The following is a 57,671-nucleotide window of genomic DNA, read 5'->3' on the forward strand; positions in this document are numbered from 1 at the left end:
GGGGACGTAGGTGATGTCCCAGAGACGGGCGGTCATGTCGGTGCTCGTCGTCGCGAGCAGCAGGCCGTAGGGGGCGAACGCGCACGCCATCACCGTGCTGGTGTGGCCGGTCAGCGTCGCCACCGCGGTGCCCGTGGCGACATCCCACAGCCGGGCGGTGTCGTCGGTGCTCGCGGTCGCCAGCACCAGCCCGTCGGGGGAGAACGCGCAGCTCTGCGCGGAGCCCGGCAGGGTCAGCGTCGCCGTCCCGGTCGGAACGTCGGTCAGCCGGGTGCCGTCGTTGCTGGTCGTGGCCAGCAACAGGCCGTCGGGCGAGAACGAGCAGCCGTTCGCGAAGTTGGTGTGGCCGTCGAGGTCACGGATCTTCTCGCCGCGTGCCGCGTCCCACAGCAGGGTCTGGTCGGCGCCGGCGGTGACAAGCAGGTGGCCGTCGGGGGAGAACGCGCAGCCGTAGACAGCGCCGCGGTGGCCGGCGAGTGTCGCGAGGCAGGAACCGGTCGACACCCCCCACAACCGGACGGTGCGATCGGTGCTGACGGTGGCCAGCATGGTCCCGTCGGGGGAGAACGCGCAGCCGTAGACGGGGCCCTTGTGGCCGGTGAGGTTCAGCACCGCCCGTTCGGTCGCGATCTCCCAGACCCGTGCGGTCTTGTCGGCGCCGGTCGTGGCGAGCAGCCGCCCGTCGGGGGAGAACGCGCAGCCGTGCAGGCCGGCGATCCGCCGCCCGGCCAACCGGCCGGCGGCGCGGCCGGTGGCGACGTCCCACAGCCGGGCCCCGTCCCGGCTGGTGGTGGCCAGCAGGGTGCCGTCGGGGGAGAAGGCCGCGCAGGTGACGTCCCGCTCGTGGCCGCTCAGCGTGCTCCGCGCCGTCACCTCGACGTTGCGGGACGGGCGGCTGGTGCGCTCGAAGCCGCGCAGGTCGGCCGGCAGGGCGGTGCCGCCGGCCGGGGCCGGGCCGGAGGGCAGCGTGGTGGCCAGCCAGTCGACGTCCCGCACGGGCGCGCCCGGCTCGGCATGGGTCTCGACGAGGCTGCCGGGGGCCTCCGCGGCCAGGTCGAACAGGGCGCCGTCGCGGAGCCGGACCCGGGCGAGCACCGACCCGGCGTCGAAACGCGCGCCGGGCTCGACGAGCCAGCGCACCATGGTCGCCCGCCCACCCGGAATGTCCCAGCGGGCTGGCTGCACCACCGGATTGGGCCGGGCGGCGACGATCCGCCGCGTCGACACCGTCGCCGCCCAGGAGGCCGCGCCGAGTACGACGGCCTGGTCCGGATCGGGCAGGGCGAACACGTGCTGCGCAGGCCAGTCGGTGCCCACCCCCAGCCGCCCGGCGAGAATCTCGGTGACGACCGGCATCCGGGACGCGCCGCCGACGGGCAGCGCCCCGGCGAGCTGCTCCGGCGTGATCCCGGTGGTCTCCAGCAGGTGCTGGCAGCAGGCCATCGTCCGGGCCAGGGTGGGCGAGGCCAGTTTGGTGAACCGGTCCCGGTCCAGGCTGACGAGCAGCCCGGCGGGGCTGAACACGTCCTCGACGAAAGCGACGTCGGTGAGCTGGTGTTTCACCGCGCGGGCGAAGTCGAGCAGCTCGTGGCGGGTGCGGCTGGCGGCGGTCTGGAACACCTCTCCGACACCGGACGGGTTGAGCAGCGGCTCCAGCCCGGGACCGTAGTGGCCGAGGATCTCGTCGTAGAGGAGCTGGTCGAAATCCCGCCCGCCGCAGTCGTGCAGCGCGCTGTGACCGAGCAGCTCGTGCCGCCCGCCCTCCCCGAACATGACCAGGGACGCCTCGAAGGTGCCGCCGCCGAGGTCGTAGACCAGCACGAGATCACCCGGCCGGGGGCTGGCGGGTCCGGGCGGCGCCCAGGCGGCCGCGACCGGCTCGGCGAGCAGATCGACGTCGACGAACCCGGCCTCCTCGGCGGCGTTGATCATCGTGTGGCGCAGGGGCCCGGCCGGGTCATAGCTCGCCGGGACGGTGACCACGGCCCGGCGCAGCGCCACCCCGTCCAACTGGGCCTCGGCCTCGGTGCGCAGCGCCGTGAGGACCGCGGTCACCAGCCCGGCAGGGGGGTGGCTGCGGCCGTCCAGCACGATGCCGGTGCTGCGGGTCAGCGCCCGCTTCACCCCGCCGTGGTAGGCAGCCGGCCAGATGCGTTTGCGGCGCTCGGCGAGGGTGCCGACGAGCAGCTGGTCACCGTCCGCGAGAACCGAGGAGGGCCAGGCCACGGCACCGCTCGCCGGCTCCCGGACCAGCGCGACCTGACCGTCGACGACCAGTGCCGCGGATGCCTGGTAGGTGCCGTAGTCGATCGCGAGGATCGGCTCCCCCACCGGCACCCCTCCGTTGACCGTCGCGGCCTGGGCCCTTCGGCCGGTGGTGACGTCCCACCGTCTGGACGTCCCACCGTCTGGACGTCCCGCCGCCTGGACCTCGGCCGGACGTTCGACCGCAGGTCACGGCGTTGTCCGGAGATGGCCGACGTTGTCCGGGCATCGTAGCGGCGGCCCACGCACCGTGGTTCGGCGGGCCGGGTGTGCGACGGGGTGGGAGGGGTAGGCGACCAGGAGAGATCACCCGGCGCGGGCCGCGCGGTCACCCGCGGCGGGGTGAGCAACACCGCTCGGGCCTGGCCCGAGCGGGCCCCTGCGACCGGCTCACAGCTGGAGGTTCCGGTTATGCGCATCGCCATCCCGCGACGAGCGGATCCGCAGCACGCCGTCACGCCTCCGGGCCCCGGGCCAGACCCCGTCCCGCCGGGTCCAGGGCCGGATCCGGTGCCTCCGGGCCCTGGTCCGGACCCGGTGCCGCCGGGTCCAGGGCCGGATCCGGTGCCTCCGGGCCCTGGTCCGGACCCGATACCCCCGAGTCCGCTGCCGGACCCGGTTCCCCCGCCGCCCGGCCCCGATCTGCTTCCCGGCGTCGCCGGCGCGGCGCCCGCGGCGGTTCCGGGTAGTCGGGTTACGGGTAGCTGTCTGACATGAGCCATCGCCCCGAGGGAATCCCCGCCCCTGAACTGTCCGATGCCGACCTTGTGCGGGAGGTACGCCATCTGCACCTGACCAGGCATGACACCTTCCTCACCGGGAGCGAGGACGCATTCGAGACGCACACCCAGCGCATGCTCGAACTCGAGCGCGAGTACCTGCGCCGCTTCCCGGACTCGGCCAGCCCCGACCCGCGCCGGACCAGGGCCGGCCGCCGCCGCGCGGCCGGCGTTCTGCCCGGCTGAGGCCGGTGGGGCGGGACCGCCGCCCCACTGACATCGCCGATCAGGTCCGGACCGCCGGCGCTGGCCGACCGGGCTCTGTCGGGCCGGTTCGGGTCGGAAAACGACAGCGGCCGCCACCTCCTGACCGCCGGGCGGTCAGGAGGTGGCGGCCGGCCTGGGCGAGGCGCCGGGCGATCACGGGCGATCACGAGATCGCCGCGGGCCCGAGGCGCCCGGCAAGCAGGTGGCGCCCGACAGTCAGGTGGTGGGCGCCGGCTTCTCCGGCCGCCAGGCGCCGCCGAGCAGGGCGGCCGAGCCGACGACTCCCAGCCCGACGGCGATGAGGCCGCCGGCCCACCCGTCGAGGTCGATTCCGATCGCGTGGTCCAGGGACGCCCTGCCCGGCCCGAGGATCGCGATGCCGGCCGCGACAACCGCGATCATGAGCACGTACTCGTACCCCTGGCCCGGCTTGAAGATGAAGAAGCCGTTCTTGCGGTGGGCGGTGATCCCTGCCACCACCATGGTCCCGATGATCGCGCCCGCGCTGAACGGGGTCAGGAACCCGAAAGCGAGCCCGAAACCGGCCGCGAGTTCCGTCAGGCCGGACATCCAGGCATGCACGATGCCGGGCCGCAGGCCCATGCTCGAGAACCAGCCCGCGGTGCCCTGCACACCGCCGGGCCCGAAAATGTGGTTGTAGCCGTGGGCGACGATGGTCAGGCCCACGACGATTCTGAGCACGAGCGCCGCGGTGTCGGGCGAGGTCACGGGTACTGCCTCCAAGGGAGGGGACCGGCCAGTACGGACGGTTGGGATCCATGGGTAACGAGTGGCGCGAGGTTGTTCACCGGGTCAGAGAGGTCTGCTGCACCGCAGACGCTAGCGGTACTTCGGCGCAGATTCGACAGCTTGCGCGCTGAAGGCCGGCCCGGTGGCTTTCAGCTCAGCCGGTGGTCCCGTTCGTGGTCCCGTTCGTGGTCCCGTCCCCAGGGGGCACAGCCGACGCCGGGCCGGTGTCGAAGTGGCGGGGCGCGCGGTCGGGGCGGGTTCCGTCCACAGGCCCGAGCCCGGTCACGGCGGCGACTGTTCGCAGCCAGGAGGCGGTCAGCTCCGACCGGACGCCGAGGGCGGTGCCCGGATCGTCGAGGGCGTCGGCAACGGGAAGAACGGCACCGTCATCCCTGGTCCAGGTGGGGCTGTAGGTGAGGCCGGCGATCATCCAGCCAAGCCCGGTGTTGCGTACCAGCACATGCAGCAGCAGGCCGTCCCGACTCCGGGCGCTGTCGGGCGTATTCCCCGGGGTGCTGCCACGGGTACCCGCGGCGGAGGCCGTGGCGGCGCTCATGCCGTAGGCGACGTACTTTCCGTTGACTGCCTCGAACGGCTGCACCGCGCCGCTGCCCGAACCCACCACCAGGTCGATCAACGGCGAGCCCAGCAGCTCGCGGGCGGTGAGACGCTGCCGTTCGGTCGGTGGGGTCGATGCGGCCGGTTCGGTCGGCGGGGGGCCACCCCAGTCCAGTGAAGCGATGACCAGGTCGGCTCCGGCGTCCCGGGCGCGGGCCGCGTCCTGCAGGATCCGCGCGGGGTCGAGGCGGTCGACTCCTCCGTCGGTGTCACCGCCCGTCGCCCCCCGGGCGGTCGCGGACTGGCCCGCGTCGGTGGCCGAAAGCAGCGCGATCTGGGCACCGTGGACCGGCAGCATGGTGAGTGCTCCGGCCTCGGCGCGGTCGCGCGCCGCTCCGCTGTGGGTGATCGAGGCGCCGTCGAGCGCGTCCAGCAGGCTGCTTCTGTCCGCGTCCCCCAGCTGGGCGGTGTGGCCGGTCGCGGTGGCACAGGCGTCGAAACCGGCCCGGCGCAGTGCCTCGGCGGCTGGCTCGGGCGCTCCGGTGAGGATGACGGGGCCCTGACAGACCGCGAGATCGGCGGAGGAGAGCAGACTGCCGAGCGGCGCCAGTGTCGCACCGGCCGCGGCAGCGGTCAGGAGAAGCCCGCCGCTGAAGATCAGCGTCAGTTCCGTGGCCTCCCGGTCCGGGGCGCGGCCGCCTGACGGACCTCCCGTCGACGGTGGCCAGGCCGACCGGGCGGTGGCGTCCGGATGGGTGGTGGCGTCCGGATGGGTGGCGCGGATGCCACCGGGATCACTGCCGACAGTCAGCAGATGCCGGCTCAGGATGTCTGGATACAGCCCGAAACCCACGGCCGCGACCGCCAGGACGAGAGCTCCCGCGATCAGGAGCCGGCCGGACGGAGGGTCTGGCCGACCGTCCGTCGGCACTGCAGGGCGCGGACTGTTCACTTCGGGCGGGTGCGACGAAGCCGGGCGATGCGCGGAACGTGGGCGATGTACGGAAAGCGGTCGGTGCCACGAGCGCCGGCGGTGCCACGAGCGCCGGCGATGCCAGGGGCGCAGCTGGTGCCGGAAGCGTCTGCGCGGCATCGTCCCCATCGCTCGGGCTGGTCGGACGGGTGGACCCCTCCAACCTAGGCGACGGGTGTCGGCCCCACTACTCTTGGTAGTTCGATCTTTCTGAGATCTGAGATCTGAGAGGTGAGGCCGATCCCGCGTCAGACCGCGGCGGTCCCTTCCGCCGCTGAGATCGCCGGCACGGACTCGATGATCCGCGTCAGCATGGAGCGCAGCGCTGTGCGCTCGTCGGTGGACAGGGGGGAGAGCAGCAGGTCGTTCATGCGTTCCACCCGGCTCGCGACATGGCTGTGGGTCGCCTCGCCGCGCTGCGTCAGCCGCAGGACGTTGCGGCGGCCGTCGCGAGGATCGCGGACACGGCGGATCAGGCCGCGCTGCACGAGGCGGGCCACGACGTCGGCGACGGTGGAGCGGTCGAGCGACGCCCGTTCACCCAGCGTGCGCTGGTCGATGTCGGGGTCGGCGAGCAGGCTGTTGAGAACGACGAACTGCGGCGGAGTCGTCTCGGTGGAGACGACTGCCGTCCAGAGTTGATATGTGACCTGCTGCAGACGGCGGGCGAGCTGTCCGGGGTGTGTCGACAGGTCTGCGACGGGCCGCGCACGGCCGGGGTCGGTCTCCTCGGCCGGCCGTCTCGGTCCCGGGTATCGCTGGTTCACGGCGTCCTCACGGGTCTGGATGGTCACATGCTCGGATCGTGTGAGCGGGGTCAGGGCTTCGTTCCATTCCGGGCTGTAGGGCGGGGACGTTCGTGCGCCCGACGGCAGGGCTTCGTGTTGGTCATCATCTCGCATCTGTACGCCCGTTGCCGGCAAGCCGGAGGAATCGAACGAGGGCGACCCCCCGGAACGGGTAACTCATCCGGCATGTTCCAAAAACATCACCGGTTACCGAAAGATATGGATCGCGCGGTGCCGGACCTCCGCCGCCGATCTCCGATGATGGTCATCGTGCTCAGTGAGTGTGCCTGACATGGCGCCGTCCGGGGGCAGACCGGTGCCGGGGGATCGATTCAGGCTGCTCGTCGGTGTGGCCGTGCCGTGTTTGGCGTAGCCCGAGCGGGCCCTTGCCAGGCCGCAGGACCTGGGTCTTCGCGGCGGCCCGGCCAACTTCCCGGGAACAGGTCGCAACCCTGGGACCAGATATGTCAGCGAGACCTATGTCAGGAAATATCGCCTGACGAGTGTCCTGTGCCGCATACAGTCGTCCAGGGTCGGGATGCGTACGTCACGTCCGTCACGGCCGGGAACAACAAGGCGGACTTCTTCGTACCGCCCCGGTCGGGCCCCTTGGCGGCGCGACCCGCACGGCCTACCTGCCGTGTCCGGGAGGGCACCTGCCGGCGGGAAACGGTGCCATGCCCGTGCGGATGCAGCCGGTGGAAGACCGTGTGCTTACGTGTCGTGAACACGACCATAGGGTCGCCTGTGTCACCGTGGTGCGGCACCGAGGTTGTGTCCGAATTGGCGGTGATGCGCCCGCCCGCGGCCCGATGCGGGACCGACCGACACGGATGTGGCGTTCGGGGAGTCAGAACGATCGGCGTGGGTACCCGACCGTCATGGATGACGCACCCCGCGGTCTGCGGGAAAGCCTGAAACGGGTCGCCGTCACGCTCAAGGAGGCGCAGATCCCCTTCGCGCTCGGCGGCAGCTACGCCTGCTGGGCACGCGGCGGGCCCGAGCCGGTGCACGATGTCGACTTCATGCTCCGGGAGACGGACGTCCCGCGGGCGGTGGACGTCCTGTGCGACGCCGGGCTGCGCCCGGTGGACCCGCCGGAGGACTGGCTGACCAAGGTCTATGACGGCGACGTCCTGGTGGACCTGATCCACCACCCGGTCGGGCGGGCGGTGACCGACGAGATGCTGGCCCGGTCGCGGGACATGTCGGTCGACTCGGTCCGGATGCCGGTGCTGGACGCCACCGACTGGTTCGAGATGACCCTGCTTGCTCTGGACGAGCGCTACTGCGATCTGGGCCGGGTCATCCCGATGATCCGGGCGATGCGGGAGCAGGTGGACTGGACGCAGGTGCGCCAGGCCACCGCTGAGTCGCCGTTCGCCGAGGCGGCCCTGCTCGTGGCGACCCGGTTGCAGCTCATTCCCGCGCCCGCACGCCTGTCTCCCGGCGGTCTGTCTCCCTCTCCCGCCGGTCCACCGTTCGCTGGTCCACCGTTCACTGGTCCAGCGTCCGCCGGTCCAGCGTCCGCCGGTCCGTCGCCCGTCGGCCTGCCGTCCTCCGGCGGGGGGTCTGCGGGCGAGGCGGTGACCACCCCGCCGGCCGGTAGCGGGGCGGTGACCGGCGCGCCCGAGAGCGCCTCGGCCGCGGCCGGACAGCTGGACGTCACCGAACCGGCCGAGTACCTCGCCGGCGAGCTGCGTGAACGTCTGGCGGAGGACCCGCGGGTCGCCGAGCTGGGCCTGGAGGTCGCCGTGGCGTCGGACGCCGTCATCGTGCGGGGCGAGGTGGCCATGGAGACCCGCCGGACCGCTGTCGACATCGTGCTCGCCGAGATCGTTCCCGACCGGCCGATCCGTAACCAGGTCACCGTGTCGCAGCAGGAGTCCCCGCCGACGGTGGAGAGCGTGTCGTGATCAGAATTGCCGCCGTCGGTGACATTCACCTGGGTACCGACTCGCCGGGGTCGTTCGCGCCCTGCCTGGTCGGGATCGGTGACCTCGCCGACGTCCTCCTGATCGCCGGCGACCTCACCCAGCACGGCAGCGTGGCGGAGGCCGAGGTGGTGGCCGGCGAGCTCGCCGGGGCCGAGATCCCGGTGATCGCCGTGCTCGGAAACCACGACCACCACGGGGACCAGCCCGACCAGGTGGTCAAGGTGCTGGCCCAGGCGGGCGTCCGCACGCTGGAGGGCGAGGGGATGGTGCTGCGGGTCGGTGACACCTGCCTCGGGGTCGCCGGTGCGAAGGGTTTCGGCGGCGGGTTCGCGGGGGCCAGCGGCAGCGACTTCGGCGAACCGCTGATGAAGGCGTTCGTCCGTCACTCGAAGGAGGTGAGTGCCGCGCTGCGCGGTGCCCTCGATGCCCTGGAGTGCGACATCCGGATCGCGCTCACGCACTACTCGCCCGTCCCGGACACGCTCGCCGGTGAACGCCCGGAGATCTTCCCGTTCCTCGGCAGCTACCACCTCGCGGAGGCTGTCGACGGCGGCCACGCCCAGCTGGCGCTGCACGGGCACGCCCATGGCGGATCGGAGAAGGGCCGTACCGCCGGCGGGGTGCCGGTGCGCAACGTCGCCCGGCCGGTGATCGGCCGGGCCTTCGCCCTGTACGAGGTCGGCGCCCACGGCGCTTGCTCTTCGTGACATCTCCGTCACGGCGAGGGTTCTGTTGTCGCGGTCGGGGAAGGCCTCGCCCGCGAGGGCGGCGGATGGCCCACCGCCCCTGGACGGAAGAGGCCTGACATGCGCGAGCCAGACGTCGTCGATGTCCTGACCGCCGACCACACCAGGATCGAGCAGTGGTTCCGCGACTACGAGCGGACCCCGTCCGCGGTCGAGCGCCGGCGCCTGATCACCAACATCATCATCGAGCTCGTGCGACACGCCGAGGCCGAGGAGATGTACGTCTACCCACGGGCGCGCCTCGTGCTCCCGAACGGCCACACCATCGTCGACCGGGAGATCGCCGAGCACGCCGAAGCCGAGCGGATCATGAGCCGGCTGGACCGGATGAAGCCGATGGACGCCGGTTTCGACCCGCTGGCCCGCGAGCTGATGCGTGTGGTGCGCGGGCATGTGCGGGAGGAGGAGAAGGGCTGGTTCCCGGTGCTGCGGCGGCTCATGCCGGTCCAGGACCGCCGCCGCCTCGCCGAACTGGTGGAGGGCGCCAAGGTGGTCGCGCCGACCCGACCGCACCCGGGCGCCCCCGACCGGCCGCCGTTCAACGTCCTCGTCGGGGTGGGAACGGGCGTGGCCGACCGGGCCCGCGACCTTCTCTCCGGCCGCCGCCAGCGCTAGCCGGGCACCTGCTTCGGCGGGCACCTGCTCCGGGCTGCCGGGCGGTCGCCCGAATGTGCCACCGGGGCGGGAAACGTCTGGTCCGAGGTGGGCCTGACCGCCTGCTGCGGGTAGGGCACAGGACACGCCGGTGGCGTCGCCGGTCACGAACCGGCGACGCCACCGGGTCGCGGGGCATCCGAACGGAGAGGACGTCACATGTCGATGGATCGGGGCAGTGCCAAACACGGACCTGTGCGCGACGAGGTGATGGCTCACGAGGTCCTGGGCATGGTCCGCGCACGCCGGGACACCCGCGCCGAGGAATGGAGATCCCCCGAGCCGCCGGCCGAGGAGGCGTCGGCGCTCGCCGCCCGTCCGGACGGTGCGGGGCTGCTCGGCAGCACGCCACCGGGGATGACCCCGGCGGACGTCGAGGAGCGCTCGGAGCTGGGCCGCTGGCTGGGCCGGGCGGTCTTCCCCGCCGAACGGGACGAGGTCGTCGACCACCTGCGCCACCACCATGCGCCCGACCGGGTGGTGGACGAGGTCCGCGGGGCACCGGAAGGCGTCCAGTTCACCTCGCTGGGCCAGCTCTGGAGGGCGTTGCGTTCCGACGCCCACGTCGAGTCCCGGCGTTACTGAACCTCTTCGCACCACCCCTGACCTCTTTGCACCACCCCTGGGCGCGGTCCGGTGCGAGTGGTGGGCGGCTCCCGACCCGTAAACCTGCTGACCTGGGTGAGAAACGTTGTGGGTGAACAAGGATGTCGATGGCGGACGGGGCGGTACGAGGAGCGAACGCCGGGCAGAAGCCTGGCATGGATGGTCCTGTCCTGGAACGACGCACGAACCGACGCACCCGGCCCACCGCGCGAGCAGAGGTTCCCAGCCCGCTCGCGGTGCGGCCCGAACCTCTGGACGGGGCCGACGGCCCTCCCACCACCGGCCCGGAGGGATCCGGGCGGGGGAAGCCGGACGGCAGGGCACGCCCCGCGGCGAGCGGGCAGCCGACCGGGCAGCCGACCGGACAACCGACCGGGCAACGTGGTCCGGCCACCGGTCAGCGGCGGCCTGCCGCCCGGCCGCGGCGCGCGGCGGCCGGTCAGCGGCGGCGGCCGGTCAGCGGAGACCACCGGGTGTCCCGGTGGGTGTCCGCGCACCCGGTCGCCTTCGCACTGATCGGGGCGGCGATGCTGCTCGTCGGATCAGCGCTGGTGGGGGCCCTGGACCTGTTCGCGGTAGGCGCCGTGCTGGGTTTCTGGACCCTGCTCGTCGCTACCGGCCTGGTGCTGGGGCGTCCTGGCATCGACTGGGCGGTGCCGACCGACGAGCTCCGGCGGGCCGCGCGGCAGGCGTTTGCCGACTACCGGCGTGAGGCGAGTGGCGCGATGCGTCGACTGGTGCGGACCGGCGGCGCCTCGCTGTCGCGGGGGGGCCGGCCCGCGCCGACGACCGCGCCCGGGTCGACACCCGCCCCGTCCTCAGACGGGCCGGTGGAGCGTGCCGACCGCTGAACCTGGGTAGGGGACAGCCATGGCTGGGACCTTGGGTGTGGGTGGAGCAGGATCCTCCGACCTGCTGGTGACGCTCGCCGGTGGTCTCGACGAGCAGGAGCGCGTCGAGACCATGCGGATCATCACGCGCCGGCTGATCGCCGAGCGTGCTGCCGCGGCCGGCGGCCAGCGCGAGCGGCAGGTGGACGTCGGTACCCGCAGCAGGGCGTCGCGAGGGCGACGCCCCGTCACGCCTGCGGCGACCCGCCCTGGGGACAGTGACACCAGACGCCCGGAGAGCGGAAACAGCCGGCCGCTGAAGAGCCGCTGAAGAACGGCCAAGCGCTGAAGCCCTGAAACAGTCCTGAGGCGCTGGTCGGATGACGTCAGCCGCAGGTCAGCCGCAGCAGCCGCCCCCGCAGCAGGCCCCGCCGCCACCACCGACGGCGGGTGCGGCGGCCATCGCGGGCGCCGACGCACCACGGCTCACCGCCACCGCGGAGAAGACCCGTGAGGTCTCCAGGTGACCTGCGGGGCACGGGGCCGCGGCGGTCGTGTCACTGTTGATCCCGCGACGCACCTCGAAGGACGCGTCGCACACACGGCATCGGTACTCGTAGGCGGGCACGAGCCAAGGATAGGCCGGCATCGCGCACGATGCCGGCCTGTCGCCCGCCCGGGCGTCAGCACCCGGGGGTGGGTCCACCGCCGACGGCGTCAGAGCCGCTCGATGATCGTCGCGTTGGCAAGGCCGCCGGCCTCGCACATCGTCTGCAGGCCGAACCGTCCACCGGTCTGTTCCAGCGCGTGCACCAGGGTCGTCATGATCCGCGCACCGCTGGCCCCGAGCGGGTGGCCGAGAGCGATCGCTCCGCCCCGGGCGTTCACCTTCTCCGCCGGGGCGCCGATCTCGGCGCGCCAGTCGAGGACCACCGCGGCGAACGCCTCGTTCACCTCGAACAGGTCGATGTCGTCGAGCCGCAGTCCGGAACGCTCCAGGACGCGGCGGGTCGCGGGGATCACGCCGCGCAGCATCAGGAAGGGGTCGTCGCCGACGACCGCGAAGCTGTGCAGCCGTGCCCGTGGGCGCAGACCCAGCTCCCGGGCACGCTCGGAGGTTGTGATCAGCAGGGCTGCCGACCCGTCGCTGATCTGCGAGGCGTTGCCCGCGGTCACGCTCCAGCCGATCTCCGGGAAGCGGGCCGCGCTCGCCTCGTCGTAGAACGCGGGACGCAGGCCGGCGAGCGCCGCCAGGCTCGAGGTCGGGCGGATGCCCTCGTCCGCCGCCACCTCGACCACGGACCCGTCCGGGCGGGTGACCTTCACCGGTGCGATCTCGGGGGTGAACAGTCCGTCCTGCGCGGCCGCGGCGGCGCGCAGATGGCTGGCGAGCGCGAACTCGTCCATCTCAGCGCGACTGATGCCCCGGCGGGCGCCGATCAGCTCGGCGCTGATCCCCTGCGGGACGAGGCCGGCCGGGTACCGCTCGTTGAGGCGGATCCCGCGGCTGTCGCCGGGGAGCGCCGCGGAGCCCATCGGCACGCGGCCCATCGACTCGACGCCGGCGGCGAGCACCAGGTCGTACGCGCCGGAGATCACCCCCTGGGCGGCGAAGTGCACGGCCTGCTGGGACGAGCCGCACTGCCGGTCGATGGTGGTCGCCGGCACGGACTCGGGCAGCCCGGCCGCGAGCCCGGCCCAGCGGGCGATGTTCGCGGACTGCTCCCCGGCCTGGGTGACACAGCCGGCGATCACGTCGTCGATCAGGGCGGGGTCGACCCCGGACCGCTCGACGACCGAGGAAAGGCTGTGGGCGAGCAGGTCGACGGGGTGGACCGGGGCGAGGCTCCCGCTGGCCCGCCCGCGCCCGATCGGGGTCCGTACCGCTTCGACGACGACGGCGTCACGCATCGGATGCTCCTTCGTCCCGAGTAAGTCCGAAAACCAGACTCACTGTGCTCCCTCAGTCTGGACCGATGGGTTGGAAAAGGCAACTCACACCGCCATCCGTCCCCGTGGGAGGCCGCCTGTCGAGGCGACCGGCGGCCGGAGCCCACGTAGCCTGAGGCCATGACGGCTCCGCGATCATGAACGGGACGGGGTGCGCGGCGGGGGCGCCGCCGGTCGTCGCCGAGGTGCTGCGCGGTCGGGTGTCCGAGGTGGATGTCCTGGTCGAAAGCCGGATCCGGGGCACCGTCGTGGGGCTCGGACCGGACGGCACCGTGGAGCTGTCCGCCGGCGATCCGGGCGCCGTGATCTCCCCGCGGTCCACCGTGAAGCCGATGCAGGCCGTCGGCATGCTGGCGGCCGGGCTCGACCGCGCGTTCGGCCCGGGCGGGCGGGGCGTTCCACCCGAGCTGCTCGCGATCGTGTGCTCGTCGCACAGCGGCGAGCCCGCGCAGCTGGCAGCCGTCCGGGCGGTCCTCGCGGCGGTCGGGCGGACCCCGGCCGACCTGGCCTGCCCGCCGGACCTCCCGCTCGGGCGGCTCGCCTGCGAGCGGCACCTCGCTGCTGGTGGTCGGCCCGAGCCGCTGTTGATGAACTGCTCCGGCAAGCACGCCGGGATGATCGCCTGCTGTGTGGCCTCCGGCTGGCCGGTGGACGGCTACCTGGACCCGGACCATCCGCTGCAGCGCCGGATCCGGGCGTCGATCGAGGAGCTGGTCGGCGGGCCGGTGGCGGGCACCGTGGTCGACGGGTGCGGCGCGCCCCTGTTCGGGATCCCGCTGGTCGGCCTGGCCCGCGGGATGCGGTGGATCGCCCTGGCCGCTTCGGGGCCGCCGTCGCCGCGGCAGCGGGTCGCGGCGGCGATGCGCGCCTTCCCCGACCGCGTCGGCGGCCCGGGCCGGCCGGACACGGAGCTGATGCTCGCGGTGCCGTGGATCATCGCCAAGGACGGCGCCGAGGGTGTCTCGGTGGCCGCGACGGCGAGCGGCCTCGCAGCCGCGGTGAAGATCGAGGACGGTTCCCAGCGGGCGGCCATGCCGGTGCTGGTCGCCGCGCTGCGTCGCCTCGGCGCCCTCCGCGGCCCGGATGCGGTGGACGAGACGCGGCTCGCGGCGATCGGCGTCCCGAAGGTGCTCGGGGGCGGCGTCGAGGTGGGCAGGCTGCGGGCGTTTCTGGCGCCCTGGGAGTCAGTGACGTGCCCGTAGGAGGTGTTGCGTGCGTGGGACAGCCGGCGTGTGCAATGCTGTCCGTCACATAAGCCTCACTCTGGGACATGGCCCGGGGGAGGAGGTGACGCGCGCGGTCCGGCCGATCACTCATCAGGCGGCGTGCTTGATCCGCTTCACGGGATGGGGAGATGGCCGACAACGCGATGATCGCCGACCAGGTCGCGATGCTCGTGGGCGACCCGGGGATCACGGACCGGCTCAAGGTGACCGGTCCTCCCGACGTCCTGCCGAGTCTGTATCGGGTGACGACCGTGGCTGCGTCCAGTGTGGCCGCGGCGGCTGTCGGCGCGGGGCGGTTACTCGGCGTGCGCAACACCGGGGGCCTGTCCACCGGTGACCAGCCGGCGATCGCGGTGGACACCCGACACGCCTGCGCGGCGTTCCGGAGCGAGCGCTATCTGCGGCTCGACGGGCGCCCCCTGCCGAGCCCCTGGGACCCGATCTCGGGCTACTACCGGACGGCGGACGACCGGTGGGTCCAGCTGCACTGCAACTTCCCGCACCACCGCAACGGGATCCTGGACCTGCTGGACGTGCCGAACGACCGTGCCGCGGTCGAGCGGGCCGTCGGGCGCTTCGAGGCCGAGTCTCTCGAGCTGGAGCTCCAGGCGATGGGCATGTGCGCCACGATGGCCCGCGAGGAGGAGGAATGGCGTGTCCACCGCCAGGCACGGGCGGTCGCCGAGCTTCCGTTGCTGGAGACCGAGCAGGTGGGGCCGGGTGCCGCCGTCCCGCTGCCGCCGGCCGACCTGCCCGCCGAGGGCCTCCGCGTGCTGGACATGACCCGCGTCATCGCCGGGCCGGTCTGCGCCCGGATACTGGCCGGCTACGGCGCCGAGGTGCTGCGGGTGGGCGCCGCGCACCTGCCGGAGGTCCGATCGCTGCTGATCGACACCGGGTTCGGCAAGCGCAACACCTTCCTCAACCTGCGGGTCGCCGCGGACGCGCGCCGGCTGGCCGAGCTGGTCTCGACAGCGGACGTGGTGATCCAGTCCTACCGGCCGCGTGCGCTCGACCGGCTGGGGTTCGGTCCGGAGGCACTGGCTCGTATGCGACCGGGGATCGTCGTCGCCACGATCAGCGCCTACGGCCGGAGCGGTCCGTGGAGTGGCCTGCGCGGCTTCGACAGCCTGGTCCAGACGGCGTCGGGAATCTCGGTGACAGCGGCGCGGGCCGGCGGACGCGACCGTCCGCACCCGCTGCCCGCACCCGTCCTGGACCACGCGACCGCCTACCTGCTCGCCTCCGGCGTTCTGTCAGCGCTCGCCCGGCGCGCCACCGAGGGCGGGAGCTGGCACGTGCGGGCCTCGCTGGCCCGGACCGGCCGCTGGCTGCAGGACCTGGGCCACCATGACACCCTCGCCGCACCCGACCTGACCAGGGCGGATGTCGAGGAGTTCTGCCGGCGACTGCGGAGTGAGTTCGGTGAGCTCTCCTACGTGGCGCCTCCGGGAGCGGTGGACGGCCGCGCCCCCGCGTGGACCATGGCACCGGCGTCCCTCGGCACCAGCCCTCCCGGCTGGGAATCCGGCGGGTAGCCCCGGCCCTGGCCGGGCGCCCGGAGACGCCCGGAGACGCGCCCGGCCCGAACGGGCCGGGCGCCGCGTCCCGGCGCGTCGCCGTCGCGTAGGACTGGGTCCTGCGGCATCGCCGCGGCGCGTGGACGCAAGGGGGGCGCACAACATGATCAGGCGACCGGCCAGGGGCGCGATCGCCCTCGCCGCCGTGCTGGTGGCGGGCCTCACGGCCTGCGGGCTCGGCCGGAACGACGCCCCCGGTGACGGTCGGCGGACCATCACCATCGGCTTCCAGGGCATGCTCTCCGGCGATGACCGCAAGCTCGGCCTCAACGCTCTCGCCGGCGTGCGGACGGCCGTCGAGGAAGTCAACGCCGACGCCAGCGTGCCGTTCCGGCTCAGGCTCGTCCAGGTCGACGACGCCGGCTCGACCGACCGGGCACCGGGCGCGGCCCGCAGCCTCACCGGGAACTCCGACGTCCTGGCGGTCATCGGGCCGCTGCGCACCGACACCACCGAGGTCAGTGAGCCGTTCTACAGCGAGGCGGGCCTGCTCTCGGTGACTCCGTCCGCCACCGGCCCGGCCCTGACGGATCTGGGCTTCACCACCTTCTTCCGCGCGATCGCCCCCGACTCGGTGCAGGGCCGGGCCGTCGCCGACTACATCTCCACCGTGCTCGAGGCGACGAAGGTCTACTCGATCGACGACCGCGGCGAGTACGGCATCGGCCTGTCGACCGCACTCGAGGCGGAGCTGAACTCCGACGGGGTGGACGTCATCCATGACGGCATCGACCCGACCCGCGACTACACCGCCCAGGCCGCACGGATCGCCACCGAGGCGCCGGACGTCGTCTACTACGCCGGGTACTACGCCGACTTCGCCCGACTGGCCGCGGCGCTGCGCGACAAGGGCTTCGCCGGCACCCTGATGGCCGGTGACGGCTCGCGGGACCCCCGGTTCGTCACCCGGGCCGGCGCGGACGTCGCCGAGGGCACCTACTTCTCCTGCGCCTGTGCCGACCTCGGCGACGGCGACGGCGACGGCGCCGAGGCCGGCGCCGCCGACGGAGACGGAGACCGGCCGGGGGCGGACGACTTCGTGGCCTCCTACGGGCGGCTCAACGGTGGAATGCCGCCGGGAGTCTTTTCCGCCGAGGCCTATGACGCCACCAACGCTGTGGTGCGGGTGCTCCGGACCATCGGCGACAACCCGGACCGCGCCGCCGTCGTCCGGGCCTTCGCGGACGTCGACTGGAAGGGCGTCACCAGGGACGTTGCGTTCGAGGCCACCGGCGAGCTCCGGGCACCGACGGTCTATCTCTACAAGGTGGAGGACGGGGAGATCGTGGGTCTGGGGCGAATCTCGGACCTGATCGACTCCTGACCGCGGGACATGGCACGGCGCGGCCGACCCAGTCCGTTCGGCTCCACGGGTTTCGTCGTAGGGTTGGGGCAGTCGAACCTTCCGCTAACGTTAGGGTTGCTCGTCTCTCATGGTGCGGCCGCTGATCGATGGTGATGACCCGCCCCGGGGCCGCCTCGCGGGCCGGGCGGCGGTGGTGACCGGTGCCTCCAGCGGCATCGGCCACGCCGTGGCACTCGATCTCGCGGCGGCCGGCGCGGCCGTCCTGGCAACGGGGCGCGATGACGCGGCCCTGTCCCGGCTCACCCACACCGCCGACCGGCGCGGGCTCGACATACGGGTCTTCGCCACCGAGATCACCGACGCGTGCGGGCGGGAGGAACTGGCGGAGACGGCGCGGGAGACTCTCGGCGAGGTCTCCGTGCTGGTCCATTCGGCCGGCGTCTACCGCAGCAGCCCCATGAGCATCGCGAGCCTGGCCGACCTCGACGATCAGTACGCCGTGAACCTGCGGGCACCGTACGCGCTGACCCAGCTTCTCCTGCCGGACCTCACGCGGTCGTGCGGCGACATCATCTTCGTGAACTCCACGCAGGGTCTGGCCGCCGGTCCGGCGGTCGGTCAGTACGCCGCCACCAAACACGCCCTGCGGGCCATCGCCGACAGCCTGCGCGCCGAACTCGGGCCAGAGGGCCCGCGGGTCTGCACGATCCTGCCCGGCCGAACGGCGACGGCCATGCAGAAGAAGATCTTCGAGATGGAGGGGCGGGACTGGGATCCCGAAGGCCTCATGCAGCCGGAGGACATCGCGGCGATGGTGCTCTCCGTCGTGGAGCTGCCCCGCCGGGTCGAGGTGACCGACATCGTGATGCGGCCCGCGCGGAAGGTGTCCTGACCGCCGGATTTCGGTACCGCCGGATTTCGGCGCGCGCAATGGATGGTGAACACCACACGGATCCCGCTGAGTCTCCCCGGACGGGCCCGAGAATCATGTTCTGACCCCGACGCCCGGACCACCAGGAGCACCCGTGTTCGGAGTGGCCAGAATTCTCGCCGCCCTTGTCCTCGCTGGCGCCGCCGTACTGACGGTCAGCACCTCCGCGTCAGCCGCGCCACCTGACCCGGTAATTTTCGTCCACGGCTTCAACGGTTCGGCCTCCACCTGGACCGACATGGTCGCCGACTTCCAGGCCCACGGCTATTCCTCGTCCGAGGTGGACGTCTTCGTCTACGACTCGCACCAGTCGAACGTGACCACCGCGAACCAGCTGGCCACCAGGGTGTCCGCCGTGCGCGCGGCGACCGGCGCGGCAAAGGTCGACCTGGTCACCCATTCCATGGGCGCACTGTCCTCCCGCTACTTCCTGAAGTCCCTGGGCGGCACGTCGGTCGTCGACGACTGGGTCTCGCTGGGTGGGCCGAACCACGGGACCAGCACCGCGGTTCTGTGCTCCTGGCTTTACACCGCCTGCTCCCAGATGAGCCCTGGTTCCTCCTTCCTCACCACGCTGAACGCCGGTGACGAGACGCCCGGAGCGGTCAGTTACGGAACCTGGTGGTCGTCCTGCGACGAGGTCATCAATCCCGATTCGAGCGTTCCGCTCGCGGGCGCCGCGAACAACGCCGCCGGCTGCCTCGGCCATTCCGCGCTGCATGACGACGACACCGTCGCCGCCGCGGTGCGGGCCTTCATCGCCTGAGCGTCCGGGCCTGCTCGGGTCGGCCCGAGCCAGGCCCGAGCGATCCGCCGCGGGCGGGAGACCCGGGTGCCCGGGTGGCGACGAGGCCACCCGGGCACCCGTCCGCAGTGCCATGACCTGCGGGTTTGCCGGAACGGGTAGAACTGTGTCGATCTCGGTGCTGATGGTCGTGGCCGGCTGACAGAACCCCCTCAGACTCCGGTACCTTGTGCTCTGCCGGAAGCGTTCCGATCTCTCTGGCTCATGCCAGTCGCGCGGTTCCTGCTGTGCGAAGCCACCATCGGGCGCTCCGTCACGAACATGAGGAGCTGGGTGATCGTGAGCGATTTCCGGCGCCGGACAGCGCTGGTGACGGGCGCGTCCTCGGGCATTGGAGCCGCGCTGGCCGAGGCGCTCGCCGCCCGTGGAGCGGATCTCGTTCTCACCGCCCCGGACGAGGAGCGGCTCGTGCTGGTGGCCGACCGGCTGCGAGCCCTGCACGGCGTCGCCGTCGAGACGATCGCGGTCGACCTGGCCTACGAGGACAGTCCGGACCGGCTGGCGGAGAAGGTCATCGCCGCCGGGCACGAGATCGACACCCTCGTGAACTGCGCCGGTTTCGGAACCCGCGGCCGTTACGACGAGCTCGCCGCGGAACGGGACCACCACGAGGTGATGGTCAACGTCGTCTCCGTCGAGCGGCTGACCCACCTGTTCCTTCCCGCGATGGTCGAGCGCGGCCGTGGCACGGTGATCAATGTTTCCTCGACCTCGGGGTTCCAGGCTGTCCCCTACATGGCCGTCTACGGTGCGTCGAAGGCGTTCGTGCTCTCCTTCTCGATCGCGCTGTGGGCCGAGTACCGGTCGCGGGGCATCAGGGTGCTGGCGCTCTGCCCGGGCCCGACCGACACGAACTTCTTCGACGCCCTCGGCTCGCGAATGAGCGCCGGAGGGCGGCTGCGCACCACGGACGAGGTCGTCACCAGCGCGTTCAGGGCGCTCGACAACGGCCAGCCATATGTGATCGACGGCCGGTTGAACTATCTGACCTCGAACGCGTCCAGGTTGCTCGGCCGCGGGCTCGTCGCGGGGATCACCGCGCGGTTCCTCGGAGTGGGCGGCCACGGCTGACCCGGTGGCGGGGCTGCCCGACCGGGGCCGGCACGCGCGGAGTCTCCGTGCCCTGGACAAGCCGTCGTGGGGCGCGACGATAGCGACCATGGACGCATACCAGCGAGCGTATGAGGACTGGCTGACCGATCCGGAGGCCTTCTGGGGCGCCGCGGCGCGGTCCGTCACCTGGACCCGCCCGCCGCGCCGGATCCTGGACCGCGACCGGCCCCCTTTCTACCGCTGGTTCCCCGACGCGGAGCTGAACACCAGCGTCAACGCCCTCGACCGGCATGTGGAGGCCGGCCGCGGTGAGCGGACCGCCCTCGTCTACGACTCGCCGGTCACCGGGACGGCCCGCCGCTACACCTTCACACAGCTCACCGAGGAGGTCGCCCGGGCCGCCGGCGCGCTCGCCTCGCTCGGAGTCGGCCGCGGCGACCGGGTGATCATCTACCTGCCCATGATCCCGGAGGCGGTGGTCGCGATGCTCGCGTGCGCGCGCCTCGGTGCCGTCCACTCGGTGGTCTTCGGCGGTTTCGCGGCCCCCGAGCTCGCCGCCCGCATCGACGACGCCCGCCCGAAGGCCGTCGTGGCCGCCTCCTGCGGCATCGAGCCGACGCGCCTGGTGCCGTACAAGCCGATGCTGGACGAGGCCATCGACCTCGCGGCCCACAAGCCGGCGGCGTGCCTCGTCGTCCAGCGCGAGCAGCAGCGCTGTGCGCTCGTCGCCGGTCGGGACCACGACTGGGAGCACCTGGTCACGGCGGCTCCGCCGCACCCGCCGGTGCCCGTCGCGGCGACGGACCCGCTGTACATTTTGTACACGTCGGGAACCACCGGCCGCCCGAAGGGGATCGTTCGCGACAACGGGGGCCACGCCGTCGCGATGGCCTGGTCGATGCGCAACGTGTACGGCATCGGGCCCGGCGACGTCATGTGGGCCGCCTCCGACATCGGCTGGGCGGTCGGCCATTCGTACACCGTCTACGCGCCCCTGCTCGCCGGAGCCACGACCGTCCTCTACGAGGGGAAGCCGGTCGGCACCCCCGATGCGGGGGCGTTCTGGCGGGTGATCGCCGATCACGGGGTGAACGTCCTGTTCACCGCGCCGACCGCGATCCGGGCGATCAAGAAGGAGGATCCGGGTGCGGAGCTGGTCGGCCGCCACGACCTCTCGTCACTGCGGGCGCTGTTCCTCGCCGGTGAGCGTCTCGACCCGGCCACCTTCGACTGGGCCACCGGCGCGCTCGGCGTGCCGGTGATCGACAACTGGTGGCAGACCGAGACGGGGTGGCCTGTCGCCAGCTCGCCGTTCGGTCTCGAACGCCTCCCGCTGCGTGCCGGCAGCGCGTCCGTGCCGATGCCCGGATACGACATCAGGGTGCTGGACGCGGAGGGCGCGGAGGTTCCCCGCGGAACCGAGGGCGCCCTCTGCCTGCGGCTGCCCCTGCCACCCGGTACGCTGCCCACCCTCTGGGGGGACGACGACCGTTACGTGGCGTCGTACCTGTCGGCGTTCGACGGCTACTACCTGACCGGCGACGGCGGCTTCCTGGACGAGGACGGCTACGTCTTCGTCCTGGGCCGTACCGACGACGTCATCAACGTGGCCGGTCACCGGCTCTCGGCGGGCTCGATGGAAGCGGTGCTGGCCGCTCATCCGGCTGTGGCGGAGTGCGCTGTCGTCGGGGTGGCGGATCCCTACAAGGGGCAGGTGCCCCGAGGCCTCGTGGTGATCAAAAGCGGTGCCGAGATCACGCCGCAGGCACTTGAGGCCGACCTGGTCGCGCGCGTCCGCGCCGAGATCGGCCCGGTGGCCTCGCTGCGTCGGGTCGACGTGGTCGCCGCGCTGCCGAAGACCCGATCAGGCAAGATCCTGCGGCGGGTCATGCGGGAGCTGGCCGACGGCCGTTCGCCGGCGATCCCGTCCACGATCGAGGACGCCTCGGTGCTCGAGGCGATCCGGCCCGTGCTCGTGCCCGACCCGCCGGTCAGTGGTCGTGGTCCGCTGAGTCCCGGTGGTTGACGTAGTCGTCGGCGACCAGGTCGAGCCCGTCGGGAGGGTAACCGAGTTCCCGGCGGACGGAGCGGCGCCCGACGAGCAGCAGGTGAAGCATGTAGATCGGGACGTCGGCGCCCTGGCACCGCTGGTAACCCATCGTGAACCAGGTGTGCGCCTCCTGGAGCAGGTCATGCTCGGCGAGGGTCTCCGCCACCACCGCGTACACGTCCGGGTTCCTCGACCGGAGCGCCCTGATCTCGGCGCGGGTGGCGGCGGCCTCGTCGCCGGGCTTTCCGGGGTGCGCGTCCCCGCCCGCCTCCGGGGCCTCCCCGGGGCCCGGAGGCTGCCCCGGGGGATCGCCGGCGATCGCACGAGCCTCCCGGCGCGCCCTGTCCCTGGCCATGAGCGCCTCGTGCAGCCACACCCGGGGATCGATGTCCTCCGGCACGCCGCCGCTGGCCGTCGCGGCCGCGGCGGCGGCCAGGGCCTCGCGGCAGCAGCGCACAGCGTCGTCCCACCGGTCGGCGAGACCGTACTGGCCGCAGGCGTGCACCAGGAGGCCCGCGGCGGTGATCTGGCCATGAAGCTCGGGCTGACCGGCGAGGTCCTCGAACCGGGCCGCGGCCTCCTCGTGGCGGCCGTCACCCGCGGCGATGAAAACGATTTCTTCGACGTCTTCCTCGGTGAGCACGTCAGCCATTGTTCCCTGCCCTGCCCGCGGCTCCTCACCGGGGCGGTGCTGACTGCCGCGGGCAGCTGGGACGCGGGCAGCTGGGACGTGGGCAGCCGGGGCGTGCCGGCTACACGGGCTGCCGAGGAAGGCGGCGCCGAGCGGCGAAACCGAGGTCGGCCCGGTGGTACCAGGCCAGATCGGGCTCGCCCTCGATCCAGCAGAGGAGAACGCTCTCCCCGTCGAGAACGGCGGGAAAATCGATCAGGAGCGGCGCGGCACCCTTGACCTGGATACCGTGTTCGGGAAACCAGGCGAGCGCCTCGGAGAGCCAGGCCTGAAGAGCCTTCATCTCGGCGAGGCCGCCCTTCGGCGACGAAGCGCCGTCTGCGAGCGCTGCGCTCAGTTCGGTGAGATCCGCCCGGCGCGCCACGAACTCGGCGGCGCGTTCGTGGATCTCGGGCATCAGAGCACGGGCCTCGTCGACGGAGAAGATCTGGTCCACGCAGCAAGTCCATCATGTCCCGGCGGGAAACCGCCGGATTTGCTGGCACCGAACGGCACATACGTTCGTGGGCCGAGGAAGGCCCTCCCTGGACGCCACCGGCGGCAGATCCGCGGGCACGGGCGGGATCAGGTGCGGCGCGCCATCTTGAGGGTCTTCTCCAGATGTTCCCGGTCGGCTTCGGTCGAACGTCCGTTCGTGGCCGCCGCGGGAATCTGGTGCCCACCGCCGAGGACGAGATCGGTGGTGTGGCGCAGGCCCATGTCGCGCTGCTCGACGTCCAGGATCGCCTCCTCGACGCGGTAAAGTTTCTCGATCTTGGCGACCTTGGCCTCCACCTGCGCGGCGACGATGCGCAGCCGCCGCTCCGCTTTCGCGAGGCGCCGTTCAAGGCGGCGGTCGACCAGGTTCGGCATCGGCTCGTCGCGCTCGGTCGGGTCGTGCAGGTACAGCTCGACGACCACGGCCACCAGCGGGATGAGAGCGGTGAGCAGGAAAGCCGGGCCTTCTCCGGTGTCGCCCGACGCACCCTGGATACGGACCAGGATGCCCGCGATCGACAGCAGCAGAAAGACGAGCGCGGTGATGGCGAGCGCGGCCACGGAGGTGCGTGAGGTGACGAGCTGCTCGCGGATCTCACCGTCCACCCGCACCGTCCCGGCGTCCGCGGCGCGCAGGAGCTGGGACTGGGCCCGCGCCAGGATCGCACCCTTGATGGCGTGGGCGAGCACCATGCCGGCGATGAACACCGCGATTCCCAGGATGCCGCCGAGGAACCAGCTGATGCTGTACTCCTCGGCGTCGGTGATGACGCTGTAGGCCTCGGCGAAGACGGTGAAGTCGAGAGCGGCCAGCACGACCATGACCAGGGACCGGACCGCCGGGGCGGCGTGCAGCTGGGGAATGCGCTCCTGAATGCCGACACTGCGCCACAGCCGGCCCTGTTCCACCTTGTGCTTGACGAGTTCGGTCCGGCGCTCGCGGCGTTCCGCCCGGGAGTCGATCTCCATGCGGAGCCCGGCAATCAGCTCCTCGAGTGTCCGGGCGTCCGCGCGGACGGCGGCCCGCACCTCCTGGACCTCGGCCTCTTCCAGACTTTTGAGGACCTTCGGGCGCGTCTCGGCTCCGGCCAGCGCGATATCAGTGTCGCCGACCTGACGGATGAGCTGCTTGGCGAGGCGTCCTGGCCGATTTCCTCTGCGCAGCACCTGACAGTCTCTCTTTCCGGGTTCGGGTCACACGGAAACGGGGTCCGGAGTCGGGCGTCCGACGACGTGCGGTGTATCGGTCAGTCAGTCGATCGGACGGGCGAAGGTCCCGCCCACGAAGCAGAGCATGGCGCAGACGATTCCGAGCACCGAGGCGACCATCGCCTCGCGGGCGCCTTCCGTTTCGTCGCCGGCGAAGAACATGGTCAGGACGAGGGTTCCGACCCCGACGACGGCGCCGATCGCGCCGAGCATGAACCGGCGGGCGATCGTCTCCCGGGGCGGCAGAATGGACAGGGCGTCGATCGGCGCGATCCGGCCGGCACGCGCCCGGTTGCCGACCCGGCGGCGGATGTCGCGCAGCCGGAAGGTGTTTCCGGCGATGAAGAAGCTCACCGCCGTCACAATCATCGATCCGGTCACCGAGACCCGGGCGAACGGGGATGACAGGGTCAGCCAGACCCAGGCTTCCAGCAGCGCGAGCAGGACCAGGCAGGTCGCGATGACCACTGTCGACCGCATCAGCGCGGGGCTGAAGTGCTGCTCCTCGGGTTCGAACAGGGCACCCATCGGCGGTCTCCTTGCGGTTGCGCCGGCCGTCCGCGGCGGGAGTGCCCCGGCGGTGGGCGGTCCTGCGGTGGGGGTTCCTGTGCCGGCCGTGCCGGCTGTGCCAGCCGTGAACGCGCTGGCTGTGAAGGGGCCTGGCCTGAACGTACTGGCGGTGAACGCGCCGGTGGACGCCGTTCCGCCGGCGCGTCCGCCGGCACGCGGCGGCCGTCCCGGCTCTGCCTCCGGCATCGGTTTCGGCCCTGGCCCGAGCACCGGCCCCGGCTCCGGCTCCGGCTCCGGATGATCAGTCCAGGTGTCGGAGGCGATCTCAGCCGCAGTCACTGCTGATCCGTCGGCACAGCTCGCCCCGAAGGTAGCGGGCGATGTCCTGCTGGGGCTTGGTGACCGCCCCGGCGTTCACACCGATGAAACGGACCCTGCTGTCCGCGATCGGGGTGAGCTGCTGCGTGTCGGGGGAGAAACAGCGCCGCACCATCGCCTCGGCGATCTGGATGGACGCCTTCTTCCCGTCGACGTTCAGGCAGTCGGACGCCTCGCCGGACCCCAGGAGATCACTCCAGACCACGACGGTCACCGCGCCGATGCTGACTCCGGGGCCGCCCCGCAGCGTCGCGATCTCGTCGTTCACCCCGGCGAGCAGGGGAGTGACGCTTCCGGTCGGGCTGACGCGCTCGCTCTGGACGAGGTGGTCGACCTCCTCGGTGAGCGCCTCGACGGCCGCGACGCGGTCCTTCTCCTCGCGGGTCTCGTTGTTCCGGTCGATCCTGAACAGCTTGCTGCCGTCGAGACAGTCGGAGTGGGTGAGGCCAGTGGTCCCGCCACTGCCGGCGACGAGACGGATGTACTGGCCCTCCCGTAGCGCGGTGTCGAAGTACGGCCGAACCGCCTGGGAGATCCGGGCCGCACTCGCTGCGGAGTTGTCCGAGATGTCGAGGTAGAGCATCAGGAGCGGGGCACTCTGGCCGCTTTCCGGCGGATCGTCCTGGTACCGGCTGCAGTCGATGGCGCCGCCGGTCTCCCGTCCGAGCATCGTGTCCATGGCGCCGCAGCCGGCGAGCGCCGGCGCGGCAAGCAGCAGTGCGGCTCCCGCCAGCACACCGGCGGCGTGGCCGAGCCGGGGGTGGCCGGGGCGCCGGCGGCCGGGGCGGGGGCGGCTGCGTCCGTTGCACATCCCGGTCACCTCAGCACGATCTCTACCCGGCGCCGGCTGGCATCCGCGACGTTGTCGGCGGCACCCTGCTCGCCTCTGGCGAGGACCTCGAGCAGCGAGGTCGGGATGTTCTGCCCGGCCAGATACGCCTGGACGGCGCTCGCGCGCCGCCGGGAGAGCTCGAGATTGTGCTCCGTGGACCCGAGCCCGTCGCTGTACCCGACGACCTGGACGCGCCCGTCATGCTCGCGGATCTGGGGAACGATGCCGGCGAGCGCGGTGGCGGCCTCGGGCCGCAGGACGTCGCTGTCGGCGTCGAACAGGTAGTCCGCACTGACCGTGGAGACCCGGCTGCCGTCGGCCTGGGTGATGAAGCTGCCCAGCGGTGGGAGCGGGTCCGCGACCACGGCCGGTGGCACTCTGGTGGCATGCGGCGCAGGGGTGAAGGTGGACGCGGCGGCGTCCTTGGAGCAAGCTGCTGTTAGTCCCAGGAAAACGGCGAGCGCGAGCGGTGCGCACACCGAAGTTCCGGGTAGCCGGCGTCCTCTGGACACGGCACGTCCGGCGGTGCGAAACGCGTGATACACGGTCGGCCCCCAACAGCGAGTGCGGCGCCAACCATAACCGTGCCGAATAGGCCCGCTTCACCCAGGCTTGGGTGTTGTGTCAACAGTGGGATGGGGGGGTTCTGTGTTGACGTCGCGAGGGCTGTGGTGCCGGCTGTCGGCGGTCGGGGTCGCCTCGTTGGTGCTACCGGAGAATCCGGTTCACGCGCTGTGGTCCGGGGTGTGCGCCATGGGCGCGGAAAACGTGCATCCCACAGTTCCGGGGTGTTCTGTCGTATTTCATGCCGAATTTTGCGAGTGAACTCGGTGCCCGTCGCGAGGGCTCCGGCCGTGGGGCGGTCAGCCCTGGAACGGCCGTTGTCGAAGTGGGTGGAGCGGGAGTGGCCGGCGCTCGCGTGGTCCGCACCGTCGGTCGACGGCGGACCCGTCGGCCCGTCGGCCCAGCAGCCGGCTGGCTGGCTGGACCGACGGGCCGACGTCAGCCCGGATCCGGAGACCCCGCCGAAGGTCGAGGACGCCCCACAGCGTCATGACGGAGTCGGCCCGGGAGCCGGAGCCGAGGAGCGTGGGCCGTGCCGGCTCCGAGGCTCAGCGACGTCGGGACGCGTTGACCGCGAAGACCGCCAGCGGCGGGATGAACATCGCGACCGCCATCATGCCGAGCGCCACCGGAACGGAGTAGAGCCGAATGACCGCGCCGGAGAGCACGAACAGCGCCAGGCACAGTGTCATGGAGATCAGGTACCTGCGCCGTGCCGGCCGGTCCGCACCCCACGAGGGCAGCGCGTCGTCATCCGACCAGGCACTCCAGGAACTCGGCTGGCCGGGTGGCCCGGTCTGTGCCGGGTCGTCGGCCCAGCCGAAGGCGTCCGTGGGATCGGAGCGGCGGCGTGAGCGCCGCCGGCCGCCCGGAAACCTGCGGCGCCCGGCCTCGTCCGGCTCGCCCGGGAAATCCCGGCCGGAGGCGTAGTCGTTGCCGACTCCTGCTCCCGCGCCGGAGCCGGCCCGGTCGCCGGCCGGCGACCGGGTGCCCGGCCCGGTGCCGTCCGCCGTGGGGGTCCAGCCGTCCGCGGCCGGGCTGTCAGCAGCCGTGCCGGCCGCGGCCGAGCCGCTCGTACCCGAGCCGCTCGTACCCGAGCCACCCGCGCCCGGGGCCGGCCGGCCGTTCGAGCCTGGCCGGCCGGTTGCCGGATGCCGGCCGTCCGCGGCCTGGCGGCCGCCGGGCGCGCCCTGCCCGTCCGACGGTCGGATTCCACCGGAACGGCCCGGCTGCTCATAGCCATCGAGCAGGTGGGCGAGCCACAGATCGTGGGCGCGCCGCATTCCGGGATCACTGAGGACCCGGTATGCCGCGTTCACCCGGAGGAACGCGCGTTGCGAACCACCGGCATCCGGATGCGCGCGCTTCACCACGCGGCGATAGGCAGCGTGGACTTCCTCGTCCGAAGCCGTGGGTGCGATCCCGAGCACCTCGTACATCGAGGCCCGCAAGTACTGGGCCGACTGGCTTTTTGGCGTATCACGCATGGCGATCACCTCCCGGCGCCCGTGCAGTGGGGCGTCGCGTCGACCTGGTCCCCACCGTAGGCCGGATCTCGCGGATCGGCCTGTCCCGGTCGCGGTGAGCGGCACCACGGCTAGCCCGAAGGTCGGTCGCCGTCAGTGCGGTCTGGCCGTGACGAAGATCGACGTCGACGGAACGAACCGCCCCCGAAGGGGGCCCCACTGGCCCCACTCCCGGTCGTGACCCTCAGGCCATTCCGGCTCGATGACGTCGATGAGCAGCAGGCCAGCGGCGACGATCTCCCGGATGCGGTCGCCCATCGTCCGGTGTGCCTCTACATAGACGGGCTTGCCGCCGTCGGAATGCTCTGTGTACGCCCGTCGGTCGAAGTAACTGTGGAAGACGACTAGCCCGTTGGCGTCGGGGGCATCCGGCAGGCACCACACGAAGGGGTGGGTGGTCGAGAAGACCCACCGGCCTCCCGGACGCAGGACACGGGCCACCTCGCTCATCAGCGCGGCGCTGTCGGCGACGAACGGGACCGCTCCGAACGCCGAACAGGCGATGTCGATGCTCTCCGACCGAACCGGGAGAGTGATCGCATCCGCCTGGACGAGCGGAACCGGCACCCCGGTGCGTTCGTTGAGCGCGCGCGCCTGGGCGAGCTGGCCGGTGGACAGGTCGGTGGCGATGACCGTGGCGCCCTGGCCGGCCAGCCACCGCGAGCACTGGGCTCCGCCGCAGCCGACCTCCAGCACGGTTCGTCCGGTCACGTCACCGAGCAGGTGGACGTCGGATTCGCGCAGTCCCTCCGGACTCCAGCAGAAGTCGACGTCGCCGAGGAAGTCTCCGTGCTCGGCGTAGTAGGCGGCGGCCTCGTTGTCCCAGTAGTGCCGGTTGGCGGCCCTGGCGCCGTCGGAGTCGATGTCGGTGTACCCGTAAGCGGGGCCGGTGGAGATGTTCACGGCCGACATGCTCGCATCACGCCCCGCCAGGGCCGGGCCCGCCGGTTCCCGTCTCCTCCCGCCTGTCAGGCGGGAGGAGACGGGCCGTACGCGTCAGCGGGGCAGCGGAGCGGAGGCGAGAACCGCGCCTGTCGGCTGCGTGGAACCACCGGACGGCTCGACCGTGACCTTGATCGAGGTCATCCCCTTCCTGACTGTCATGAACCGGGTGCTTCGCCCGGCGTTGCCCGCGACGATGCCGGCTGACTGGACACCCTTCGCATCCGCCGCCCAGAGCTGGTAGACCCGTCCGGCGGGGAGCGGGGGCAGATCGCGGATGTCGACGAACACCCTGTCCGCCGTGGCGACCACCGCGAGGTTCCCGCCACCGGTCATCGGCTGCGCCGTCCGGGCCGCCAGCTCCGACGTGACCGCGCTGAGGTCCGCCGCCTCCGCCCGCACCTCGGTGAGCTGGCGACGTTGGTCGATCGTCACCCCGGTGACGACGCCGAGCGCCACGAGGGCGATGACGGCGGCCGCGCTCGCGGCGATCGCCACCGCCAGCGGGCGGCGCTGGCCGCGGCGGCGCTGGTCTGACAGGGCCGGCGGGAGCTGGCGGGTTGCCGCGACCTCCCGCAGGACCGCCGCGCGGAGCGGGGCCGGCGGCGTCCGCGGCACCGCGCCGCCGAGGACACCGGCGACGGCGCGCAGCCCGGCCAGCTCCGCCGCGCACTCCGGGCAGGCGGCGAGATGCGCCTCGATCTCGGCGCGGTCGGTGCCGTCCACCGCGTCCAGCGCATAGGCGCCGATCAGGGTGTGCGCCTCCGGCGATGTCATGCCCCCACCCCCAGGCAGTCGCGCAGCCGGATCAGCCCGTCGCGCATGCGGGTCTTCACGGTCGGCACCGGTGTCGCGAGCAGCTCCGCGACCTCCCGGTAGGTGTATCCGCTGTAGTAGGCGAGTGAGATCGACTCGCGTTGCAGGTTGGTGAGGCCGTCCAGGCACCGGTCCAGCCGCTCGTACTCCAGGCGCAGCTCGACCTGCTCGACGACCTCGTCGTAGCCGGTCCAGCCATCCCGCGGTGCGGCCGAGGCGACCCGCCGTTCCCGTTCTGTCGCGGCCTGCGCGGACCGCACCCTGTCCACGGCCCGCCGATGCGCGAGGGTGCAGACCCAGCCCGCGGCGCTTCCCCGCGCCGGGTCGAACCGGTTCGCCTGCCGCCAGACCTCGACGAAGACCTCCTGAGTGACCTCCTCGGCCTGGGACGGGTCCCGAACGACCCGCCTGACCAGCCCGAACACTCGTGGCGCGAGCTGGTCGTAGACAGCTGCGAAGGCGTGGCTGTCGCCGCGCCCGGCGCGCAGCAGCAACTGCTCCACGTCCGGCACGCCCTCGTCGGTGGCACCATCGCCGGGGTCATGACCAGCGACAGCGCGCAGGACGCGCCCGTCGTCGTCGGCTTGTCGTTGCATCGGGCTGGTCCTCCGGATCGTGGGAGCGGAGCCGGCCGGGCCGGGCCGGTGGCACCGCCCCCCGCGCCGCGTCACCAGCGGGTCGATCACCGGCGGCTCCGCGGCGGGCGGTGCTCACTCGTACTTCGGCGCCGACCGGCCGGCGGATTGCCCGCGGGCCGGGAAATTCCGCGCCGGCCGGAGCCGCCCCGGGCTACGCCGAGGTGTGGGTGATCGCCTCGCCGATCACCGCGCGGTTCTCCACGATGCTCACCGGGGTGTAGACGACGGTGCCGCCGACGCCGCGGTCGACGAGCCGCCCGCGGCGGCTCTCTCCGACGATCCGGGCCCGGCCCTGGAGGGAGTCCAGGCCGACCTCCCGGTCCGCCGGCCCGAACGGGCCGGTGCCCGCGAGGCCCGCCTGCTGGGGAGCCTCGGTCGCGTACACGCGGACGACCGAGCCGGGCACCGTCGTCCACCGCAGCACCGTCCCGCCGAGGGTGTCGCGGACCTCGAGATCCACCACGGCGCGGGGCCTGGCGATGACCTTCGCGGTCACCTCGGCGTAGCTGTCGGGCCGCAGCCCGTCCGACTCCTCCCCGGCGGCCACCCACACGCGGTAGCGGTAGACGGCGCCGGGCTGCACGTCGCTGTCGACGAAACCACCCTTGAACCCGCGGTACCGCCGCATCGCTCCGCGGACGGACGACGTCTCGTCGTGGGTCCGCTCGATGACGACCTCGTCATGGCTGGGCAGCGGACGCCAGGACAGCACGACGGCGTCGTCGGCCATGTCCGCGCGCAGGGCGGTCACCGGGGGCAGCACCGTCCGTGCCGGGCCGGGTGCCGGCGCCGACCTGGCCGCTCCGGCGGCCCGGGGCCCGACGGCGACGATCTCGTGCCACACGCGGACCCCCTTGGGTACCCCGGCGTCGAACAACTGGGTCGCGGCGGTGCTCCCGAGGCTGCGTTCCCGCCGCCCGGCCGCGGACGTCGGGTCCGCGGTCACCCGGACCACGCGGTAGGTCTCGGCGCCCGGCGCGGGTGCCCAGGAGACCAGCAACGCCCCGTCCTGCTCGGCGACGGTGACCTCCGCCGGCGGCGGCGGGGCGGCGGCGTCCCCCCCGGACCGGCCGGGCTGCGCCGCGGGCTGGCCGGGCTGCGCCGCGGGCTGGGCGGGCTGGGCGGCCTGTGCGGGCTGTGCGGGCGGGTTCGAGGGCTCCGCCGGCGTGCCTGCGGCCGCGGCGGGTCCCGCCTGCCGCGGCCGTGCCGGAACGGGCACCGCGAACGTCGTCGGTGCGTCGGGGTCGGGAAGGGTGGGTGTCTGCCGCCGGGGTTCCGGCCCGCCGCCGCCGTCGGCGCGCGCACGCCAGCCCAGGCCGTCCGCGCGGACGACAGCGCCGGGCGGACCGGAGGCGCCGAGGGGACCGTCGGCCCCGGACGGCGCGCCCGGCGCTGTCGTTCCGGTTCGGGAGCCGGTCTCGCCCAGCCCGGCCCGCTCGGACGTCTCGACCGGCCGGTCCGCTCCGGTCAGGTCGGCGAGCATCGACCGCGCGGCGCCGGCGGGCAGCCGCCGCTGCGGCTCCTTCTCCAACAGGCCGGTGAGGATGCCCGTCAGCGGGCCGGCGAGCCGCATCGGCGTCGGCGGATGGAGCAGCACCGAGGTGAGCATGGCGCCGAAGCTCTCCCGCTCGAACGGGGGACGCCCCTCGACCGCGAAGTACAGCGTGCCGCCCAGGCTGAACAGATCGGCTTCGAAGTTGGCCGGAGCGTTGTTCAGTCGTTCGGGCGCCATGTAGAGAGGAGTACCGAGTACTCCGGTCACGGTCAGTGTCGGGTCGCCGTCGCCGGTCGCGATGCCGAAGTCGGTGAGCACCACACGGCCGTCCGTGCCGAGAAGGATGTTCGACGGTTTCACATCGCGATGGACGATGCCCCGGTCGCGGGCGGCGACCAGGGCGTCGATCACGGCTATGCCGATCTGGGCGACGTCCGACACCGGAAGCGGGCCGGTGTCGCGGACCACCTCGAACAGCGACCGGGACGGCACCAGCTCCATGACGATCCACGGCAGGTCGTTCTCGAGGACGACGTCCAGGATGGTCACCACATGCGGGTGGGCACGCAGCTTGGCGGCGTGCCGGGCCTCGCGCATCGCCCGCTCCACGCGTTCGGCCCGCTCGGCGCTCGGCACCCCGCCGGCGAACTCGATCTCCTTGAGCGCGACCTCGGTCTCCAGAACCTGGTCGAAGGCGCGCCAGACGGTTCCCATCGCGCCGGCTCCAAGCCGGGCCACGAGCCGGTAACGGCCCGCCACGAGCCGTGCGCCACCCGGACCGACTGCCACCTGACCCCCTCGGCCCATATCTGTACCAGGCCAGCATCTCAGGCTGCGGTTGGCGACGGGGCGGCAGGACGGATCGCGGACATCGGGTCAGCGCCGCGGGACCCACAGCCTGACGCCGTCGACGACGGTCGGTTCGAAGCCGACGAGGCCGGTCACCAGGCTGGCGAGTTCGTCGTGCCCCGGGGTGGGGCCGAGGATCACCGCGTCCGGAGCGAGCGCGTCGAAGGCGACGCGGACGGTGGGGTCGGCGAGGACGGCCGCGGCGTCCGCCCGGCCCTGCTCGATAGCCACGAGGACGCTGTTCAGCGGATCCGTCCAGGCGTTGAAGGCAGCGCGGCCGTCCGGGCCCGGAATGGTGCAGTAGCAGCCCGCGAGGCGGAACCGGTACCCGGCTTCGGCCTGCCACAGCATCGCCTCGGTACGCGCCGGATACGGGTAGGGCAGCACCAGGGCCGTCGCCCCTTCGGGAACGGCGTGTACGGCGTCACCGGTGAAGAAGGCGGGGGTGGCCGCCGGCGTCGTGACATGGTCGCGAGGCACCAGGGGAACCAGCATCACCACCGTGACCAGCACCAGCGCCGCGCGGGAGCGACGCTGTGGCGTCCGGTGACGGGCGGTCTGCGGGGGATCGGCCCCGGGTCGGGTCGTCACCCCGGCGGCGCGGTGCAGGCCGACCGCGACGACGATGCCCACGAACATCATCACGTACAGCGCCAGTCGGGACGGCAGCGCGCTGTTGATGACGGGCAGGCTCTCCAGGGGCAGCCAGGGCAGCCGGACCCGGGTCGTCCGCCCGTCGATGTGCAGATGCCCGCCCAGCGACAGCAGCGCCGTCACCACGGCCAGCCGGGAGAACAGAGCGACCAGCGGGTCGCGTCGCAGCACGACGGCGACACCCGCCGCGGCGATGATCAGCGGGAGGCCGAGATAGCCGGTCACCTCCACCGCGTTGCCGGTGAAGCGGCTGCTGTGGCGGAGCGCGGCGTCCGGTGCGAGCCGCTGGGCCGGGGTCGGCGTGACAAAGGTGAACAGGTCGGAGACGGCCACGTCGTGCGGCTGGATGTTCCCGTGCACCCGCTGGGCGCCGAAGAACTGGACGGCCAGCGGCCAGGCGAGCAGCGCGCCGGCGACGATCGCACAGGTCAGCAGCCCGCGCCCGAGCGCGGCGGCCCGGTCCCGGGCGAGCTGGCGGTGGGTCAGCCCGCCGATGAGCAGCCCGAGCCCGCCGACGAGCGCGGACGTCGCCAGGATCTCCTCGGCGATCATGGCCTGCGCCGCGACGGCGACCCCGAGCAGCGCCCCGGTCCGCACCGGACTCCGCCCGCGCACCAGCAGGTCGTCGAGCAGCAGGAGCAGGAGCGGCGGGAAGACGGCGAACGTGAGGTGCAGATGGCCGTACGACTCGCCGATCATGTACGGCCCGAAGCCGTAGAGGAGGCCGGCTACGGCGGCGGGCGGCGCCGACACCCACCGCAGCAGGACCAGGAACAGCATGAAGCCGGACAGGGCCGGGGCCAGGGTGATCAGCAGGTTCAGGCTCACGACCGGGCCGAACGCCGCCGTCACCGGTGCGGCGAGCAGGCCGAGCAGCGGGACGGGCGTGCTCCACAGGATGTTGGTGCCGGCCGGGGCGTTCAGGTGCGAGGTGACGAACGGGTCGAGCCCCTCGACCAGGGCGTGCGGGATCCAGCCGAGATACCAGGCGAAGAGGATCGAGTCGCTGTAGCCGTAGACCACACCGCCGGGATCCGCCCACGCGGCGCGGAAGAGCGCGAACGCAAGGACGAGGTACCCGGCGAGGACGGCGAGCGGCATCCGCGCCGCCCGCGCGCGAGCCGTCCAGCTGGCAGGTGCCGGGTGGTGCCCGGCGACCGTCGGACCGGCTTCGTCCGTGCCGACTGCCATGCCGCTCCCCCTCGCCACGGGACATGCCCGGTGGCCGCGACCCCGTCAGGAAAGCGCCGAAGCCGCATATGGGCGCAGTTGGGGCAATATGGTCCGTTTGTGTGCGGGCAAGACCCTAGTCCTGGTGCAGGCCCGGGTCTCGGGCGAGGGGGCGCTGGTCGTCCCATTCGGCGACGAGCGCCGACCAGGTGCGGTAGCGCGCGACCGAGTAGCGGGGCGAGACCAGACCGCGCGGGTCGAGCACGGCGACCGGGTAGCCGCGCTGGGCTCGGTAGCCGCGCTCGGCGATGATCACGCGCCCGCCGAGCCGGACGGTGCCGATGACGCAGGGCAGCCTCGTCCAGCGGGGCCGCCGCGCTGCCGCCAGGAGGGCGGTGTCGCGCCAGGCGTAGAGGCCGCACAGGCAGTCCTCGGCCGGCAGCAGGTCATGCGGCGGGTCCTGCCCGGACGCCCTGGCGCGCAGGCAGTGTGCCTCGGTCAGACCGTCCGGGCGCCAGAGCAGCATCCCGGACGGGAAGGGCGACCAGGGGGTCCAGGCCGGGCGCAGCAGCCCGTCACCGTCCACCGCCCACTGGCGCCAGCCGAGCAGGCTCACACCGGCGCCGCGGGCGCTGTCACCGGTCCGGCGGGCTCGAGCGGTCGTGCCGGTTCCACGGGTTCTTCTGGTCCCGCGGGTCCTGCGGGTCCCGCGGGTTGCACCGGCGCTGGCAGGGCCGGGACCGGCCCGGGAGCCGTCAGGGGCTCCTCGTCGGGGAATCCGATCGGTTCGTCCTCGACGATGCGTTCAGGCTTGCCGACGTCGCCCATTCCCGCCACGTTCCTCCGACCCCAGGGCTGGGGTCAATGCCCCGATTTGCCCAGTTGTCGACGTCCTCACGGATAGTCCGCCGGGGTGGTTGCGAGGCCCTTGGCGGCGCTTCGGGCCAGCCGCGCCGGGCGCCGGGCCGTCCTAGGCTTGAGCCGTGAAGATTCGCATCGGAGTCGGTTTCGCCTCGGTGCCCGGCAGGGTGTTCGCGGAACGCGTCGACGCGCTCGAGAAACTGGGTGTGGACTCGTTGTGGCTGTCCGAACAGCTCTCGACCGAGGCTGTCGACCCGCTCGCCGGAATGGCCTTCGCGCTCGGCCGTACGAGCACCCTCAAGGTGGGCACGAGCGTCGCGGTGCTCCCCGGCCGCAACCCCGTCCTGCTCGCCAAGCACCTCGCGACCCTGGCGGCGGTGGCCCCGCGGCGCGTGCTCCCCGTGTTCGGGCTCGCACCGGCGCGAAGCGGCGACCGGGGAGCCTTCCCGGTGCCCGCCGGGAAGCGGGGGGCGGTGTTCGACGAGGCACTCCTGCTGCTGCGCCGACTGCTCGCCGAGGACTCCGTGACCTTCCACGGCGAGTTCTTCGACGTCACCGACATCGGGATCGGGGACCGCCCGGCCCGCCCGCTCGACGTCTGGCTCGGCGGCGCCGCGCCGGCCGCCCTCCGCCGCATCGGCCGGTTCGGCGACGGCTGGCTGGCCAGCCTCGTCGATCCCGCCCGGGCCGCCGCCGGCATCACCGCGATCAACGAGGCCGCCGCGTCCGCCGGCCGACAGATCGACCCCGATCATTTCGGGCTGAGCCTGCGGATCGCCTTCGGTGAGCTGCCTCCGGCGACGGTCGCGGCACTGCGGGCCCGGCAGCCGGACACCGATCCGGCGGATCTCGTCCCGCTCGGCTGGGCGGCGGCCCGCGACCTCATCGCCCGCTACACGGCTGCCGGTGTCAGCAAGTTCGTCGTGTATCCGGCCATCGGCGAGGCGGAATGGCCGGAGTTCCTGGACGGCTTCGTCCGCGAGCTGATGCCGCTGCAGACCTGACCGCGCGGCGGTCGGGGCCGGTCAGGAGCAGCCCGGGGCAGGCGGGGCCAGCCAGGTCAGGTGATGGTGGAGCCGCCGTCGACGACGAGGGTCTGGCCGGTGACGTAGCCGCCCGCGTCCGAGGCGAGGAAGATCAGCGCCGCCGTGAGCTCCTCGACGTTCCCGAACCGTCCCGCCAGGATCCTCTCCGTCCGGGACGCGAGGTAGGAGGGCTGGTACTGATCGGTCATCTCGGTCTCGAAGAAGCCCGGCGCCAGCGCGTTCACCCGGATGCCGCGCCGGCCCGTCCACTGCTGGGCGAGGTCGCGGGTGAGCCCGAGCAGCCCGGCCTTGCTCGCCGAATAGGCGGCCTGCGGCAGCCCGCCGGTCTTGATGCCGAGCACGCTCGAGATGTTGATGATGCTGCTGCCCGGCTGCATGACCCGTGCGGCCGCCTGCGCCATCCAGTAGCAGCCGTTGAGGTTGACGTCGATGACGGACCGGAACTGCTCCGGGGACTCCCTGACCGCCGGGTAGGCCCAGCCGACCCCGGCGTTGTTGACCAGGATGTCGACGCGCCCGAAGGCGGTCATGGCCTCGTCCACGAGTCGTTGGCAGGCCTGCGGGTCGGCGACGTCGGTGCCTACGCTGATGGCGCGGCGGCCCTCCTTCTCGACCAGCGCCGCCGTGACGGCCAGGCGGTCCGTGCGCCGCGCGCCCAGCGCGAGGTCCGCGCCGGCCTCGGCCAGTCCCCGCGCGAAGCCGACACCGAGGCCGGACGACGCACCGGTGAGGACGGCGACCTTGCCGTCCAGGCGGAATTTGTCCAGCACCGACATGTCAGCTCCTCGCCTCCGGGCAGTCCTCGGCGGCCCCGCCCGACGTGATCGGACGGTGTGCAGATGGCTACGTTCCGCCGCGGGCCGGTAGCTGGCCCGATGTTCCCGGAGCCCATGATTGTCGGCCCTGATGGGCCCCGGCCGCGACAGATCCGCGTACGCACCAGCGGATCTGGGCAGAACCAGGAGACGGAAACCAGGCCGCATGGTGCGAGTGGGCCGGCCGGAGGGACGGGCGAGGGCGAAGGACGGTGGTCTCGGCGCACGTAGCAGATGACTCCGTCAAAAATCGGTCCGCCACGGCACTTCCCCTTTGAGGCGACACACATCACAATCGTGGCCATCCTTCCTGGCCGGATTCGGCCGGGATGGCGCGGGCGGAGGAGGAGCCGTGGAGCAGGCGGAGGGGCGTCGACTCGCCACGCGGACGACGTCGGGCAGTCATGTGATCGTGGGCCTACGTGCCGGAGACGCCGGAGATCTCGCCGACGTCCTGCTGGCGGCGGAGCTCGCGGCGCGGATGGGTTCGCGACTGGTCGTCGTGGCTGTACGTGACCGGTGGTCACGGTGGGCGAGATGGTCCACCGGGATGTACGGCGCGTTCGGGATGGAGGGGGTCGCCTACGCGTCCCGCAGTGCCGAGCAGGAGGTCGACGACGAGTTCCAGCAGCGGGTCGCGGACGTCGTGAGCCTGGTGGACGTCGAGTGGACGCTGGAATGGGTCAGCGGATCCTGCGAGCGGGCCGCCCTGCGCTACGCCCGCCGCAACCCGACCGCGCTGATCATGTTCCGCCCGCCGTCGGCCCGGTAGAACCCCCGGCTCCGGTGGGCCGTCCGGGCCCGGCCCCGCCGCGCGGCGGCAGGCCCACCGAATGACGCGGCTCGACGGCGCTCGGTGGCTCGACGGCTCGGTGGCGACCGGGAGCTGGCGGGTCAGCGATCTGGTCAGCGGCCGCCGGTGACGTCCAGGATGGCGCCTGTCGTGTAAGAGGCGGCCGGCGAGCACAGCCACGCGACCGCCTCGGCGACCTCCTCGGCGCTGCCGGGGCGGCCCACCGGGATGCTGCTCGCCATGCGCGCGGGGCGGTCCGCGTCGCCGGTCGTCGCGTGGATGTCGGTGGCGATGATGCCCGGGCGCACCGCGTTCACCCGCACGGCCTCGCCCGCGACCTCACGGGCCAGGCCCAGGGTTGAAGGTGTCGACGGCCCCCTTGCTCGCCGCGTAGTCGACGTACAGCCCCGGGCTGCCGAGTCGGGCCGCCGCGGCGAAGACCCCCGGGATGGACGCTGGATCGGCGAGGTCCGCACCGACGGCGACGGCCGGGGCCGGTTCACCCGTGATGCCGTGTTCGGCGCGGAACTGCCGGGCCGCCGTGTCACAGTCCCGGGCGACCGCCGTGGCGGCCTCCTGCTCGGCCCGGTAGGTGAGGCAGATCGTCCACCCGGCCCGTGCGAGCAGCCGGGCGCAGGCCGCGCCGATGCCGCGGCTTCCACCGGTGACCACGGCGACGCCTCGGCCCGTTCCCGCCGCCGATGGTTGTGCGTTCGCCATTCCGGTCCTCCGATCAGGTTCCGCTGCGCCCGCCGCGGCCGAACCGGCCGGCTCTTCCCGGTCGGCCGGCAGCGCCGGTCCGACCAGCAGCTCCGGTTCCGGCTGGCTCGGTCGTCCGACGGGGCACCATCCTTCCCGAGATTCCCGAGATTCCCGAGCAGCCGCTCCGGCCCCCGCCGGACTGGCCGGGGACCGGACGAATCAGGCGGCGGAGCGCAGGAGCAGCCGCCGGCGGCGCCGCGGACCCCTGCCACCACCGGACCGCTTCCGTGCTGGACCAGATGCGTCCCGCTGTGCCTCCGCGGGCACGGCGCGCGGGGCGGGAACGGACACCGGGACGGCTGCGGAGGCGGGCGTCGAGACGAGGCGGAAGGCGTGCACCTCGCCCACGCGGCCCTTCACCGGCTGCGGCCGCAGCGGGACCACGGCGTCGCTCGGCACCGCCGTCGCGGTCGCCGCGCTGAGGATCGTCTCGCCCGCCTCGGCCATCGTCTGCAGCCGCGCAGCGAGGTTCATGGTGTCCCCGACCAGGGTGTACTCCTGGCGGGCGTCACAGCCCAGCAGGGCCGCGGCGACCTCGCCGGTGGAGACCCCGACACCCAGTCCGAACGGTGCCAGCCCCCGGGCGGCCCACCGCCCGTTCAGGCTGTTCTGCCGGTGGTGGATGGCATCGGCGGCCCGCACCGCGCGCTCGCGGTGGTCGGTGCTCGGGTTCGGCGCGCCGAAGACGGCGATGACCGCGTCCCCGGCGTACTGCAGGACGGTGCCGCCCTCGGCCAGGATCGCCGCGTTCATCTCGCGCCGGTGCTCGTCCAGCTGGTGGGCCAGCACCATCGGATCGGTCCGCTGCGCGATGCCCGAGTAGCCGCGGACGTCCGACATGAGCACGGTGACGACGAGCCGCTCGGCCCGGCCGGCCGCCGTGGCGTCGTCGCGCAGCTTCTCCGCCAGGCCGCTCGGCAGCAGGCGGGCGAGCGCGGCGTCCTGCTCCTCGCGCTTCATCAGGGCCTCGTGCAGCATGCGCAGCCGGCGCAGCGCTCCGGCCTGGCCCGAGCTCGCGTCCTGGGCGAGCCGGAGCAACAGTGTGTCGATCGCCGCGTTCACGGCGGCGGGCGTGTCGCCGTGTCGGGCCGCGATGTCGGCGACGGGCCTCCCGTGGGCGACGTCGCGCAGCAGCTCCTCCTGGTCCGGGGTCAGCGTCCCGGATTCGCGGACCGGCGTCATCACGGCGGCGACGATGGCGGGGTCCAGCAGCGAACCCCCGGCGGCGACCTCACGGATGGCCCGCGCGAGCAGGTCCGGATCGGCGACCCGTTCCTTGAGGAGATAGGCATAGCCTGACACGCCGTCACGGAGCAGTGTGATCGCGTAGTCGGGCTCGTCGTACTGGGAGAGGAGCACGATGCCGGTCGCCGGGCTCGCCGCGCGGATGCGCTGTGCTGCCCGGACCCCTTCGTCGGTGAAGTCGGGTGGCATGCGGATGTCGGTCAGGACGACGTCCGGCCGCAGCCGGCCGGCGGAGCGCACCAGATCGTCGTGGTCGGCAGCCACCCCGACGACCGAGATGCCGGCGACCTGGGACAGCAGCGCCCGGACGCCCTCCCGCACGATGAGGTTGTCGTCGGCGAGCAGCACGGTGATGTGCCCCGTCCGTGCCCCGCTCGATGTGTCGTCGGTGAGTGTGCCGCCCGTTGGTCCGTCGCCCGCCGTGCCGTTGCGCGCCATGGCACCATTCAGCCGGTTCACCACCCTCGGTGCCAGCAGGCCAGGGCCACCGCGGCAGGGGGTGCTGGCACCACCCCCGCGGGGCGGACTGCCTCCCCGCGGACGCCCGCGGCCTGTACGGACACCCCGATCGGCGGTGCCCGGACGGTTGTCCCTCGGGCGGCACCGTCCTGTCTGGAAGGCGACAGCCGGTGCGGCCTCGGCACCCGGACGGGCCGTGCCGCCGAGGCCGGGGCGCGGCTCGAGCCCCCTGACGGCGGCGGTGCCGACTGCGCTGGTGGCGCGGGTGGCACCGGGGCGTGGCGCGGGCGTCGGCCGCGCGCGCCGGCTCCCGGCGGTGGGCCGGACCGTGTCGCGGCCGGGTGCCGGGGGCGGTGGCTCCAGGGCCGATCGGGGGGCTGGCACTACTGCGTCTGATCGTTGCTCGGGCGAGACTCGGCTCAGTCGACCACTATGACGGTCCGGAGGTTTCCGGTCGGGACGGCAGCGCGACGCGGAACTGTCGGACCCTTCGGTAACACTCTGGTTGTCGCTTCTGTGGCAGCGTGGTTTGTTCCGTTTGGCGGTGCCCGGAGTGACGCCGTGTTCGGGGTGAGCCGTGGACGGAGGAGGGAAACATGGCCGGTGCTTCTTCGGCCGCGCCGCCGCGGCGGTGGTGCGTGTTCGGGGCGCAGGCGATGCCGGGGCTCGTCCCGGTCGCTCTGCCGCCGGGCCGGGCTGTCTCGTCAGGGCCCTCGCCGGTCGCTCCCGTCGTTCCGGCCGCGGTGGTTCCGTCCCCTGCCCCGCCCGCCGACCAGGTCTCGGCCGGGCCGGTGGAGCCGGTCATGGTCGGGCCGGCCGCCGCCGGGGCACCCGTCGCCGCTGGCACGGAGCTCGGGTGGCGGGCCAGCCGGGCGCGGCTGCGCCTGGTGCGCCTCGACCCCCGGATAGGCCTGGTCCTCTACACGGTGGGGCAGATCGCGCTGTTGGCGATGCTGTACGTCGGCTACGGGCTCAGCCGACACCTGGCCACCGGGCGGGAGCCCGAGGCGCTCGGCAACGCGCTGGACGTCTGGTATCTCGAGCGGTTCCTCCGCCTGCCGGACGAGGCGGTGCTGCAGGGAGCCGTGCTCGCCCACGACTGGATCCCACGCGGGGCGAACTGGTACTACGTCGGCATTCACTTTCCCGCGGCGATCCTGCTCCTGGTGTGGGTCTTCGCGCGGCACCGCGAGCACTGGCGCCGGGTCCGCAACGTGATCATCCTGGCCACCGGGGTCGGGCTGGTGATTCATCTGCTGTTCCCGCTGGCGCCGCCGCGCTTCCTGCCCGAGATGGTTCCCTCACTGCGGCTGGTCGACACCGGCGCGGTCCTGGGGCCGTCCCCGTACAGCGACGCGACGGACGGGGTGGCCAACCAGTACGCGGCGATGCCGAGCCTGCACGTCGGCTGGGCGGTGCTCGAAGCCTGGGCGGTGGTGACGATCCTGCGGCACCGGGCACGCTGGCTCGCGCTGATCCAGCCGCTGGCCACCGTGGCCGTCGTGGTCGTCACGGCGAACCACTACTGGCTGGACGGCATCGTGGGCGCTCTGCTCGTCGCGGGCGCGGTGATCCTGGTCGGCCGGCGCGGTCCTGGCACGGAGGCTCCCACCGTGGTGAGTCGCGGCTTCCGCGCCCCCGCGGCGGGGCGGTCCGCGGGCCGGCTCGTTCCGTCGCCCGCGGACGGTTCGCGCGAGCCCCGGGGCGTGGTGGAGCCATGCTCCGGGGGAGCGCCACCGGCGTAGTCGGGCGGTCTGCCGGCGAGGATCGGCGCGCTCGCCGCACAGGCCTGCCCGTCAGGCCGTACGAGGTCGAGGGCCTGCGGTTACCCGGGCTACCATGTGTCATTGTGTGACACATCGTTCACCGTCTGGGGGTTGTCGTTGGCGGGATATGCCGACGTCCCGCCTGGCAGTCTGCTCGACGCCGCGCCGGACGCGATTGTCGGGGTCCGTCCCGACGGCCGGATCGCGTTGGTGAACGTGCAGGCCGAGCGCCTGTTCGGGTACCGGCGGGACGAGCTGGTCGGCCAGTCCGTCGAGATCCTCGTCCCGGAGGTGTACCGGGCCTCCCATCCGGCCAGGCGGGCGGCCTACCTGACTGATCCGCGGCCACGGCCGATGGGCGCCGGCATGGAGCTCGCCGCGCTGCGCCGCGACGGGACCCAGTTCCCCGCCGAGATCTCGCTGTCGGCAGTGGAAACGGCTGAGGGAACGTTCGTCACGGCGGCGATCCGGGACGTCACCAGCCGCAAACGCGCCGAGGCGATGTTCCGGGGCCTGCTGGAGGCGGCGCCGGACGCGATTGTCGGGGTCCGTCCCGACGGCCGGATCGCGCTGGTGAACGCGCAGGCCGAGCGCCTGTTCGGGTACGACCGCGACGAGCTGGTCGGCAACTCGGTGGAGATCCTCGTCCCGGAGGGGACCCGCTCCCTGCATCCGCGGCACCGTGACCGCTACTTCGAGGATCCGCGGCCGCGGCCGATGGGCGCCGGCATGCAGCTGGCCGCCCGGCGTCGGGACGGTTCGGAGTTCCCGGCCGAGATCTCCCTGTCCGCCCTGGAGACCGAGGACGGGCTGCTCGTCTCCGCGGCCATCCGGGACGTCACCGACCGGCTGGAGGCCCAGGCCGAGCGGGAACGGCTGCGAGCCCAGGCCGAGCGGGAACGGCTGGAGGTACAGCTCCACCAGTCGCAGCGGCTGGAAAGCCTCGGCCAGCTCGCGGGCGGCGTCGCCCACGACTTCAACAACCTGCTCGCCGTCATCATCAACTACACGGCGTTCGTCGGCGAGGTCGTCGGCGACGCCGCCAAGCTGCAGGGCGGCCGTTGGGAGTCCGCCCGTCGCGACATCGAGCAGGTCCAGCGGGCCGCCGACCGGGCCGCGCAGCTGACCCACCAGCTGCTCGCCTTCGGGCGCCGGGAGGTGGTACAGCCCCGCCCGCTCGACCTCAACGAGATCGTGCACGACATGGAGCAGCTCCTGCGCCGCACCCTCGGCGAGCATGTCGAGCTGCACACCTACGCCGACCCCGAGCTGTGGCCGGCGCTGGCCGACGTCGGGCAGATCGAGCAGGTGCTGGTCAACCTCGCGGTCAACGCCCGGGACGCGATGACCGGCGGCGGCACGCTGACCATCGACACGTCCAACGTGCGGGTCGACCAGGACACGGCCTCGCTGAAGCCCGGGCTGCGCCCGGGGCGCTTCGTGCATCTGCGGGTCAGCGACAGCGGCACCGGGATGTACCCGGAGGTGATGGCGCGGGCCTTCGAGCCGTTCTTCACGACGAAGGCGAAGGGCGAGGGCTCCGGGCTCGGGCTGGCGACCGTCTACGGCATCATCACGCAGGCCGGTGGGCACGTGGAGATCATCTCGACGGTGAACGTCGGCACCACGGTGAGCGCCATGCTGCCGGCCATCGAGGGCGAGGTGCCGTTGGCCGAGGAGCTGCCGGCCAGCGGGGAACTGTTCGGCGGTGAAACGATCATGGTTGTCGAGGACGAGCCCGCGATGCGGGAGCTCACCCGGCGCATCCTCGCGCGCAACGGTTATCAGGTGGTCATCGCCCGCAGCGGGCCCGAGGCGATCTCGTTGGCCTCGACCATCAGTGACGAGATCCACCTGCTGCTGACCGACGTTGTCATGCCCCAGGTACTCGGTCGGGATGTCGCGGAGCGGATCAGCCGGCGGCGCCCGCAGCTGCGGGTGCTCTACATGTCCGGCTACGCCTACCCCATCCTCGCGCAGAACGGAACGCTCGAGCCCGGGCTGGCCCTGCTCACCAAGCCCTTCTCCGAGCGGGTGCTGCTGTCGAAGGTGCGGGAGGTCCTCGACGCATCCCCGACGGCCAGGCCCGCCTACGGCAATCCGGCGTCCGGCGGGTACGTGGGGCCGACGGACAGCGACTGAGCTGGTCCGGAGGCCGGGTCTGGTCCCCGCCCCGCGGCTCGCTGGCTATCGGGGCCGAGCACTGCGGCGGGGCAGCCGCACCATGGCCGACCACGCGCCCGTCACGGAGTCGGCCCGAAGCTGCGCGCCGAGCAGCTCGGCCACCGGCCGCAGCCGCTCCAGCCAGCTCGCCGCGCTGTCCCTCGGGGGGGTGTCCTCTGGCGTGCCCTCGTCCGCCGCCGCCGCCGCGGCGTCGTCGGCCGGGCCGGGGCCGCCCGCCCCGCCGGGTGCCGGTGCCGCGCTGGTGGGGCTCGCCCTGGCCGTGAGATCAGGGGCGTAGGGCTGGGTCGCGGTCGCCGCGTACGCGACGCGCAGCGCCAGATCGATGCCTTCCGGGCTGGACCGGATCGCCACCAGGGCACGCGCGGCCTGGTGGATCGGATCGCTTTCCTGGAGCAGGAGCTGGACGGTGGCGAGCAGGACGGCGACCTCACCGATGACGGGCGGGGAGGAGTCGATGTCCAGGCTGATGTACAGCCGCTCCACGAGCACGCCTTCCACCCGCTGGGTCAGGCCCAGCTCCAGCATCTGCCGGGGGCTGTTGCCCGGCCGGAACGGTGGTGGCGGCCGGTGCAGGGTGGCGGTGGTGTCGCGCAGCCGGGTCTCGATCTGCGCGATCCGCTCCGCCGTGTCCTCGGGCAGGCCGCGGCGCAGACTCGCGAGGGACAGCAGGATCCCGGTGATGTCCTGCATCGGCCCGTCATGGAGCGCGTCGGTCAGCGCCCGGTTCTCACGTTCCTGTAGTGCGATCATGAGGAAGAGCAGGCGCTCGGCGGCGGCCTGCGGCGGCCCGACCGTTCCGGGCCGGCTCACCCGGCCCGCCCGGGGCGCACACCGTCCCGCGGGCCGTTCTCGGTGGGACGGCGCCCGGCCAGGCCGTTCACCGCATCGAGCAGATCGTCAGCCCGGAACGGCTTGAGGAGAACGGCCACGTCGTCAGGCCTGGGATCCGCGACGGCGCCGGTGAGAACCAGGCAGCGCCGGGACACCAGCGGGTCCTGCGCGCGCAGCTGGTCGAACAGCTCGGTGCCGCGTTCCGGACCGAGACGGGTGTCGATGATGACGGCGTCGAACTCCAGCGGCCGCAGCGCGAGAGCCCCGGCGATGTCGCCGGCGGTGGCGACCGACCACCCCCCGTCGGAGAGCACCCGGGCAGCCAGCACCCTGATCATCTCCTGGTCGTCGACCACCAGAGCCCGTGGATGGGCAGGCGCAGGTGCCTCACCACTGCATGGGTTCCGCACGCGCCACCTCGGTCGCCTTCAACCAGGTCATCACCATCGCCTGCCGGCCGGCGACACGATACGACACAGCCCCGCCACTGGACGGCGCAGCCGTGCAATCGTGTATCGCGATGTGCCAGCATTGGTCACCATACGTGCTCGGCACCGGTGTGCGGCGACCGCGTGTCGGAATCCGTCGTCGGTCGCTGGCGCGCCGCGGCCGGCAACGGGGCCGGGGCCGGGGCCGGAGCCGGGGCGGCCGAGGGCCGGGCCTGGCCCGGGGCTCGCGGCGGCGGCGCAGGTGGGTTGGTCGTCGGTCGTCCCCCGCCGCTGGCCCGCTTCGATTCGTACATGGCGGCGTCGGCGAGCCCGATGACGGCCTGCGGGTCCGCCAGCCCGCGGGACAGCGCCACGCCGACCGTCGCGCCGATCGAGACCAGATGCCCGTCCGCGATGATCGGCTCGCGGACCACGGCGGTGATCTGGTCCGCGGCGTGCCAGGCGACGGTCTCCACATCCAGCCCGCCGGTGAGGGTGGTGCTGGGCCCGGTCAGCACGGCGACGAACTCGTCACCGCCGATCCGGAAGACCGCGCCGCGCTCGGGTCGGTACCAGGACCCGCTCGCGTTCCGGCGCAGCCAGGATGACGGCCGGTGCAGCCGCCGGCGTTCCTCCCCGCTCCACCCGCCGGTGGCTGCGTCCGCGTCGGTGGTTGCGCCCACGCCCGCCGGGCCGTCGCCGGGCACAGCATCCGGCCCACCGCCGGGAGCCGCTCCGAGGGAGAGGCCTCCGGCCGCACCGGCGAGGGCAGTGTCCTGGTCGGCGGCGATGACCCGCTGGATCCTGTCGGCCGTCACCCGCAGCACGTGGTCACCGGCCGCGTGCCCGAACCTGTCGTTGACGGGCTTGAACGCGTCAAGGTCGACGAGGAGGATCGCGAAGGCGTCCTGGTCACGTGCGATCGTCTCGAGATACTCGGCGAGCGCGGCCCGGTTGGGCAGGCCGGTGAGCGGGTCATGCCGCGCCCTGCGGCGGGCCTGTTCGGTGAGGCCGCGCCGTGCCCCGATCTCCCGGCAGGTCAGGACGGGCACCCGCGGGCGCCCGGCAGCGTCCGTCGCCTCCCAGATCGCGGCCTCGATGTCGAACCATCGGTAGATGCCGTCATGGGCCTTGAGCCGGACGTCCTGGATCAGCGATGCGTCGGGCGGCGCGGCCATGGCCCCGGAGCCACCGTCCGAGCCACCGCTCGTGAGCGCCTGCGTCTGGAGGCCGCTGCCGGGCCTGTCAAGGAAGGCGGCGACGGCCCGCTGGTCCTCGGGGTGCACGTACCGCAGGAGATCATGGCCGATCATCGACCGCCTGTCCCGGCCCAGCAGGCGGTCGACCGCGGAGCTGACGAAGGTCAGCCGCCTGTCCCGGCCGAGGAGGACGACGATGTCGTGGGCGCCGTGCAACAGGATCTCGAGCTGCTCGAAGTCCTGCCGGATGGCGCGTTCCCGGCGCCGGTTGGCGACGGCGAGCCCGAGCACGGTGACGCCGATGATGCCGAAGAGGAACCCGTCCCTCATCGGGCGGTGCTCGAGCGTGCTCACCTCGACCAGGTCGGCGGTCTGGTCGAGCAGCACGTACCCGCCGTTCGGAATACTGGCCGCGACGGCGATCGTGCCCGGCCCCCCGCGGGAGCGCACCCGCAGGGGGCTGTCGGGGCCGATGCGCCGCAGCTCGGCCGGGTCGACCAGAACCTGCCCGAGCAGCGACTCGTCCCAGGAGAGGATCGCCTGCCCGTTCTGGTCGAGGACGGAGACGCCACCCTCCCCGACATCGCTGGACAGACCGTCCGTCGTGCGCAGCATCTGGGCGGCGGGCAGCACGCCGGTGGGACACATCATCAGCTGGGCCCTGGTCACACCACCACGCAGGATCGGAACGACGGTGCAGATCTGGCGGTGACCGCCGACGCGTAACAGTGGTGTCAGCGCCCCGCCATGGCTGGAGATGCTCCAGAACGGGTCCAGCGGGCCGATCGGTACCTGTGCGCCGGGTGGTTCCACCGCCAGCAGCTCGCCGATCGGGTTGACGATCGCGAGGAGCGAGCTGGGGCCGCCGATCGGCGCCGATGCCATGGCCCGCAGGGATGCGGTCAGCGAAGCGCGATCGTCGATCTCCCAGGGAAAATCCGAGACGGCGCCGGTCAGCCGGCCGGGGTCGCTGAGGTCGTGGGCGTACTTCGTCAGATGCCCCACCAGATCCGTGCCGGCCTCCAGCCGCTCCTTCTGCGTCCTGTCACGGGCCGCGGCCTCCAGCACCAGGCTGCTGACCAGGATGCCGACGAGCACGACGACCGCGGTGGCGGACGGGATCACCTCCGTGAGCCGTCGCCACCCGCCCGGCGGGCGTGGCGTGTTCCCGGCCGGACCGCCGCGCGTGAGTGGGTGACCAGGCGGCACGCCGGCACCTGGACCGCCCGCCACCGGCCCGGGCACCGGCCCGGAACGCGGCGTCGCCCCGGAGGCCGGTGCGGACGGGTCGCTCGGAGCGCCGGGATCGTCCGGCGCGGGGGCCGCGGCCTCGACGACGCTGATCGCGTAGCGGCCCCGTCCGCCCGCCTTCGCCCGGTACATCGCCTCGTCAGCGGCCCGCAGCAGGTGAGTGGGGCGGCACGGTGTCCGGGTGACCGCGACACCGATGCTGGCCCCGACAGCGACCTGCGCGGAACCGAGTCCGATCGGTTCCCGCAGTGCCCGGCCGAGACGCTCGGCGACGCGGCCCGCGGTCTCCCCGTCGGCGCCCGGGAGGAGGACTCCGAACTCGTCGCCGCCGAAGCGGCTGGCTGTGGCCCTGCCGGGCAACGCCGTGACCGACTGGGCGGCAGACAGCGCCGCGGCCAGTCGCTCCGCGACGACGGCGAGCACCTGGTCGCCGGCGGCATGCCCGTAGGTGTCGTTGATCGGCTTGAAATGATCAAGGTCGATGAACAGCAGGGAGACGGCGTCGGTGGGTGACCGTTCCCCGAGCGCGGCCGCCAGGCGTTCGTCGAACGTCGCCCGGTTCGCCAGACCGGTCAGCGGATCGTGCCCGGCCTGGAAGCCGAGTTCGTCCAGAAGTTCCTTGCGCCGCTCGATCGGATGACAGGTCAGGATCACCTGGCACGGGTCGGTGCGGTCGCTGAGCCGCCAGGCGGAGATGTCGAACCACCGCTCGCCGCCGCCGCCGGACAGCAGCCGGACGTTCATGACAGGTGCGGGAGACTGCTCGGTCAGCAGTGCTGTGACGCGGCGGATGTCCGCGGCGTGCACCAGCCCGGCGAGCGGTCGCCCGCGCAGCGTGGCGGGCTGGCGGCCGAGCAGGGACTGCACCGCCGGGCTGATGTACTCCAGGCGGCCCCCGACCGACACGGTCATCACGATGTCGCGGGTCGCCGCCAGGATCGAGCGCAGATCGTCGCGCCGGCGGCGGGTGCGGTTCTCGTCGCGCAGGCCGACGACGGCGATGGCGAGGACCGCCACCATCGTCACCGCGAGCAGGGTGAGGTTGCGGTGGGACCGCTGTGCCCGCAGCGCCCCGTACAACTGGTCGGTCGGCTGCACCAGATAGGTGGTGTAGCCGGTTGTCGGCTGGGTCGCGGCGATGTGGGTCAGGCCGTCGTCGCCACCGGTGGACCAGACCCGGGGCTGCCCGGCGGACCGGACCGTCCGATACAGCTCGGAACGATCGATGATCTGCTTTCCGACGGCTGTGCCGTCGGTCGAGATCACCGCGACGCCGTTCGGGTCGACCGTCGAGAGCGAGCCGCCGTCGCGCAGCCGCACCAGCGCGCCGATCGCGGTGCCGAGCTGCTGGTTCGACTGTTCGGTGGAGACACTCACCAGTACTGCCCAGGGTGTCTGACCGCCGACCGGGACGACGGTCGCGCGTACGACCCTGTCGCCCAGCCGGAACGCCGGTGAGACGGCGTTGTCGCCGTTCCAGGCGGCTGCCCAGGCCGGCCCGAGGTCCCTGACCTGGAGCGTCTCCTGGGTGGGGCGGATCGCGAGAGGCTCCTCGGACCGGTCGATCAGGGCGACCACCTGGGTGGCGTCGCTGGCGGCGGTGAGCTGGAAACGTGCCAGGAGCTGGGTGTCGAGTGCGGTGTTGTCGCGGTCGAAGTCGGTCTGGTCGACAGCCGTTCGCAGGCGCGCCGGGTCATTGACGTCGGACTCCCAGCCGGCGATGTTCCTGATCAGGCTCGTGCGGGCCGTCAGGCGGTTCTCCTCGGCCCCCTCAAGCCAGTGGTTGCCTCCGAGCAGCGCCACGCAGCTGAGGACGAGAACGGCCGTGAGCCCGCTCGCGAGCGGCCAGCTGACCAGGAACCTCGATGCCGGTGACTGCCGGCTCGCGTGCCGGGCACGGCGGGCACGTCGGGCCCGCGGTCGCGCGTGTACGCCAGGCGCAGCTCGGCGCCGCCAGTAGACCATCCTCATCCGCCAGAATCCGTTCACATCTCCGCCGCTGTAGCGTCGGCCCCCTGCCGGGAGTGATCCCTGTGACGGTATTGGTTTTGCCCGCCGAATCCCGGTAGAGGAAGAGCATACGAGCGTCCTTGCCCAGAGTTTCACCCGCGGGCAGGTCGACGCGGTTTGTCGGTGAGTCCGGCGCCGGCAGGCCATATCGGCGGTGGCGGGAATCCGCCAGGTCGGGGGCGTCGCAGGATCCATTCGCGGTGGCCGGATGGGCCGGCGGACAATCGACTACGGGGATCCAGCGGCCACATCGAGGTCACATCTACAAATGGGCCGGGCCGTCGGCACGTGTCGACTGGCCAGCTCGGAGGACGGTTCGGATACCGGGCGGGCGGCCCACGCCCTGGGTGACCGGTTCTGCGCGGCCGGTGTTCGTGGTCGGGCGGCGGGTTGCCCCAGCGAGGCCCTGGGACGTCCACTCCGGGCGCACGTGGTCCGTGGCCGGGTCGAGCGCGAACCGCTCGACCGCCTCCGGAGACTGGAGATGTGAAGCTCCCCGCGATCAGGCGATGTCGCAGCGACGCCCGGTGCTCCTCGTGTCTCCTCTCACGTCCGGGATAAAAACTTTCCGTAATCTTGATCATCGGGTTTGTTGTGGGTGGCGGTGCGGCCGGGGTGGGCTCGAGGTGGGTCGAGGGAGGCAGAAAGTCCTGTTCACGGTGCTTGGGGAGCAGGCGCGGAACGGTGGGCGGAGTGGTTCTGCCGTGTGACGCTGTGCGACTGAAGCCTGGCGGTCGGGTGGGAAACGCCTGCGAAGCGGTCGACCCGCTGGATTGCGCCTGATGTTCGTAAGCTCCCGTGTGGTAGAAACTACCCAGTCGAAAGCCGCAGAGTTCCGCGGCCTCATATAGCTCGCGCGCCCCCCATCGGCGTCCAACACAGGCCGATGGTTGCCGGAGGCGCGGTCACCTATCGGTGAACTCTCTCCGCCCTGCGTCAGCGAAGAGGCAGATGCCGCATTCAGCGATGGTGGGTGCGTGGGCTTCTCGCGGCCGGTCCTTCGCCAGATCGGGCGGTGAACGTCAGGCTGATGCTGGATTGCTGGATTGTCATTCACATCAACTGGGTCGCATGGAACGCGTCGTGATGGGCGTCGGCTATCTGTGCGTCGCCCAGCGGCTTCTGCTGACCGCACGGTGCGGGGCTCCCGCGGTGCACCGGCCGCCACTGGACGCGGCGGGATGACGATCGCCTGATCGGGCTGGTCCGTTGGAGGTGAATCGCGCGCACGTTGCTGTCCGAAGGCGCGAACAATGCTTCACTCCTTGTGTGCCCTACCGCCGTACTGCCACTGTGGATGACCGGTTGGCCGCAGCTCGTGAGCGGCTTCTTGTGGCGGCCACCGAGCTCGTCGCCCGGGCTGGTTGGAGCGGTGCCTCCGTGACGGCCGTCGCCGCGGCGGCGGAGATGTCGGTTGGCTCGGTCTACCAGCACTTCTCATCGAAGTCGGCGCTCGTGTGCGAGGTCTTCCGGCGGGCCGCGGCGCAGGAGGTGGTCCTGCTGTCGGCGGTCGCCGCCGTAGCTGTGCCGGCTGACCTCATGGATGTCCTGGAAGCAGCCGGTGCCGGCGGCAGTGACGGTTCGCCGGACGAGGGCGGCGCGGACGGGGCTGGGGCTGGGGCTGGGGTGACGCTGTCTGTCGTGCATGGCGGTGAGCCGGGGAAACGGTTCGCGGCTGTGGCAGGCGACGGTCGGGAGACGGCCAGGGAGGTGGGCGACCCGGTGGACCGTCTGGTGCTTGCGGTGGCCCTGTTCACCCGCCGTGCGCTGGCCCGGCGCGGGCTCACGCATGCGTTGCTGGTGGGGCCGTCCGATCCGGCGGCGGAAGTGGAACGGCTGATCTTCCGCCGCCGGTACCGGGACGTGTTCGCCGTTCTGGTCGGTGAGGGCGTGGAGGCGGGCATCCTGCCGGTGCAGGATCCGATGATGTCGGCGACCGCGTTGACCGGAGCGATCGGCGAGGTGGTCGTCGGCCCGCTCTCGATGGCTGAGGAGCTGCCGCGGGATGGGCGGGACGTCGAGTGGATCGTCCGGGCGGTGGTGGCGATGGCGCTGAGATGTGTCGGTGCCGGTCCCATGGTGCGAGGCTGGGGGAGTGCCGAGGCCGCGCACGGGTAGGCCCCGCGGCAGACCACGCAGCTCGCGCAGCTGCGCACGGTTGGATCACTGCAGGCCAGGTACCACTGCAGGGGCCAGGTACCACTGCAGGCATGAAGCAGGTGCGCGAGAATTTCCCCGCAGCTGGCAGCTGGCAGCTGGCAGCTGGCCGGGGCCGCCGGCCGCCGGAGCGGGTCGGGAGGCCGGGATGACGACGTTCGGTGCAGGTCCGACCCACCGGGTGACCAACCAGCCTCCGCCGCTGGTCGGCCACGATGTCGCCGCTGACCTGCCGCTGCTGGAGGCGCTGGAGCGCGAGGGGGCGGGCGGGCACGCCGCCGAGCTGCATCGACTCGGCCGGCTCGCGGGTGGTGCCGAGGCGCAGCGGTGGGGGGACGAGGCGAACCGGTATGAGCCGGTGCTGCGGACGCATGACCGGTACGGCAGTCGGATCGACGAGGTGGACTTCCACCCGTCCTGGCACGAGCTGCTCGGGGTTGCGGTGGGTGCCGGGCTGGCCGGGTCCGCATGGGTCGCGGACCAGGCGGGCGCTCATGTCGCGCGGGCGGCCGGGCTGCTGGTGTGGGGGCAGGTCGAACACGGCCACCTCTGCCCCGTCTCGATGACCTATGCCGCCGTCCCGGTCCTGCGCACCGCCGCCGGATCGGCCGCGAGCTACCTCCCGGGCCTGACCAGCTCGGTCTACGACCCCGGGCTGCGCACGCCCCGGTCCAAGCAGGGCCTGCTTGCCGGCATGGGAATGACCGAGAAGCAGGGCGGTTCGGACGTCCGCACGAACGAGACCAGGGCCACTCCGGTCGGCGACGGGGCCTACCTGCTGCGCGGGCACAAGTGGTTCACCAGCGCGCCGATGAGCGACCTGTTCCTGGTGCTCGCACAGGCGCCCGGGGGCCTGTCGTGCCTGCTGGTCCCGCGGGTGCTGCCGGACGGCAGTCGCAACCCGTTCCTGATCCAGCGGCTCAAGGACAAGCTCGGCAACCGCAGCAACGCCAGCGCCGAACCGGAGTTCGACGGCACGCTCGCCCACCTCGTCGGCGAGGAGGGGCGAGGCGTCCGCGCGATTATCGACATGGTCGCGCTGACCCGGCTGGACTCCGCGATCGGTACGGCGGCCGGGATGCGCGCGGCGCTGGTGGCGGCTGCGCATCACGTGCGGCACCGGCGGGCCTTCGGATCGTTGCTCATCGAGAAGCCACTGATGCGCAACGTCCTGGCGGATCTCGCGCTGGAGTCCGAGGCGGCGATCACGTTGGTGATGCGGGTGGCCGGCGCGGTGGACCGGGCCGAGAGGGGCGATGACGAGGAGCGGGCCTTCCGGCGGTTGGCAACCGGACTCGCCAAGTACTGGCTCTGCAAGCGGCAGCCGGTGATGGTCGCGGAGGCGCTCGAATGCCTGGGCGGCAACGGCTACGTGGAGGATTCCGGCATGCCCCGGCTCTACCGTGAGGCACCGCTGAACGGCATCTGGGAGGGCTCGGGCAACGTCAACGCGCTGGATGTGCTGCGTGCACTGGTCCGCGAGCCGGCGAGCCTGGCCGCCTACGCGCGTGAGGTCGACGCGGCGGCCGGCGCGGACCGACACCTCGACGAGGCCTGGCGCCAGTTGCGCGCCGAGCTCGACGCCCTCCTGAGTGGTGCGGCCGGCGAGCGGGCCGAGATCGACGTCGAGCTGATCGCGCGCCGTCTCGTCGAGCGGATGGCGCTCGTCCTGCAGGGCGCACTTCTGGTGCGGTACGCGCCGCCCGCGGTCACGGACGCGTTCTGTGTAGCCCGGGTGGGCGGTGACGCCGGACTCGCCTTCGGCACCCTTCCGCCCGGACTCGACCTCGACGGCGTCCTCGGGCGGATCCCGTCCGCCGTCGCCTGAGCGGCCCCTTTGCCGCCTTCGGTGATCCACCGGCGCCGATGAAACGGCGATTGACCGAGCACGGAGAGTTGCACTCATGGGTGTGACGGTCGCTTGATGTGACCTTGGTCGGTACGTCCGGTCCTATCCTCACTCTGGACAGTTTGTTGCGATCCGAGTCTCGCACTGCTGGAAACGCAATGTAGTTTTCGCGTAACGCCAGGTGATGGGCTGCCTCCTAGGGTGAGCCGCGTCGCCTGCCTCCGGGGGTGTGATGATCGTCTTCTTTCTCGCTGTGGCCTGCCTGGTGGTCTTCGCCGGGCTGTTCGGCCTGGTGCGAGGTGTCGCCGAATGGGCGTGGATCCGTGACCGCCGGACCGCCGGGATGGTCACCGGGGCCGGCCTCGCCCTGGTCCTGGCGCTGAGCGCGCTCGCCATCCGCCTCGGCGGCTCGAGCGAGCCCGTCGCCACGGCCCGGCCGGTCGAACCGGACGTTCCGCGGCCGAAGGGGGTCGATCCCGGGGTGTCGGCATCCCCCCGGCAGGCCGCGCCGCCAGTGTCGTCCGCGAGCGGATCGCAGCCCTCCTCGACCGGCCCGGACCTGGACAGTGGTCAGGATCCGGACGTCACGTCCTCCGGCGGCGCCGGGAGCGTCGCCACGTCCGGGCGGGGAGCACCGCCCGCCGGGAGCGGGACGTCCGGGAGCGGATCCGGTGGCGGGAGTCCGTCGACCGCCGGCGCGCCCCGGACGCCGTGGCAGCCACGTCCCCCGGCCGCGTCCGTCCCGGACCAGAGCTACGTCCCGAACCCGCCGGCGCCCACGACCACCCGCGTCGACCCGCCGGTAGGCAGCGGTGGGGCGACGACCCGCTCGCCCCGGCCCTCGACGCCCGCGACGCGCACTCCGAGCGGGGCGGGATCCAGGCCGACGCCGAGCGCGAGCAGCAGTCCGCGCCCGACGACGTCCGCGAGCAGCCGTCCGCGGACGGGAACCTCGCCGACGCCGCGCCCGGCGGCCACCGCCAGCGCCCGGGCAAGCACGCGACCGGCGCCCACCTCGACCCGGACCGCCAGACCGTCCGGCCCCACCCGCACCTCGGCCGTGCCGCCCTCGGCCAGGCCGACGTCGTCGCGGCCGGCCACGTCCGGACCGACGACCTCGCGGTCTGCCACACCGGCGCCGCGGTACTCGCCGACGTCACCTCCCACCTTCTGGTGGCCGACAGCCACGTCGGCGTCTCGCCACGTCACGTCTGGGCGGGGCGCAGCCGCGCGCGCGTTCCCGCTGCCGGCGGATGCGCGGAGGTCGATCGAGGCGGCGGCGCGTACCGGCCTTGCTTCGGCGTTGTCCTTGGCTGAGGGCGGCTCGTCGACCGCGGCCCGTCCCACGGCCCCCGCACACGCCCGCCCCGGAGCGGCGCAGAAGCCAGCCCATGGCAGTCCGGCGTCCGGCCGGCCGGCGGGAAAGCCTGCGCCTGCGAAGCCGGCGGCTGCGAGGCCGGCTGTGAAGCCCGCGCCCGCGAAGCCGGCCGCGAAGCCGGCGCCCGCCAGGCCGGCCGCGAAGCCGGCGCCCGCCAGGTCGGCTGGAAAGCCCGCGGCCGCGAAACCGGTCGGGAAGCCCTCGACCGGCAAGCCGGCCACGGCCGGCCGGACCACGGCCGGCAAGCCTGTCGCGCGGAAGCCCGCCGCGCAGAAGCCGGCCGTGGCTGGTCGCGCGTCGGCGGGGAAGCCGGTGGCGCAGAAGCCTGCGGCCGGGAAGCCCGGGGCGGCCAAGCCGGCCGCGCGTAAGCCTCCCCGTAAGCCGTAAGCCGTAAGCCGTAAGCCGTGAATCCTCGTCCGGGAGCCCCGAGCCCCGAGCCTCGGGGCTCCCGGGCCCAGGCTCCAGGTCACGGAATCTCGGTTCCTGGTCGCCTGGTAGACACCGCTCCGACACACCGCGTTGAGTGATCGTGTAGCTACTCTTGGTGAGATAGGGTCCCGCCGACATCGGATCGGTGCGCGGGGGGACCAATGCGGGAAGCCGCGACATTGCGGGGACACCTGTGATCGCCGTACTCGTCGGCATGGCCGCGGCCTTCGCCATGATCGCACTCGTGGTGGGCGTCATCGGTCTGGTACGCGGCCAGGTGGCAAGCCTCAGCATCGACGACCGGCCGGTCGCGGGCCTGGTCACCGCGGTCGGCTTCACGATCGCCGTCGCGGCGTTCGGTGCGCTGGCGCCGGACGAGGAACGACACGACGCGACGATCGCCGCGCCTCCGCTGGGCACCGCCACCACCGTCCAACCTGCTCCGGAGCCGCTCGGGCGGAGCCGCGCCGATCTGGCGACCGGGTTGCCGCGGGCGTCCGCTCGGCAGTTCCCCGACGGGTCTGGCGGTGCTGCGGACGGCAGCGCGACCGTGCGGACCCCGCTGCCGGACGCGACCACTGCGCCGGGTGGGACCGCGGCCAGCCAGAGCACCCAGAGCACCCAGAGCACCCAGCGCGGCCAGGCTGGCCCTGGCGGTGGGCCGGCGCTCGGGACCTCCGCACCCGGACAGAGCCCGGGCATCGGCGGACCGACACCCACTTCCACCCCGTCCGACGGCGGGTCGGGCCGGCCGGCAGCGCCTGGGCAGGCGTCGCCCGGCTACCGGGGAGCCCGCGGCAGCGGAACGACACCCGGCCCGGGCGGAGGACCGGGATCGCCGGGGGTGGGTGACGCGGCGCCGCCTGGCGGCGCCTCCGCGCCGGGAAACAACGGGACGGGTGGTACCAGTGGTATCGACGAGCGGGGCGTGGACGAGGGGACGGAGCCGCCGGGCCCGGCGAGCCCCGGGCCCATTCCCGGTTCAGTGCCGCACCCGGCGCCCTGGTGTGACGACGAAGGGCTCGGCGGGATCGACGTGGGACTCCCGGATGTCCGGGTCAGGGACGTCTTTCCGGAGCTGACCGGCCAGTGCGGCTGACGGCTGTGGCTGACGGCCGCGCCCTGACGGCGGTATCCGAGGCCCGAGGGATGCGCCTGGTGGTAGGCCGCTCAGGCGAGGGGCCGCGGCACAGCGGCCCGTGCCGCGGCGAGCGCGGTGATCGAGGCGATGTTGCCGGCGGCCCAGGCGTCGAGCTGGGTGGGTAGCTCGGCGAGCGCCGAGTCCAGCACGAACACCCCGCGCGTCGGGCAGGACGCGCCGATCTCGACCAGCAGCGGCCGCAGGTGGACCTCGAGCGCCAGCGCGTGCTCGGGGGCGCCCGCGACCAGTACGGGAACTGTCGGCACCCCGGCCAGCTCGCCCTGGCCGATCTGGTCGAGGAACAGCTTGAGCAGGCCGGTGT

At 72.7% G+C, this 57,671-nt stretch carries 47 protein-coding genes and 1 pseudogene (2 of these 48 cut by a window edge); 21 read left to right on the plus strand and 27 right to left on the minus strand.

Annotation, left to right across the window (positions count from 1 at the left end; all coding sequences use genetic code 11):
* A protein-coding gene (locus B207_RS0123810; RefSeq protein WP_018639126.1) for an Hsp70 family protein crosses the window boundary here: on the minus strand, positions 1 to 2,331 show its 5' portion. It extends 18 nt beyond the left edge of the window; the window shows 2,331 of its 2,349 coding nt (coding positions 1–2,331); the start codon lies at positions 2,329 to 2,331; its stop codon lies beyond the left edge, outside the window.
* 647 nt (positions 2,332 to 2,978) lie between these two features.
* On the opposite strand from B207_RS0123810, the gene B207_RS0123815 reads away from it, so the two are divergent.
* The gene (locus tag B207_RS0123815; protein WP_018639127.1) at positions 2,979 to 3,230 is read left to right on the plus strand and encodes a DUF6158 family protein; all 252 of its coding nucleotides are present in this window, start codon (positions 2,979 to 2,981) and stop codon (positions 3,228 to 3,230) included.
* Between the two features lie 237 nt (positions 3,231 to 3,467).
* Here the strand turns inward: B207_RS0123815 and B207_RS0123820 are convergent, their stop codons facing one another.
* The 3 genes from B207_RS0123820 to B207_RS35260 all read right to left on the minus strand — a co-directional run bounded on the left by B207_RS0123820 (position 3,468) and on the right by B207_RS35260 (position 6,326).
* A complete protein-coding gene (locus tag B207_RS0123820; protein WP_018639128.1) occupies positions 3,468 to 3,980 on the minus strand; it encodes a DoxX family protein in 513 nt (170 codons plus the stop codon).
* Positions 3,981 to 4,155: 175 nt separating this feature from the next.
* Complete coding sequence (locus B207_RS35255; protein WP_230205187.1) at positions 4,156 to 5,412, minus strand: CapA family protein; 1,257 nt, start codon at positions 5,410 to 5,412, stop codon at positions 4,156 to 4,158.
* Between the two features lie 368 nt (positions 5,413 to 5,780).
* The gene (locus B207_RS35260; RefSeq protein WP_018639131.1) at positions 5,781 to 6,326 is read right to left on the minus strand and encodes a MarR family winged helix-turn-helix transcriptional regulator; all 546 of its coding nucleotides are present in this window, start codon (positions 6,324 to 6,326) and stop codon (positions 5,781 to 5,783) included.
* An 875-nt stretch (positions 6,327 to 7,201) separates the two neighbouring features.
* On the opposite strand from B207_RS35260, the gene B207_RS0123835 reads away from it, so the two are divergent.
* From B207_RS0123835 to B207_RS35270, 6 genes are all read left to right on the plus strand, one after another.
* On the plus strand, positions 7,202 to 8,236 hold the full coding sequence (locus B207_RS0123835) for a hypothetical protein (protein WP_018639133.1): 1,035 nt from the start codon (positions 7,202 to 7,204) through the stop codon (positions 8,234 to 8,236).
* Entirely contained in the window at positions 8,233 to 8,964 is a 732-nt protein-coding gene (locus B207_RS0123840; protein ID WP_018639135.1) for a metallophosphoesterase family protein, read from the plus strand. Before B207_RS0123835 ends, B207_RS0123840 begins: the two co-directional genes overlap by 4 nt.
* Positions 8,965 to 9,063: 99 nt before the next feature.
* Positions 9,064 to 9,618 (plus strand): hemerythrin domain-containing protein, encoded by a 555-nt coding sequence (locus B207_RS0123845; protein WP_018639136.1) that lies wholly within the window; start codon positions 9,064 to 9,066, stop codon positions 9,616 to 9,618.
* 198 nt (positions 9,619 to 9,816) lie between these two features.
* On the plus strand, positions 9,817 to 10,242 hold the full coding sequence (locus tag B207_RS0123850) for a DUF2795 domain-containing protein (RefSeq protein WP_026311383.1): 426 nt from the start codon (positions 9,817 to 9,819) through the stop codon (positions 10,240 to 10,242).
* Between the two features lie 506 nt (positions 10,243 to 10,748).
* Complete coding sequence (locus tag B207_RS40790; protein WP_195905340.1) at positions 10,749 to 11,114, plus strand: hypothetical protein; 366 nt, start codon at positions 10,749 to 10,751, stop codon at positions 11,112 to 11,114.
* Between the two features lie 19 nt (positions 11,115 to 11,133).
* Positions 11,134 to 11,424 carry a hypothetical protein gene (locus tag B207_RS35270; RefSeq protein WP_051102637.1) on the plus strand — a complete coding sequence of 97 codons (291 nt, stop codon included), beginning with the start codon at positions 11,134 to 11,136 and terminating at the stop codon, positions 11,422 to 11,424.
* A 66-nt stretch (positions 11,425 to 11,490) separates the two neighbouring features.
* On the opposite strand, the gene B207_RS43015 is transcribed toward B207_RS35270, so the two are convergent.
* Together B207_RS43015 and B207_RS0123870 are read right to left on the minus strand one after the other, a co-directional pair.
* The gene (locus B207_RS43015) at positions 11,491 to 11,721 is read right to left on the minus strand and encodes an FmdB family zinc ribbon protein (protein ID WP_026311384.1); all 231 of its coding nucleotides are present in this window, start codon (positions 11,719 to 11,721) and stop codon (positions 11,491 to 11,493) included.
* 89 nt (positions 11,722 to 11,810) lie between these two features.
* A complete protein-coding gene (locus tag B207_RS0123870) occupies positions 11,811 to 13,004 on the minus strand; it encodes a thiolase family protein (protein WP_018639144.1) in 1,194 nt (397 codons plus the stop codon).
* 176 nt (positions 13,005 to 13,180) lie between these two features.
* Here B207_RS0123870 and B207_RS0123875 point away from each other — a divergent pair, with 176 nt between their 5' ends.
* The 7 genes from B207_RS0123875 to B207_RS0123905 all read left to right on the plus strand — a co-directional run bounded on the left by B207_RS0123875 (position 13,181) and on the right by B207_RS0123905 (position 21,970).
* Complete coding sequence (locus tag B207_RS0123875; protein ID WP_018639146.1) at positions 13,181 to 14,245, plus strand: asparaginase; 1,065 nt, start codon at positions 13,181 to 13,183, stop codon at positions 14,243 to 14,245.
* 152 nt (positions 14,246 to 14,397) lie between these two features.
* Positions 14,398 to 15,807, plus strand: a complete 1,410-nt coding sequence (locus B207_RS0123880; protein ID WP_018639147.1) for a CoA transferase — start codon at positions 14,398 to 14,400, stop codon at positions 15,805 to 15,807.
* Between the two features lie 145 nt (positions 15,808 to 15,952).
* A complete protein-coding gene (locus tag B207_RS0123885) occupies positions 15,953 to 17,173 on the plus strand; it encodes a branched-chain amino acid ABC transporter substrate-binding protein (protein ID WP_018639148.1) in 1,221 nt (406 codons plus the stop codon).
* A 109-nt stretch (positions 17,174 to 17,282) separates the two neighbouring features.
* On the plus strand, positions 17,283 to 18,047 hold the full coding sequence (locus B207_RS0123890; protein WP_018639151.1) for an SDR family oxidoreductase: 765 nt from the start codon (positions 17,283 to 17,285) through the stop codon (positions 18,045 to 18,047).
* 133 nt (positions 18,048 to 18,180) lie between these two features.
* Complete coding sequence (locus tag B207_RS0123895; RefSeq protein WP_018639152.1) at positions 18,181 to 18,852, plus strand: esterase/lipase family protein; 672 nt, start codon at positions 18,181 to 18,183, stop codon at positions 18,850 to 18,852.
* A 318-nt stretch (positions 18,853 to 19,170) separates the two neighbouring features.
* Positions 19,171 to 19,962 carry an SDR family NAD(P)-dependent oxidoreductase gene (locus tag B207_RS0123900; RefSeq protein ID WP_026311385.1) on the plus strand — a complete coding sequence of 264 codons (792 nt, stop codon included), beginning with the start codon at positions 19,171 to 19,173 and terminating at the stop codon, positions 19,960 to 19,962.
* A gap of 88 nt (positions 19,963 to 20,050) precedes the next feature.
* Positions 20,051 to 21,970: an acetate--CoA ligase gene (locus tag B207_RS0123905; RefSeq protein ID WP_018639154.1), complete on the plus strand. Its 1,920-nt coding sequence runs from the start codon at positions 20,051 to 20,053 to the stop codon at positions 21,968 to 21,970.
* On the opposite strand, the gene B207_RS0123910 is transcribed toward B207_RS0123905, so the two are convergent.
* The 13 genes from B207_RS0123910 to B207_RS0123975 all read right to left on the minus strand — a co-directional run bounded on the left by B207_RS0123910 (position 21,936) and on the right by B207_RS0123975 (position 35,361).
* On the minus strand, positions 21,936 to 22,646 hold the full coding sequence (locus B207_RS0123910; protein WP_018639155.1) for a hypothetical protein: 711 nt from the start codon (positions 22,644 to 22,646) through the stop codon (positions 21,936 to 21,938). The two genes, B207_RS0123905 and B207_RS0123910, sit on opposite strands and share 35 nt — an antisense overlap.
* Before the next feature lie 100 nt (positions 22,647 to 22,746).
* On the minus strand, positions 22,747 to 23,121 hold the full coding sequence (locus B207_RS0123915) for a DUF2203 domain-containing protein (protein WP_018639156.1): 375 nt from the start codon (positions 23,119 to 23,121) through the stop codon (positions 22,747 to 22,749).
* Positions 23,122 to 23,249: 128 nt separating this feature from the next.
* Complete coding sequence (locus tag B207_RS0123920) at positions 23,250 to 24,329, minus strand: hypothetical protein (RefSeq protein WP_018639157.1); 1,080 nt, start codon at positions 24,327 to 24,329, stop codon at positions 23,250 to 23,252.
* Positions 24,330 to 24,413: 84 nt separating this feature from the next.
* Entirely contained in the window at positions 24,414 to 24,899 is a 486-nt protein-coding gene (locus tag B207_RS0123925; RefSeq protein ID WP_018639159.1) for a hypothetical protein, read from the minus strand.
* Positions 24,900 to 25,206: 307 nt separating this feature from the next.
* Entirely contained in the window at positions 25,207 to 26,070 is an 864-nt protein-coding gene (locus B207_RS0123935; RefSeq protein ID WP_018639163.1) for a hypothetical protein, read from the minus strand.
* Positions 26,071 to 26,075: 5 nt separating this feature from the next.
* A complete protein-coding gene (locus B207_RS0123940) occupies positions 26,076 to 26,456 on the minus strand; it encodes an OmpA family protein (RefSeq protein ID WP_230205188.1) in 381 nt (126 codons plus the stop codon).
* Between the two features lie 747 nt (positions 26,457 to 27,203).
* Entirely contained in the window at positions 27,204 to 28,142 is a 939-nt protein-coding gene (locus B207_RS0123945; RefSeq protein ID WP_230205189.1) for a DnaJ domain-containing protein, read from the minus strand.
* A 132-nt stretch (positions 28,143 to 28,274) separates the two neighbouring features.
* Positions 28,275 to 29,093, minus strand: coding sequence for a class I SAM-dependent methyltransferase (locus tag B207_RS0123950; RefSeq protein ID WP_018639169.1), 819 nt, complete (start codon positions 29,091 to 29,093; stop codon positions 28,275 to 28,277).
* 84 nt (positions 29,094 to 29,177) lie between these two features.
* Positions 29,178 to 29,900: an anti-sigma factor gene (locus tag B207_RS0123955; RefSeq protein WP_018639172.1), complete on the minus strand. Its 723-nt coding sequence runs from the start codon at positions 29,898 to 29,900 to the stop codon at positions 29,178 to 29,180.
* Positions 29,897 to 30,535: an ECF RNA polymerase sigma factor SigK gene (sigK, locus tag B207_RS0123960; protein WP_026311388.1), complete on the minus strand. Its 639-nt coding sequence runs from the start codon at positions 30,533 to 30,535 to the stop codon at positions 29,897 to 29,899. Before sigK ends, B207_RS0123955 begins: the two co-directional genes overlap by 4 nt.
* A 193-nt stretch (positions 30,536 to 30,728) precedes the next feature.
* The gene (locus B207_RS0123965; RefSeq protein WP_026311389.1) at positions 30,729 to 32,861 is read right to left on the minus strand and encodes a serine/threonine-protein kinase; all 2,133 of its coding nucleotides are present in this window, start codon (positions 32,859 to 32,861) and stop codon (positions 30,729 to 30,731) included.
* A gap of 87 nt (positions 32,862 to 32,948) precedes the next feature.
* Complete coding sequence (locus B207_RS0123970; RefSeq protein ID WP_018639177.1) at positions 32,949 to 34,766, minus strand: hypothetical protein; 1,818 nt, start codon at positions 34,764 to 34,766, stop codon at positions 32,949 to 32,951.
* Positions 34,767 to 34,881: 115 nt separating this feature from the next.
* Positions 34,882 to 35,361 (minus strand): hypothetical protein, encoded by a 480-nt coding sequence (locus B207_RS0123975; protein ID WP_018639179.1) that lies wholly within the window; start codon positions 35,359 to 35,361, stop codon positions 34,882 to 34,884.
* 367 nt (positions 35,362 to 35,728) lie between these two features.
* Between B207_RS0123975 and B207_RS0123985 the strand changes: the two genes are divergently transcribed.
* Positions 35,729 to 36,610, plus strand: coding sequence for a TIGR03854 family LLM class F420-dependent oxidoreductase (locus tag B207_RS0123985; RefSeq protein ID WP_018639182.1), 882 nt, complete (start codon positions 35,729 to 35,731; stop codon positions 36,608 to 36,610).
* A 56-nt stretch (positions 36,611 to 36,666) separates the two neighbouring features.
* Here the strand turns inward: B207_RS0123985 and B207_RS0123990 are convergent, their stop codons facing one another.
* The gene (locus tag B207_RS0123990; RefSeq protein ID WP_018639183.1) at positions 36,667 to 37,428 is read right to left on the minus strand and encodes an SDR family NAD(P)-dependent oxidoreductase; all 762 of its coding nucleotides are present in this window, start codon (positions 37,426 to 37,428) and stop codon (positions 36,667 to 36,669) included.
* Between the two features lie 391 nt (positions 37,429 to 37,819).
* On the opposite strand from B207_RS0123990, the gene B207_RS0123995 reads away from it, so the two are divergent.
* Positions 37,820 to 38,239, plus strand: a complete 420-nt coding sequence (locus B207_RS0123995; protein WP_026311390.1) for a hypothetical protein — start codon at positions 37,820 to 37,822, stop codon at positions 38,237 to 38,239.
* A gap of 134 nt (positions 38,240 to 38,373) precedes the next feature.
* Here the strand turns inward: B207_RS0123995 and B207_RS43020 are convergent.
* A pseudogene (locus B207_RS43020) lies at positions 38,374 to 38,980 on the minus strand (SDR family oxidoreductase).
* 201 nt (positions 38,981 to 39,181) lie between these two features.
* Positions 39,182 to 40,726 (minus strand): response regulator, encoded by a 1,545-nt coding sequence (locus B207_RS0124005; RefSeq protein ID WP_230205192.1) that lies wholly within the window; start codon positions 40,724 to 40,726, stop codon positions 39,182 to 39,184.
* Positions 40,727 to 41,322: 596 nt separating this feature from the next.
* Here B207_RS0124005 and B207_RS35280 point away from each other — a divergent pair.
* Positions 41,323 to 42,471, plus strand: coding sequence for a phosphatase PAP2 family protein (locus tag B207_RS35280; protein WP_154675584.1), 1,149 nt, complete (start codon positions 41,323 to 41,325; stop codon positions 42,469 to 42,471).
* Between the two features lie 138 nt (positions 42,472 to 42,609).
* Positions 42,610 to 44,634, plus strand: a complete 2,025-nt coding sequence (locus tag B207_RS0124015; RefSeq protein WP_018639192.1) for a hybrid sensor histidine kinase/response regulator — start codon at positions 42,610 to 42,612, stop codon at positions 44,632 to 44,634.
* A 45-nt stretch (positions 44,635 to 44,679) separates the two neighbouring features.
* On the opposite strand, the gene B207_RS0124020 is transcribed toward B207_RS0124015, so the two are convergent.
* The 3 genes from B207_RS0124020 to B207_RS0124030 all read right to left on the minus strand — a co-directional run bounded on the left by B207_RS0124020 (position 44,680) and on the right by B207_RS0124030 (position 50,356).
* Positions 44,680 to 45,486 carry a sensor histidine kinase gene (locus B207_RS0124020; protein WP_018639193.1) on the minus strand — a complete coding sequence of 269 codons (807 nt, stop codon included), beginning with the start codon at positions 45,484 to 45,486 and terminating at the stop codon, positions 44,680 to 44,682.
* Positions 45,483 to 45,845 (minus strand): DNA-binding transcriptional response regulator, encoded by a 363-nt coding sequence (locus B207_RS0124025; protein WP_230205193.1) that lies wholly within the window; start codon positions 45,843 to 45,845, stop codon positions 45,483 to 45,485. Before B207_RS0124025 ends, B207_RS0124020 begins: the two co-directional genes overlap by 4 nt.
* Positions 45,846 to 46,042: 197 nt before the next feature.
* Positions 46,043 to 50,356 carry a diguanylate cyclase domain-containing protein gene (locus tag B207_RS0124030; protein ID WP_084692305.1) on the minus strand — a complete coding sequence of 1,438 codons (4,314 nt, stop codon included), beginning with the start codon at positions 50,354 to 50,356 and terminating at the stop codon, positions 46,043 to 46,045.
* Between the two features lie 1,344 nt (positions 50,357 to 51,700).
* On the opposite strand from B207_RS0124030, the gene B207_RS38860 reads away from it, so the two are divergent.
* Together B207_RS38860 and B207_RS0124045 are read left to right on the plus strand one after the other, a co-directional pair.
* Positions 51,701 to 52,513, plus strand: coding sequence for a TetR family transcriptional regulator (locus B207_RS38860; protein WP_230205194.1), 813 nt, complete (start codon positions 51,701 to 51,703; stop codon positions 52,511 to 52,513).
* 187 nt (positions 52,514 to 52,700) lie between these two features.
* A complete protein-coding gene (locus B207_RS0124045; protein WP_018639205.1) occupies positions 52,701 to 54,380 on the plus strand; it encodes an acyl-CoA dehydrogenase family protein in 1,680 nt (559 codons plus the stop codon).
* 774 nt (positions 54,381 to 55,154) lie between these two features.
* Here the strand turns inward: B207_RS0124045 and B207_RS42385 are convergent.
* On the minus strand, positions 55,155 to 56,000 hold the full coding sequence (locus tag B207_RS42385) for a hypothetical protein (protein WP_195905341.1): 846 nt from the start codon (positions 55,998 to 56,000) through the stop codon (positions 55,155 to 55,157).
* 401 nt (positions 56,001 to 56,401) lie between these two features.
* Between B207_RS42385 and B207_RS0124055 the strand changes: the two genes are divergently transcribed.
* Complete coding sequence (locus B207_RS0124055) at positions 56,402 to 57,307, plus strand: hypothetical protein (protein ID WP_026311392.1); 906 nt, start codon at positions 56,402 to 56,404, stop codon at positions 57,305 to 57,307.
* A gap of 71 nt (positions 57,308 to 57,378) precedes the next feature.
* Here the strand turns inward: B207_RS0124055 and B207_RS0124060 are convergent, their stop codons facing one another.
* Positions 57,379 to 57,671: the 3' portion of an NADPH-dependent FMN reductase gene (locus B207_RS0124060; protein WP_018639208.1), read on the minus strand. The gene runs 256 nt beyond the window's last position; 293 of the gene's 549 nt are visible here — the last part of the coding sequence; its start codon lies off the right edge, out of view — the gene reads right to left on this strand; the stop codon is at positions 57,379 to 57,381.

This window comes from Parafrankia elaeagni (genome assembly GCF_000374165.1).
Classification (GTDB): Bacteria; Actinomycetota; Actinomycetes; order Frankiales; family Frankiaceae; genus Parafrankia; species Parafrankia elaeagni.

Excerpts from the sequence above, each read along its gene's own strand:
- B207_RS0123890 (WP_018639151.1), top strand. The coding sequence starts at position 17,283 with ATGGTGCGGCCGCTGATCGATGGTGATGACCCGCCCCGGGGCCGCCTC.
- B207_RS0123910 (WP_018639155.1), bottom strand. The coding sequence starts at position 22,646 with ATGGCTGACGTGCTCACCGAGGAAGACGTCGAAGAAATCGTTTTCATC.
- B207_RS0123845 (WP_018639136.1), top strand. The coding sequence starts at position 9,064 with ATGCGCGAGCCAGACGTCGTCGATGTCCTGACCGCCGACCACACCAGG.
- B207_RS0123905 (WP_018639154.1), top strand. The coding sequence starts at position 20,051 with ATGGACGCATACCAGCGAGCGTATGAGGACTGGCTGACCGATCCGGAG.
- B207_RS0123815 (WP_018639127.1), top strand. The coding sequence starts at position 2,979 with ATGAGCCATCGCCCCGAGGGAATCCCCGCCCCTGAACTGTCCGATGCC.
- B207_RS0123990 (WP_018639183.1), bottom strand. The coding sequence starts at position 37,428 with ATGTCGGTGCTGGACAAATTCCGCCTGGACGGCAAGGTCGCCGTCCTC.
- B207_RS0124030 (WP_084692305.1), bottom strand. The coding sequence starts at position 50,356 with ATGAGGATGGTCTACTGGCGGCGCCGAGCTGCGCCTGGCGTACACGCG.
- B207_RS0123925 (WP_018639159.1), bottom strand. The coding sequence starts at position 24,899 with ATGGGTGCCCTGTTCGAACCCGAGGAGCAGCACTTCAGCCCCGCGCTG.
- B207_RS0123885 (WP_018639148.1), top strand. The coding sequence starts at position 15,953 with ATGATCAGGCGACCGGCCAGGGGCGCGATCGCCCTCGCCGCCGTGCTG.
- B207_RS35270 (WP_051102637.1), top strand. The coding sequence starts at position 11,134 with ATGGCTGGGACCTTGGGTGTGGGTGGAGCAGGATCCTCCGACCTGCTG.
- B207_RS0123955 (WP_018639172.1), bottom strand. The coding sequence starts at position 29,900 with ATGACATCGCCGGAGGCGCACACCCTGATCGGCGCCTATGCGCTGGAC.
- B207_RS0123970 (WP_018639177.1), bottom strand. The coding sequence starts at position 34,766 with ATGGCAGTCGGCACGGACGAAGCCGGTCCGACGGTCGCCGGGCACCAC.
- B207_RS0123835 (WP_018639133.1), top strand. The coding sequence starts at position 7,202 with ATGGATGACGCACCCCGCGGTCTGCGGGAAAGCCTGAAACGGGTCGCC.
- sigK (WP_026311388.1), bottom strand. The coding sequence starts at position 30,535 with ATGCAACGACAAGCCGACGACGACGGGCGCGTCCTGCGCGCTGTCGCT.
- B207_RS0123880 (WP_018639147.1), top strand. The coding sequence starts at position 14,398 with ATGGCCGACAACGCGATGATCGCCGACCAGGTCGCGATGCTCGTGGGC.
- B207_RS0123935 (WP_018639163.1), bottom strand. The coding sequence starts at position 26,070 with ATGTGCAACGGACGCAGCCGCCCCCGCCCCGGCCGCCGGCGCCCCGGC.
- B207_RS35280 (WP_154675584.1), top strand. The coding sequence starts at position 41,323 with ATGGCCGGTGCTTCTTCGGCCGCGCCGCCGCGGCGGTGGTGCGTGTTC.
- B207_RS0123870 (WP_018639144.1), bottom strand. The coding sequence starts at position 13,004 with ATGCGTGACGCCGTCGTCGTCGAAGCGGTACGGACCCCGATCGGGCGC.
- B207_RS0123875 (WP_018639146.1), top strand. The coding sequence starts at position 13,181 with ATGAACGGGACGGGGTGCGCGGCGGGGGCGCCGCCGGTCGTCGCCGAG.
- B207_RS0123945 (WP_230205189.1), bottom strand. The coding sequence starts at position 28,142 with ATGCGTGATACGCCAAAAAGCCAGTCGGCCCAGTACTTGCGGGCCTCG.
- B207_RS0123950 (WP_018639169.1), bottom strand. The coding sequence starts at position 29,093 with ATGTCGGCCGTGAACATCTCCACCGGCCCCGCTTACGGGTACACCGAC.
- B207_RS0124025 (WP_230205193.1), bottom strand. The coding sequence starts at position 45,845 with ATGATCAGGGTGCTGGCTGCCCGGGTGCTCTCCGACGGGGGGTGGTCG.
- B207_RS0124045 (WP_018639205.1), top strand. The coding sequence starts at position 52,701 with ATGACGACGTTCGGTGCAGGTCCGACCCACCGGGTGACCAACCAGCCT.
- B207_RS0123850 (WP_026311383.1), top strand. The coding sequence starts at position 9,817 with ATGTCGATGGATCGGGGCAGTGCCAAACACGGACCTGTGCGCGACGAG.